28 protein-coding genes are annotated in these 44951 nt (G+C 64.3%); 15 read left to right on the forward strand and 13 right to left on the reverse strand.

The window, feature by feature from the left end; all coding sequences use genetic code 11:
• Both LLH00_11650 and LLH00_11655 read left to right on the forward strand, forming a co-directional pair.
• Window positions 1-985, forward strand: a 985-nt coding sequence (locus LLH00_11650) for a hypothetical protein (GenBank protein MCE5271920.1), incomplete at its 5' end; no start/stop codon positions are given.
• A gap of 34 nt (window positions 986-1019) precedes the next feature.
• The gene (locus LLH00_11655) at window positions 1020-3287 is read left to right on the forward strand and encodes a heparinase II/III-family protein (protein ID MCE5271921.1); all 2268 of its coding nucleotides are present in this window, start codon (window positions 1020-1022) and stop codon (window positions 3285-3287) included.
• Window positions 3288-3414: 127 nt separating this feature from the next.
• Here the strand turns inward: LLH00_11655 and LLH00_11660 are convergent, their stop codons facing one another.
• The 8 genes from LLH00_11660 to LLH00_11695 all read right to left on the reverse strand — a co-directional run bounded on the left by LLH00_11660 (window position 3415) and on the right by LLH00_11695 (window position 20741).
• Entirely contained in the window at window positions 3415-4146 is a 732-nt protein-coding gene (locus LLH00_11660) for a hypothetical protein (GenBank protein MCE5271922.1), read from the reverse strand.
• Between the two features lie 2 nt (window positions 4147-4148).
• Complete coding sequence (locus tag LLH00_11665; protein MCE5271923.1) at window positions 4149-8918, reverse strand: efflux RND transporter permease subunit; 4770 nt, start codon at window positions 8916-8918, stop codon at window positions 4149-4151.
• A gap of 11 nt (window positions 8919-8929) precedes the next feature.
• Window positions 8930-12091, reverse strand: a complete 3162-nt coding sequence (locus tag LLH00_11670) for an efflux RND transporter permease subunit (protein MCE5271924.1) — start codon at window positions 12089-12091, stop codon at window positions 8930-8932.
• A 46-nt stretch (window positions 12092-12137) separates the two neighbouring features.
• Window positions 12138-13190, reverse strand: coding sequence for an efflux RND transporter periplasmic adaptor subunit (locus LLH00_11675; protein ID MCE5271925.1), 1053 nt, complete (start codon window positions 13188-13190; stop codon window positions 12138-12140).
• A gap of 49 nt (window positions 13191-13239) precedes the next feature.
• Window positions 13240-14754, reverse strand: coding sequence for a TolC family protein (locus LLH00_11680; GenBank protein ID MCE5271926.1), 1515 nt, complete (start codon window positions 14752-14754; stop codon window positions 13240-13242).
• Between the two features lie 16 nt (window positions 14755-14770).
• On the reverse strand, window positions 14771-18184 hold the full coding sequence (locus tag LLH00_11685) for a hypothetical protein (protein ID MCE5271927.1): 3414 nt from the start codon (window positions 18182-18184) through the stop codon (window positions 14771-14773).
• A 58-nt stretch (window positions 18185-18242) separates the two neighbouring features.
• Window positions 18243-19145: an ABC transporter ATP-binding protein gene (locus tag LLH00_11690; GenBank protein MCE5271928.1), complete on the reverse strand. Its 903-nt coding sequence runs from the start codon at window positions 19143-19145 to the stop codon at window positions 18243-18245.
• Between the two features lie 327 nt (window positions 19146-19472).
• Window positions 19473-20741 (reverse strand): HD-GYP domain-containing protein, encoded by a 1269-nt coding sequence (locus LLH00_11695; GenBank protein MCE5271929.1) that lies wholly within the window; start codon window positions 20739-20741, stop codon window positions 19473-19475.
• A 332-nt stretch (window positions 20742-21073) separates the two neighbouring features.
• Between LLH00_11695 and LLH00_11700 the strand changes: the two genes are divergently transcribed.
• From LLH00_11700 to LLH00_11725, 6 genes are all read left to right on the forward strand, one after another.
• Window positions 21074-22387: a DUF4832 domain-containing protein gene (locus LLH00_11700; protein MCE5271930.1), complete on the forward strand. Its 1314-nt coding sequence runs from the start codon at window positions 21074-21076 to the stop codon at window positions 22385-22387.
• A 92-nt stretch (window positions 22388-22479) separates the two neighbouring features.
• Window positions 22480-23184: a GDSL-type esterase/lipase family protein gene (locus tag LLH00_11705; protein ID MCE5271931.1), complete on the forward strand. Its 705-nt coding sequence runs from the start codon at window positions 22480-22482 to the stop codon at window positions 23182-23184.
• 35 nt (window positions 23185-23219) lie between these two features.
• Complete coding sequence (locus tag LLH00_11710; protein ID MCE5271932.1) at window positions 23220-24239, forward strand: Crp/Fnr family transcriptional regulator; 1020 nt, start codon at window positions 23220-23222, stop codon at window positions 24237-24239.
• A 16-nt stretch (window positions 24240-24255) separates the two neighbouring features.
• Window positions 24256-25746 carry an NFACT RNA binding domain-containing protein gene (locus tag LLH00_11715; protein MCE5271933.1) on the forward strand — a complete coding sequence of 497 codons (1491 nt, stop codon included), beginning with the start codon at window positions 24256-24258 and terminating at the stop codon, window positions 25744-25746.
• A 34-nt stretch (window positions 25747-25780) separates the two neighbouring features.
• On the forward strand, window positions 25781-27184 hold the full coding sequence (locus LLH00_11720; GenBank protein ID MCE5271934.1) for an NCS2 family permease: 1404 nt from the start codon (window positions 25781-25783) through the stop codon (window positions 27182-27184).
• A gap of 68 nt (window positions 27185-27252) precedes the next feature.
• Entirely contained in the window at window positions 27253-29895 is a 2643-nt protein-coding gene (locus LLH00_11725; protein MCE5271935.1) for a S8 family serine peptidase, read from the forward strand.
• 161 nt (window positions 29896-30056) lie between these two features.
• Here LLH00_11725 and LLH00_11730 read toward each other — a convergent pair whose 3' ends face one another.
• Window positions 30057-30629, reverse strand: a complete 573-nt coding sequence (locus tag LLH00_11730) for a manganese efflux pump MntP family protein (protein MCE5271936.1) — start codon at window positions 30627-30629, stop codon at window positions 30057-30059.
• A 76-nt stretch (window positions 30630-30705) separates the two neighbouring features.
• The gene (locus LLH00_11735) at window positions 30706-32091 is read right to left on the reverse strand and encodes an APC family permease (GenBank protein MCE5271937.1); all 1386 of its coding nucleotides are present in this window, start codon (window positions 32089-32091) and stop codon (window positions 30706-30708) included.
• Between the two features lie 256 nt (window positions 32092-32347).
• Here LLH00_11735 and LLH00_11740 point away from each other — a divergent pair, with 256 nt between their 5' ends.
• The 5 genes from LLH00_11740 (at window position 32348) to LLH00_11760 (ending at window position 38104) form a co-directional block, all read left to right on the forward strand.
• Window positions 32348-33307 carry a pyridoxal-phosphate dependent enzyme gene (locus LLH00_11740; GenBank protein MCE5271938.1) on the forward strand — a complete coding sequence of 320 codons (960 nt, stop codon included), beginning with the start codon at window positions 32348-32350 and terminating at the stop codon, window positions 33305-33307.
• Window positions 33308-33340: 33 nt separating this feature from the next.
• Complete coding sequence (locus LLH00_11745) at window positions 33341-35035, forward strand: potassium channel family protein (GenBank protein MCE5271939.1); 1695 nt, start codon at window positions 33341-33343, stop codon at window positions 35033-35035.
• Window positions 35036-35749 (forward strand): ATP-binding cassette domain-containing protein, encoded by a 714-nt coding sequence (locus LLH00_11750; protein ID MCE5271940.1) that lies wholly within the window; start codon window positions 35036-35038, stop codon window positions 35747-35749.
• Window positions 35746-36537 (forward strand): iron export ABC transporter permease subunit FetB, encoded by a 792-nt coding sequence (gene fetB / locus LLH00_11755; protein ID MCE5271941.1) that lies wholly within the window; start codon window positions 35746-35748, stop codon window positions 36535-36537. The genes LLH00_11750 and fetB overlap by 4 nt, the downstream gene beginning before the upstream one ends.
• 190 nt (window positions 36538-36727) lie before the next feature.
• A complete protein-coding gene (locus LLH00_11760; GenBank protein MCE5271942.1) occupies window positions 36728-38104 on the forward strand; it encodes an HD domain-containing protein in 1377 nt (458 codons plus the stop codon).
• A gap of 217 nt (window positions 38105-38321) precedes the next feature.
• Here LLH00_11760 and LLH00_11765 read toward each other — a convergent pair whose 3' ends face one another.
• Window positions 38322-38990 carry a molybdopterin-dependent oxidoreductase gene (locus tag LLH00_11765; protein MCE5271943.1) on the reverse strand — a complete coding sequence of 223 codons (669 nt, stop codon included), beginning with the start codon at window positions 38988-38990 and terminating at the stop codon, window positions 38322-38324.
• Window positions 38991-39286: 296 nt separating this feature from the next.
• On the opposite strand from LLH00_11765, the gene LLH00_11770 reads away from it, so the two are divergent.
• Window positions 39287-40537 carry an arabinose transporter gene (locus LLH00_11770; protein ID MCE5271944.1) on the forward strand — a complete coding sequence of 417 codons (1251 nt, stop codon included), beginning with the start codon at window positions 39287-39289 and terminating at the stop codon, window positions 40535-40537.
• Between the two features lie 76 nt (window positions 40538-40613).
• Here the strand turns inward: LLH00_11770 and LLH00_11775 are convergent, their stop codons facing one another.
• Window positions 40614-41933: a Gfo/Idh/MocA family oxidoreductase gene (locus LLH00_11775; protein MCE5271945.1), complete on the reverse strand. Its 1320-nt coding sequence runs from the start codon at window positions 41931-41933 to the stop codon at window positions 40614-40616.
• Window positions 41934-42525: 592 nt separating this feature from the next.
• Window positions 42526-42975: an Hsp20/alpha crystallin family protein gene (locus LLH00_11780; GenBank protein MCE5271946.1), complete on the reverse strand. Its 450-nt coding sequence runs from the start codon at window positions 42973-42975 to the stop codon at window positions 42526-42528.
• 383 nt (window positions 42976-43358) lie between these two features.
• Between LLH00_11780 and LLH00_11785 the strand changes: the two genes are divergently transcribed.
• Window positions 43359-44681 carry a GntP family permease gene (locus LLH00_11785; protein ID MCE5271947.1) on the forward strand — a complete coding sequence of 441 codons (1323 nt, stop codon included), beginning with the start codon at window positions 43359-43361 and terminating at the stop codon, window positions 44679-44681.
• Window positions 44682-44951 lie beyond the last annotated feature (270 nt).

Genomic DNA, 44951 nt, shown 5'->3' on the forward strand with positions numbered 1-44951 from the left:
CCCCGAGCAGCGCGAGAAAGCGGTGGAGTTCAGCGACCTGATGCTGCTTGGACGCAAGTCCAGGATCACCAGCCGTCCGGCCACGCTGGTCCCGGATGAGCAGTTGGCTGCCCTGGGCGGAATCTACGCCAAGCACCCCGAGAATATCAACGCCCGGGTGCACGAAATCCTCACCCCGGCGGCTAAAACCGGTGAGTACGTCAGCGCGGAAGACTGGCAGGCGCGGCGGGACAAATTGATTCAGGACTTGCGCGGGATAGTGCTGCGCAACATGCCGGTAAGCCCCAGGCCGCAGATGAAGCCCGGCGCGCCGGGTGCGCCGTACACGGTGGGCACCGAGCCGGGGATCAACGTGGCCATGATGTCCGATATCCCGCAGGGGGCGGACAAGGTGCGCTCGGTGGTGATCTATGTCGCCTCGCCCGGCGACACACCGGCCAACTCGCTCTGGTCGTTCATGAAACCGTTCCCCCTGCCGCAGGAGAATGTGGCCCTGCACATGCTCTACCCGCGTGGGATCGGGGTGGAATCCTGGGATGCCGAGCGGCTCAAGCGCTACGAGCGGGACGCTTTCATCCTGGGGCGCACCCTGGATGACATGCGCCTGTACGACATCCTCTGCGCGATCCAGCTCGCCCTGGAGGGGCCGGAGATGAAAGACTGCCGCGAGGTGACCCTGGTCGGCGAGGGCCGTCAGGCGATCCTGGCTGCCTGGGCCGCCCTGCTGGATGAGCGCGTGACCCGCGTGGTGCTGCACTCGCCCACGACCAGCCTGGCGGACGGCCCTTATTTCCTGACCGCGCTGCGTTTCACCGACCTGCCCGAGGTGCTGGCCGCCCTGGCCCCGCGGGTGGACCTGGTGTTCCTGACCCACGAGATTGATTCGTACGGTTTCACCCGCGGCATTTATTCGCTCATGGGGGTGCCGCAGAAATTCCGCCGCTGCATGTCCGTGACCCAGGCGCTCAACCTGCCCGTTCAATGAGGCCTGCCTGCAACCCGGTGGGGAGGGTCGGCACATGAAAAAGCTGCTGGCTGCATTCGCTTTGACTGCCCTGGGCGTGACAGCCGCGGCCCGGGCCCAGGAATGGAAAGCGCCGGACTGGCTGGGCGAGCTCAAGCCGCTCCAGTTCGAGTGCAAGGTACGGCTGGAAAGGCCGCGCCTATACGTGCGGCCGGAGGAGCTTTCCACCGTGCGCGCCCGGATCGGCTCCACCCATGCCGAGGCCTGGGCCGGTGTGCTGGGCAACCTGACGAACAAGAGCGCCAAGGAGCGCATGCTGGCTAACGCGTTCCACTATCTCGTGACCGGTCAGCAGGCCAGCGCCCGCACTGCCATCGCCGCGGCCCTGGAGCTGGCCGCCACCCCCAACGGGGATGATTGGGAGGCCACGCACAAGGTCTGGCCCGAGGCCGTGGTCTGGGACTGGTGCCACGACCAGTTCACCCGCGCCGAGCACGACAGCCTTCTGGCCGGAATCCGCGCCCAGCTCGCCCTGGCCGGGGGAGAGGACCTCGAGACCCAGCCGCCGCACGCCGGGCACCTGGTAAACCACATGGCGGATGCCCATATCCCGGCCGGACTGGCGTTCTACGATGAGGACCCTTCGATTTTCGAGCGGGCGGTCAATGTGGCCAAGACCCAGCTCGCCGCAAAGAGCGTTTTCTACCGCGAGGGCCTCTCCTCGCAGGGCACCTCCTACGGGGTGACCCACTACCAGGCTGACATGCGTATCCTGTGTGAGCTGTACAAGGGCACGGACCTCGATCTGTTCCCGCGGCTGCCGTTCATGGCCCAGGCCGGGCGCTACTGGGTCTACGCCCGCCGCCCGGACGGCCAGTTCCTGCGTAACGGCGATGACTGGCTGGACCACCGTCCCCAGAACTCACGCCGCGACCCGCGAGGGCGTCCAGAGGGGGCGTTCCCGTACTACGACACCGCGGAGGCCTGGACCAGCCCGGCCCTGTCCGAGATGCTGCTCTACGCCGCGGTGCGTTACGATGATCCGGTGCTGTTCAACGAATATCTGCTGGGCCGCGACCTCAACCGGGTCTGGACCGCGATCAGCGACATAATCTGGCGCGACCCGGAGCGCAAGGCCGCCGGGCCGCAGGAGTTGCCCACCGTGCGCTGGTCTGGCGGGGCGGCCGGCACGCTGCTGTTCCGCACCGGCTGGGGCGGCAGGGACGACGTGGTCGGCATGTTCAAGGTCATGCCGCTGTACGTGAAGAACCATGACCACCTGGACCGTCTTAGTTTCCAGATTTACTGCCGCGGCGCTCTGGCTATCGACTCGGGTGAGTACGAGGCCTCGCTCTCGGGTTACGATTCCGACCACTGGCTCCAGTACTACCAGCGCACAATCGCCCACAACTGCCTGCTGATCCGCGACCCGGACGAGAAAGTGGTCTACCGGGGCCGCCCGGTGCAGGCCGATGGCGGCATGCCCTACCCACGCGAGGGCGACAACCCGGAAAAACTGGAGAGTATCGCGGAGCCGGATTTCAATCTGGCCCGGGTGCTGGCCCACGCCGAGGATCCGGCAGGACAGTATGCCCTGGTCACCGGAGACGCCACCCGCGGTTATGGTCCCAAGGTCGAGCTGGTGCGTCGCACGTTCGTGTTCCTTAAAAACCGCCCCGGGGATGGCCCTGTGGCCAGTTTCATCGTCCACGACCGGGTGCGCTCCAGCGACCCCACGTTCCAGAAAGTGTTCCTCCTGCACAGTATCGAGGAGCCGGAGGTGGGCAAATTCACGGTCAGGGTGAAGCGCGGCGGAGACAGGTACAGCGGCTCCATGCTCTGTATGACCCTGCTTCCGGTCAATCCGCGTATTATCAAGGTCGGCGGGCCGGGGCATGAGTTCGAGGTCAACGGGGCAAACTACCCGATCGGGGAGAAAGAGGGGGATGTGGAGGCCGGGGCCTGGCGCGTGGAGGTGAGCGCCCCGGACACCTCGGCCGAGACCGAGTTCCTGCATCTGCTACTGGTCTATCCGGGAAGCGCGCAGCTCGGCGGCACAGGCGTGGCCTCAAAAGATAAGGGTTGGTTGACAGTGAGCCTCCCGGGTTGGAATGTAGCCCTGCGTGATGATTCGTTGTCCTCGAAGAAGTTGGAGTACAACAGCGACGGCTCCGACGTACGGCACCTTATCGCTGGACTGGAGCCGGGCGGTGCAGTGAGTGTGAGCCTGGAGGGCAAGCCGCTGACACAGGGAAAGGTGGGGGCGAACGGTTGTTTCATGTTCGAGTCCGGCCAGGGGACAGTGCGGGTGGAGTTGAAGTAGGGGATAGATCGATGTAGTTGAAAAACGACGCTGTAAAAAGCAGGGGCGGGTTTCGAACCCGCCCCTTTTCTTTGTATGGATCGATATAATTGCGTAAGGGCACGGCGCGCCTTGCCCCTGCTCGTTTTCAGCCCAGGAATTTCTCGCGCCGCTGTAGGTTGAGCAGGCCGTAGAGCAGGGCCGCCGCCGCGGCGCAGGCCAGGATCACCCGGTTGGTGAGCACGATATCGGCCCAGGCGGCCGGGTTGGCATCCCGCGGCAGGTCGTAGGGGTTGAGGAAGATGTTCCATTTCCAGTTGGAGATGGCCGAATCGGGCCGTCCGATCCAGAAAAAGAAGCTGATGATCGAGACCAGCACCGCCGTGCCGCTGCCGCTGCGCACCAGGGTCGAGATCATGAACGCCAGGCAGCCCAGGAACACCACCGGGAACATCACCTGCAGCACCATCGCGCCCAGGTTGAACCGCACCAGCACCAGCGAGGCCAGCCCCGCCAGCACCCACACTATCGCCGCGGTAAGCAGGAACACCAGGGCCAGGCGCAGCAGCCAGACCTTGTAGCGGTAGTTGGGGATGCCGAACAGTATCTCCAGCATGCGGCTGTCCAGGTCGTTCTGGATGCCGAACGTGCTGGGGTAGAACATCAGCAGCAGGCCCGGCACCAGCAGCAGTGGAAAGACATTGCTCGCCCCCGGGGTCGACTGGGCGTTGTAGAGGTTGATCCCGGTCACGGCCAGGAAAATGAAAACCGCGGCCCCCAGGAAATAGACGAACTTGCCGCCGAAAATGATTTTCAGGTTGTAGCGGACCAGCGAGCCGGCCAGCACGGCCCAGTTGTGTATGGTTCGACGCCAGGGCATGCTCAGCTCTCCTTGGGCGCGGCCGCACCCGTCTTTTTGGCCTTCATCTTTTTCTGCGCGCTCTCCGGGTCCCGTCCCAGCAGCCAGAGGTAGGCATCCTCCAGGGTGGGCTGGGCCTGGATCGCATCCGGGCGCGGCGACTGGTCGCTCAGGCAGCGCACCCGTATCTTGTCCTCCACGCGCATGTGGTGCACGATACGCAGGCTCTCGCGCGCGGCCTGGAACTCCTGCGGCTCCAGGTTGAACTGCCAGACATGCCCCTGGGCGGCGCGGGTCATGTCCTGCGGGTCGCCCAGGTAGTGCATGGCGCCGCGGTCCAGCACGGCCACCTTGTTGCAGGAGCTGGAGATGTCCTCGATGATGTGGGTCGAGAAGATCACGATCCGCTCGCGCGAAAGCTCGACTAACAGGTTCCTGAAACGGATGCGCTCGCGCGGGTCGAGGCCCGCGGTCGGCTCATCCACCACCAGGATACGCGGCAGGTGCAGCAAGGTCATGGCGATGCCGATACGCTGTTTCATGCCGCCCGAGAACGAGCCGATCCGGCGCTCGGCCTGCTCGGTCAGGTGCACCGCGCCCAGCACGTAGTCCACCCGCTTCAGCCGTTCCTCGCTGTCGTAGATACGCTTGAGGATCGCGATGTAGTCGAGGAACTCGCGGGCGCTCATGTTATCGTAGGTGCCGAATTCCTGCGGCAGGTAGCCGATCAGCCCCTGCAGCTCCTCGCGCTTCTCATCGTAGCTGATCCCGTTGATCCGCACCGTGCCGTAGCTCTGGTCCAGCACGCCGCAGACCACGCGCATCAGGGTGGTCTTGCCCGCGCCGTTCGGGCCCAGCAGGCCGAACATCCCGCTTTCTATCTCCAGCGAAACACTGTCCAGCGCCTTGAACGGGGTGCGCTTGCGGCCGATCACCGGGACCATGCGCACCAGACGGTAGAAATTCATGCGCAGCCAGACCAGATGGCCGCTCAGGCGCATGATGTTGATTTTCTGGCCGTACAGGCGGTCGGAGGCGGCCTTGACCGCCAGGCCCGCGTACCAGAGCGTGGCCACGAAAATTATCCCCGGCAGCTTGAAACCCATCTGGTGGTACGAGCCCAGGCAGAGCGCCGGCGGCAGCCAGAACAACACCAGGGCCAGGCGCCGGGCGAATTTCGAGCCCTCCTGCGCTCCGCCGCGTGAGCCGGCGCGGTAGTCCAGCCAGGCGCGCACCGGCTTGAGGCCCGACAGCAGAAACACTTGCAGGACCACGCTCAGCACCACGATCCAGAAATGGCTTTGCAAATAAAAGAACACGTAGTACACACCGAAGCCGAAAATGGGCAGTTGCCATTGCAGGCTGTCCAGGTCGCGCCAGGAGCGATAGACCCGGATCGGGCCGCGAAGCTGCTCCATGCGTTCGGCTTTTTTCCACTCCCGGACAAACCGCCCGTAGCTGTCGTAGACTTTCACCAGACGGCGGATGCCGATAGTGAGCGACGTGCCGCGCTCGATCACGTCCTCACGCGCCTGACGCAGGCTGCTCAGGGTAAACCATGTCACGCCCGGCACCGCGGTGGCGGCCAGGAACAGCCAGACCCCGCGCCAGAGCAGGCTGTCCACGCCCCACCAGATGAGCGCACACAGCCCGGCGAACACGAGCGCCTGCCCGATCTTCAGCCGCAGGCTCAGGGTGCGCAGCCAGGCCAGCATCGACTCCAGGCCCGAGTAGACCGTGGGGATGAACACCAGGGTGAACAGGGTGCTCAGGCTCAGGCCCCCGATCACCGTGATCGCGAACGGCGCACCCACCTGGGTCACGTACTCGGCCTTGCCCATGGCCAGCGGCAGCATGCCCACGATGGTGGTCGCCGCGGTGATGAGGATCGGACGCAGACGGGCCTGGCCGGCGGTCATCAGGGCGCGGCTGCGGCGAAACCCGCGCGAGCGAAGGATCTTTGTATAGTCGATCAGGATGATCCCGTTGTTCACCACCACGCCCAGCAGGATCAGGAACCCGACCATCGAGTTGGCGTTGTTCAGCGAGTTGCCGGTCAGGATCAGGCCCCAGAAAGCGCCGATAGTGGCCAGCGGGATGGTGAACAGGATCACCGGCGGCGCGGTCAGCGACTCGAAAGTCGAGGCCAGGATCATGTAGATCAGGATAAAGGCCGCGGCGATCAGGAAATAGAAATCCTTGTACTGGTTCTCCTCATGCTCCACCTGCAGGGCCACGCCCGGCGGCAGGGTCATCGAGGCCATCAACTGGTCGATGCCGTCGCGGGAGGCCTGGAGCAGGCTTTTCGAGTCGGTGATCTCATCCCGGAACGAGTAGCTCACCTCGACCCGGTTCTCCTGGTTCAGGCGGGTGATCTGAGACAGGTCGGAGGCGAACACGATCCGGCTGAGCTGCGACAGGTAGAACTCGCCGCCCGCGGAGGTGGAGATGCGCAGGTCCTCCAGGTCGCGGAAGGTGCGCTCTTTCTCGGGCTCATCCGTGCGGATCACGATGTCGTACTCGATGTCACCCTGCTTGAACATGGTGCCGCTGGTGACCTCTTTCTGGAACGAGGCCAGCTCGGTGGTCACGCTGGTCAGGGGGATCGAGTAGTAGCTCAGCAGACGGTGGTCCAGCAGGACATGCACTTCCGGACGGCTGCCCGACATGTTCTGGCGCGCCCGGCTGATACTCTCGTTGTGCTCCAGCACGTACTGCACGTCATCGGCCACCTTGCGCAGCAGGTCGAAATCGTTGCCCATGATCACAACCTTTTCCTGCTGGTTGCCGATTCCGAACAGCCGCTCGAACGAGGCCATCTGCCCGCCGCCCATACCGCCCGAGAAGCGAGTGCTGGAGGAGGGCTCGGTCAGGCTGACATCCCCGGTGCCGAAATTGTCGATCCGGCGCCCGACCTCGGAGCGGATCGCCTGGATGTCACGGTGGAAGGTTTTCTCGTAATCTTTCTTGAACTGCAGGGTCACTGTGGCCTCATCCTCGTAGACCGTGGTGACCCTGTCCTGGACCTCGGGGATGCTGTCCAGGCGGGACTCCAGCTTGGAGGCGGCCAGGTCGGTGGTCTCCAGGGTGGCCCCGCGCGGCATGGTCAGGTAAACAGTCAGCTCGCTCTGCTCGGCCTGTCGTGGCACATCCAGGCTCAGGCCCATGCAGATCACGATGCTGGCGAAGAACACCAGCGCCGTGCCCAGGATCGTGGGCACCGGGTAGCGCATGCCGGTCTTGAGCAGAAGGGTGTAAATCTGCACGGCCCGGTTTTTCTGCGAGACCCGGTTGAACGAGATGGGTTTGGTCTTGCGGTCCAGCAGGGCGTGGGCCAGCATGGGGACCAGCAGCAGGGCCACCACCAGCGAGACCAGCAGGGTGGAGACTATCGACACCCCCACGTTGCGCCCGATCAACCGGATCATGAAATCATCGGCGAAAACGAACGGCAGGAACACGGTGATCGTGGTCAGGGTGGAGGCCACAATCGAGCGCCAGACCTCGCGCGTGCCCTGGGTCACGGCGATGTCCCGTCCTTTGCCCAGGGAAACCAGTCGATAGATGTTCTCCAGCACGACCACGCTGTTGTCCAGGAGCATGCCCACAGCCAGGGCCATGCCCACCAGGGTCAGGCTGTTGAGCGAGATATGGTAGCCGTAGAAGAAATTGAACGCGGTCAGGATCGAGACCGGGATGGCCAGCAGCACCACGGTCACCAGGCGCAGGTTACGCATGAAAAACCAGAGGATCAGCACCGAGAGCAGGCCGCCGGTCAGGGCCAGGTTGAGGATCAGGTCCAGGTTTTTCTGCATGTCCTCGCCGGTGTCGCTCTGGATCACGATCTGGACATCCTGCGAGGCCAGGCTGCGGTTGAGCTCGTCCACCTTGGCGCGCACGGCGCGCGACAGGGCGATCAGGTTCACGTTGGCATCCCGCACCAGTTGCAGCGTGATCGCATCCTTACCGTTGACCCGGCTGACCGTGGTCTGGTCTTTCAGCCCGAAAGTGATGTCCGCTATGTCGCCCAGCAGCACCGGACCCTTGGCGTCCACTACGAGCTGCTCCAGCTTGAGCACCTTGTCGTAGTCCGACTGCAGGTTGACGAAATAGACCCGGTCGCCATCATAGGCCCGCCCGACAAAGGTCTTGTCCAGGTTGCCGGCGGCGATCAGGCTGCGCACCCGCCCGGGAGACATGTTGTAGGCCTCGGCCGCCTCGGGGGCGAGTGAAATCTCCACGGTCTCGCTGCGGCCGCCGGTGACATCCACGTTGGCCACGCCCTCGATGCTGGAAAACTCACGCTGGATCTTCTCGTCGATCAGCGCGCGCAGACGCTCCAGCCCGCCCGAGCCGCGCACCTGAAGGCGCATGAACATGTTGGACAGCCGCTCGGTGTCCACCTTGAGCACGCTGACCTGGAACTCCTCGGGCAGCGAGGAGGTGAGCGCCTCCACCCGCTCCTGGAGGTCGAGGTAGGCCAGGTTCATGTCCACGCCGCGGTCGAAATAGGCGAAGATGGTGCCGCTGCGCTGGTCGATGCGCGACTCCAGCTTGTTCAGCCCGGCCATCGAGCCGGCCGCCCCCTCCAGCGGGACCACCCCCTTGCGCTCCAGGTACTCCGGGTTGACCTCGTAGCGCGAGCTTACGCGCACGATCAGGAACGGCAGGTCCACATCCGGCATGATCTCCAGGGGCAGGTTGCGGTAGGAGATCACGCCCAGCAGGCATGTCCCGATGAACAGCATCGAGACCAGGACTTTACGGCGTACGATGGTTTCTATCAGGCCCATGATTCGTTATCTCAGTAAGAGTGGTCGGCCCGTCCGGGGAACAATGCCTCCACCAGACGGTCGAACACCAGATAGACACAGGGAATGACCACCAGGGTCAGGGCGGTGGAGGTCACCATGCCGCCGATCACGGCCAGGGCCATGGGTGCGCGCAGCGATGCGCCTTCGCCGAACCCGAAGGTGAGCGGCAGCAGGGCCAGGATCGTGGTCAGGCTGGTCATCAGGATCGGCCGGATACGCCGGCGCCCGGCCTCGAGGATCGCCTCGTGACGGGCCAGGCCCTCGCGCCTTAGCTGTCCGATGGCGTCCACCAGGATGATCGCGTTGTTCACCGCGATCCCGGCCAGCATGATTATTCCGATGTAGGCCATGATGTTGAGCGGACGGCCCAGAATGAGGAAAATGCCGAGCGCCCCCACAAAGGCCAGCGGGATGGAGAGCACGATGGTGAACGGCTGGACCAGGGACTCGAACTGCGAGGCCAGCACCCTGTAGACCAGGATCAGCGACAGCCACAGGGCGAACTTGAGGCTGGCGAACGATTCCTGGCGGTCGCGTTCCTCGCCGGTCAGGCGCCAGGAGTACTCGGGCGGGAAATCCACCCCGGCCAGGGAGGCGCGGATACTCTCGGCCGCCCGGTCGATGGTCGTGCGGGAGGAAAGGTGCGCGCTCACCGTGCCGCAGCGCTCCTGGTCCTCGCGGTAGATCGCCACCGGGGCCATCTCCTGGCGCACATCCGCCACCTCGTACAGGCTGATCTTGTTGTTGCCCTGGGTCACCTGGATCATGTCCAGCGAGTTCACGCTGGCCTGCGGCAGCTTCACCGTGATGTTGCGCTCCTCGCCACCGGTCTCCCAGGTGCCGGCATCCGCCCCGGAGAGGATATTCTTCAGGCGGGTGCTCACGCTCTGCACGCCGATGTCGTAGAGGCCGGCGCGGATACGGTCCAGGACGATCTCGATCTCCGGGCGGCCCTGGTCGAAATTGGTCTGGAGGTTCTCCAGCCCGTCGATGGCCGCCAGCTTGTCCCGGGCCTGGAATGTCAGCTCTTTCAGACGGTCGAGGTCCTCGCCCCGGATCTCCAGCACCACCGGGGCCTGCTCGCTGCCCGTGCCCATCTGGAGCGTGGTCTGCTCCTGGTAGACCCGGGCCTCCAGGTCCGGAATCTGGCCGAGCATCGAGGAGGTGCGGGCCATGGCCTGCTCGGTGGTCAGGCTGCTGTCACGGTTCAGGAAGACCCGGATCGTGGCCGTGTTCTCGTCCTCGAACTCCTCCGAGATGTCGCCCTCGGTGTCGCGCCACTTGCCCGAGATGCTGTAGAGCGAGCGCAGAGAGCCACCCAGCAGCTCGTGAATCTGTTTCTCGATGCCGTTCACCGTACCGGCGGTGCGGTAGAGCTCGGTGCCCTCGGGCAGGTGCAGGTCGACAGTGTAATCGCCCAGGTCGGTGCGGGGGATGAACTCGCTCTTGAGCTTGGGTATGAAAGCGGCGGTCAGGGCGATCAGGGCCAGCGCCGCGCCGATCACGCTCCAGGGACGCGCCACCAGGCCCGACAGGAGCCGTGGGTAGCCCGAGAACTGCAAGGCCCGCGAATCGTAATCCTCCGGCCGTCCCTTGCGTCCCAGCAGGCGGGTGGCCAGCATGGGCATCACCAGGATCGCCACCACCAGAGAGGAAAGCAGCGAAAAGGCCACGGTCCAGGCCTGGTCCTTGAACAGCTCGCCGGAGAACCCTTGCAGGTAGACAATGGGCAGGAACACCACCACGGTCGTGACCGTACTGGCGATAATCGCCCCGCCCACCTGGCTCGTGCCCAGGACCGCTGCCTCGCGCAGACTGCGGCCCTCGTCCAGGTGGCGCGAGATGTTCTCCATCACCACGATGGCGTTGTCCACCAGCATGCCCGCCCCAAGGGCCAGTCCTCCCAGGGTCATCAGGTTGAGGGTCAGGCCGTTGAAATACATCAGGTTGAACGTGGCCACAATCGAGATCGGGATGGCCAGGCTGATGATGAGCGTAGCCCCGACCCGGCGCAGGAACACGAATAGCACTATCACGGCCAGCAGGATGCCGTACAGGGCGCTCTGCTCCAACTCATCCACCGAGCCGCTGATGAACTGGCCGCTGTTCTCGATCACGGTCAGCTCGTAGCCGGGCAATGCCTGGCGCAGGGTCTTCAGGGCCGTGTTGAACTGCTCCACCGCCTTGACCGTGTTGAAGCGGGTCTCCTTGTACACGGCCAGGGCCATCGCCCGCTTGCCGTCCAGGTACACGATGTTGTCCGGTTTCTTGGCCGCCAGGGTGATAGTGGCGATGTCCTTGAGCAGAACGGGGGTGCGCTGGTCCGTGACCGAGGTGCTTCCCCCCGCGGCGGCTCCCGCTGCGGGGGAGGCAGTGCTCCCGCTGCCGCTGCTTGCCGTGGATTCATCCTTCCAGGCCAGGACCACGTTGCCGATGTCGTCCAGCGAGGTGAACTCGCTCACGCCCTTGATCACGTACTTGGTGCCCATCTCCACCAGCGAGCCGCCCGAGATCGAGCGGTTGTACTCGCCGATCTTGGAGGCGACATCGCTCTGGGTCAGATTGTGGGCCTGCAGAAGGTAGTCGTCGGTCTGGACCTGGACCTCTTTTTCCTCCTGTCCCAGGAGTTTCACATCCGCTATACCCTCCAGGCGCACCAGCTCGTTGCGGATGTAGTTCTCGGCCACCCTCCGCAGCTCGTCCATGTCGTCGATCTGCGGGTTGCTCAGCCCGACCACGATCACGGGCGTTGCGTTAGGGTCCTGGCGCGAGACCGTGAGCTCGTCGATCTCGGTGTTCTGCTTCAGGTCGCCCAGGGATTTCTGCACGGACAGAAAGGCCTCGTCCATGTCCGTGCCCCAGGCGTACTCCACGGTGACACGGGCGAAACCGACCCGGCAGACCGAGGAAACGTGCACCGCGCCTTTCTGGCGGCTGGCCAGGGCCTCGGCGTCCTTGACGAACTGGCGCTCCATCTCCTCGGGCGGGCGCTCGCCGGAGGTGATTTCCACGTATATCTTCGGGCTCTGCATCTCGGGGTAGAGGTCCATACCCAGACGGGTGAACGAGATGTAGCCCAGGAGCAGGACCCCCAGGACGAGCATCAGGATCGTGACCGGGTAATCCACCGAAAACTGCACTATCTTCTTCATCCTGAACACCTGGCTTGTGTGCTGGAATTTACGGCCCGGGGGCCGCTCACTGGGTGATTTTCACCCTGGAACCGTCGCGCAGCGTCTCGAACCCCTTGACCACCAGGCGGTCCTGAGGGTCAAGGCCCTCGGTGACCTGCACCTGGTCCGGGTTCTCCAGGCCCAGGGTGATCCGGCGCTCCTGGGCGATCCCGCGGTTGACCACGTAGAGGATGCGCCGGTTGCCGCGCGTGAGGATGATGTCCTTGTCGATCACCACGGCGCTGTCGGCGCGGGCGGTCACGATCTCGGCCTTGACGAACATGCCGGGACGCAGGACCTGCTCCGGGTTGTCGATCTGGAGGCTGGCCTGGAAAGCCCGGGTGTCGCTTGCCAGGGCCGGGGAGACCTCGGTCACGCGGCCGTCGAGCACCTTGTCCGGGATGGAGTAGTTCATCACCCGCGCGTTCTGCCCGGTCTGGATCTTGCCCAGCAGCTTGCCCGGCAGGCTGACATCCAGGTTCAGGCGGCTGTAGTCCATCACCCGGAACAGGGTTGTGTTCTGGTTGACTTTCACCCCGCGGGTGAAATATGGCAGCTCCACAATCAGCCCGTCGAACGGGGCTTTCACCTTGAGCTTGGCCAGTTGCATCTGTGCGTTTTCAAAACTGTAGCGCGAGTCGATGGCGGTCTGCTCGGCAGTCTTGAGGTCGCGCTCGGTCACGCCGCCTTTCTCGAAAATCGACTTCTGCTTTTCAAACTCCCGCTGGGCGCTCTCCATGGCCATTTTCTTGACTTCGATCCGGATATCGTTCTCCTGCTCCGGGTTGTCCAGGAAGACCACGATCTGGTCTTTTCTAACCCGGTCGCCCAGAGCGAACTCCTTGCCGGTGGACGAGTTGATTCCCAGGCGGTAGAAACCGGCGGTCTCGCTGACCATGCTGGCGTCACCGTCGGCGTTGACTGTCCCGGTGGCGATCACGAACTCCTCGATGGGCTTTTTCGCCACCTCTTCCACCGAAACCGGTATCTCCACGTCCGACTGGCTCGTCGAGGGCTGGCTCCCGCAGGCCGCCGCCAGCAGCACGAGCCAGGGTAAGGCCCGGAATGCAGTTTTCACTTTTCGCTCCTTATATGGTTTCAGCAGTCTTTCACTTCGTATGCCGAAGTTATTTCTTGTCGCCGTCTCCGAGCGGATCGGTCTCGATATCGTTCAGCACAGAGTGGTTCTTTTCGAAATCGTACAGCGACTCGATCTTCAGGTTCAGCAGGGCCAGGCGGTAGTCGATCAGGGCCTGGACCCGTGCGATCTTTTTCTGCGACAGCTGGTTCTGGCTCAGGTTCAGGTCCATGCTGGTCAGGTCGCCGTTCTTGTAGCGTTCCAGGTCGATCTCATAGGTGAGCTGGGCGTTTTTCACCCCCAGCTCGGCCAGGTCGATCTGGGTGGCCGAGTTCTGCAGCGAACGGTAGGCCTCGCGCACCCCGATGGTGATGTTGTTGCGCTGGTTGTCCGACGAGAGCCGGGTCTTGCGGATCGAGGCCATCGAGGCCTTGACCCGGTGGTTTTTCTCGCCCCAGTCCCAGAGCGGGATGTCGAACTGGAGACTCACCCCCTGGTTTCGTGTGGGCTTGTCGTACATGTTGGAGAACGACTCGTCGTTGCCCTTGATGCCGTAGTTGACCGTCATGTCGCCGCGGAATTCGTTCTGGGCCTCGGTCTCGGTCAGGTCGAATTTGGCGTTCTCGATGTCGATGTCGCGCTGGCGCAGTTCCATGCGGCTGGTCAGGCCGTGGTCCAGCGCCTTTTTCAGGTCCACCTCGACCGGCTGCCAGGTGACATCCGCCTCCACCGTGATCTCCTCATCCAGCGGGATGCCGATCAGGAGCTTGAAACGGTCGAGGTTGTTGGCCAGCTGCATCTCGCCGCTCTGCACGGTGGAACGGCTGCTGGACAGGTCAACCTCGGCCTGGTACAGCTCCTGGCGCGCGGCCAGGCCGCCCTCGACCTTGTTGCGGATGATGTCGTAGCTGGCCTGACGGTTGGCCAGTTCCTCGCGGGCGATCTCCAGGCTCAGCTTGCTCTCGTAGACATTGTAGAAAGCCTGGGTCACCTGGCGCTCTATGCTCAGCCGCTGCACGCCGTAGGCCAGGCGGGTGGTCTCCAGGCTCAGCTCCAGACGGCGGGTGGCCAGCTTGGTGCGGTTGTAGGTGAACAGAGGCTGGGTGTAGCTGAGCAGCAGGTTGTTGGTGTAGCTCTTGTTGCGCACCTCGTTGTAATCGCTGATCGAGTTCTGCCAGTTCAGGGTGTTGGTCAGTTTCAACGTGCCGTCGGTCTGGATCAGCGGCTGGCTGATCGTGAACCGGGAGGAGGTGCTCTTCGAGTCGTTGCTGCTCCAGACCGAGAACATCGGGTTGAAAGTCTTGTCCCTGGAGTAGGTGATCGGGTTCAGGGTCAGGCTGAACTGGCTCTTGAGCGCGGCCTGCTGGGCGCGTAGCAGCTCGCTGGAGCGCTCCAGGTCGAGCTTGGTGCTCAGGATGTCGGGACTGTTCCCGAACGCGGTCTCCAGGGCCGTGTCCAGGGTCAGTGTGGTGGCCGCCCGGCCCGGCGACCAGAGCACGCTCAGGGTGCACAGGCAGGCCAGGGCGCACCCCGCGGCGCGTTGCAGTCTTGTCGGGGAGTTCATCTTTCGGCTCGCTTTCTCATTTGTGCTCCACCCATTTCACGGCGTCCGCGTACACGATCCGTCCCTTGCTCTGGTCGGACAGCTCCACCACGGCGTCGCCCTGCGAGAAATACCAGTCCTTCAACAGCACCCAGCCGGTGTTTTCCGCGCTGGCGTCGATCTCCACTTCTTCCGTCCCGTCATCGTGATGCACGCTGAAATGGAAGTCATCCACGAGGACGAAATTGCCGGCTCCGCCGGGGCCGCGACGCATCCAGGGCACGTCGAACACCGTGATGTACACGAACACGTCGTACTGGCCGCTCTTGGGCAGCTTGGCGGTCCAGGAGACCTTGTTGTCGCCCGAGCCGGCCTTTATGTAGCTGGCGCTGTGACGGTAGAGGCCGTAGAAATCGGAATTGGCCGTGGCGGTCCACTGGGCGGGTGGATTCCAGAACCAGATCCCGGCGTACTCGTCCTTGGTTTTCTGCCCGTTGCGCGAAAACAGCTTTTTCAGGCGTCCCTCGCTGGCCCGCTGCTCGATCTTGAACCCCGGGTCCTCGTTGTCCACCACGATTGTCCCCGGCTCCTCCAGGCTCAGCGGCCCCTGGATTTCCTCGACCCCCTCGAACGGCGCGGCCTTGTGGTCCTCGACCGGCTCGCCCAGGTGAAGGTTCACCTCGGCCGGGATGTTGAGCGAGACGAAAGTGTTGACCCGCATGTTGCCCGGGGCCTCATCCACCAGCAGCGAGATTTTCCGCGCCGCTCCGGCCGGGATCGCGTAGAGGTGTTTCTCCTCGGAGGAGCTGTTGTCCGGTCCGGGCCGGAACCCGGGGCCGCCCCGCGGACGGCTGGCATCCACCTGGATCAGACCCTCGCCGTCACCCGTGTTCTGCACCTTGAAACTGAGCTGGTAGCGGGTCTGGTTGTCCTGCAGCACCTCGCGGCAGTCGCTGCCGGCGAACAGGAACGCCGGCATGCTTTTCGAGTTAAGCCAGGCATCCATCCGGCTGTCCAGGTCGATCTCGAACCGGGCTTTCAGGCTGTCCAAGAGCACCGCAGTGGGCAGGACCTGGTGACGGAATTTATTGAGCTGGCTGTGCAGGAACTCCTGGAACGGTTTCTGCCCCAGGCGGGCCTCCACCAGGCCGAACAGGATCTGGCTCTTGGAGGAGAGCACCCCCAGGCGCAGGACAGCGTCCTCCGGGTCGGCCAGGACCTCGGAAAGGGACTGCTTGGCCAGCAGGAGGTTCGCCTCCTCCTCCACCGAGATGCCCAGCATCATCCGGCGGAACGGGTTGGTGTCCGTGTTCAGGAGCGACAGCAGGTACTGCTCGAAAGCCAGGTTGAAAACCACGTGGTCTTTAGAGGAAAGCCGCCCCGGGAAACCATAGAACTGCGGGAACTGGTTGAACGTCTGCGTCTCCGAGCCCGAGCCGAAGACCGACATGGCCAGGCGTTGCAGCGAGATATTGCCGCCGGAGGAGCGGCGGAACGCCCGCATGAACATCCCGCGTTGGTTGCCGCCGCCGAAATTGCTCGAAAGGATCATGTTCAGGCTGTTGCGGGCGGCGTCCTCGGGCGATTCGCTCTGTCCCCGCCGGGACATGCTCTGGCTGCGCCAGTAGTTCATGGACCGGAAATCCATCCCTTCCATCAGGAGTCCCTTTTCGGGCAGGAGGGCCTGCTCGGGCTGGATGGACTCGTTGGCGCTGAGCCAGGGACGGTTGTAGTCGCAGAACTGGAGCGGGGTCTCGACCAGGGTGAACCTGGGGAACGGATAATCCAGACCCAGCTTGTTTTCCAGGTCGTTCTTGAATTTCTTCAGCTCTTCGGGAAGCTTGGCGCCCAGCTCTTTGAACTGGCTGGAAAAGAAATCATGCCCGCGCAGGATAAAAATACTGTAGCTCAGGCTATCCGTGGAGATCGACAGGCAATCGTAGCGTCCCGCGGTCACATTGAAACGTGGCAGGGGCTCCTCGGGGCTGAAACGGTACTTGCCGCCGCCCAGGCTGTCGCGCGCGCCGGGCGCGGTGGCGTTGAGGCCAGCCGCAGTGGTCAGGCTCAGGCTGAAAGCGGTGAAGTCCTGGTAGTCATCCGTGGGCAGGCCGGGTCCGGCGGGCAGGCCGGACGTGGGATACCAGCCGTCCTCCGGGGTGAGCAGAAGGTAGTCCGGCTGCACGAAAGCATAAGCTTTGCCCAGGCAGAAGAAAACCGGCCGGTTCGGGCTGTAGCGGACCGAGTCCGGGATGTCCAGGTAGCAGGCCTGCTGGTCCGGCGCGCCCTCGTAGGCAATCCGCAGTGAGTCCACCGCGCCCGGGGCCAGCGCCTGGGACGGGTGGATGAGCAGCAGGTGCAGCTCACGCTCGAACGGAATATCCGCTCCGTTGCGGGTTACGCTTTTAACCGTGAACCCGGGGTTCAGGCTCAGCCGGTACTGGTCCAGCGGACTGTCGTTGCGATTGGTCAGGCTCAGGGCCGCGCTGGCGGACAGGCCAGTCCCGCGGTGCTCCAGTTCGAGCCTGTCCCCGGTCACACAGACACGGGGCTGGGAAGCGTACTTGTCGTTCATGGCCAGCATGCGGCTGCGCAGGAGGCTGCCGCTGCGGAAATTGTTCACATAGGCCAGGGCCAGGCTCAGCGCGCCGGCCACGCAGAGCGCCGCACCGGCCGCGCACAGGATACTGACAATGCGGGTCTGCGGAAGACGGCGCAGGAGCAGGGCGGTGACAAGCACCAGGGCCAGGCCGCTCAACAGGTAGAACCCACGCTGCATCAACACCAGGGATATATCTCCCAGGCCGGTGAAATCGGACCAGGCCAGCGGCAGGTTGAAAGCGGTGTAGTCGAACAGCCTGAACGCGTTGTCCTGCAGGAAAAACATCACCGCGGCGATGTAACCCAGCAGCAGTACGAACACCAGGGCCTGGCTGCGCACAAGGATCATCAGCAGGAAAGTCAGGCCGAAGATGAACACCAGGGTGGGCAGGCTTATAATGAGTGGATAGAACACATAGGCCTGCCAGATGAACGGGGCCTCGGCGAAAAACAGATTGAACACCGCGGCCTCGGCCAGCACTGCGCCGTTGAGCAGCATGAAAACGGCCAGCACGCCCAGGACCTTGCCCAGCACGTAGGAGGCGTTGGTCATCGAGCGCATGTAGATCACATCCGTGGTGTCCAGCTTACGGTCGAACTTGAGGAAATCCGAGGCCAGGAAAATGGCCACCACCGCCTGCAGGATGTTCAGGAACAGCAGGTCGGCGTAGGGTATGCCGCCCGCCATGCCGTAGAACATCCAGCGGGCCGAGCGCTCGAAGCAGAACATGAAGAAATCGAACAGGCCGATCAGGATCATGAACAGCAGGGCGAAGATGCGGAAAAACCAGCTCCGCCACAGGATTTTGGCCTCGAAACGGGCCACGGCCAGAATGGCTTGGATGAGTGTCATTGTCGCAACCTCTGTGATTTAGTTCAGCGCGTCATCTTTCCCGCGCCGGGAGCCGGAGTCAGTCCGCGTCGTCGTGATCGAGCTTTTCGCCCAGTTTCTGCTCCAGGAAATGCACATAGGCATGTTCGAGGTTCGGCTCGATTGGCTCGGCGTTGAAACCGTCCGGCTTGTCACCCACCACCTGCACCTCCCAACCGTCCGCCGCCGGCACGGTCGAGATCACGGACCAGTTCTCGCGGAGGTTGTCCAGCTCGCTGTCCAGGGCGTGAACGAGCCAGGCGTGCCCGCGGGTGGCGGCCACCAGCGCCTCCGGGGAACCGTCGTACACCAGTTCGCCGTGGTTGAGCATGGCCATGCGCTCGCAGGAGCTTGAGATGTCGCCCACGATATGGGTCGAGAGCAGGATCACCATATCCCGTGAACTCATCTCGGACAGGATGTTACGGAAACGAAGGCGCTCCTCCGGGTCCAGGCCGACAGTCGGTTCGTCCACCACCAGCACGCGCGGCTCGCCGATCAGGGCCTGAGCTATCCCCAGGCGGCGTTTCATGCCGCCGGAGAGCTTGCCGGCCATGCGGTCGCGGGCCTCGTACAGGCCCACTGTCTCGAGCATCCGTTCCACGGCCCCGCGCCGGGCGGCGCCCCTGAGGCCGGCCAGGCTGGCGGCGTAGGAGAGGAACTCCCAGGTGCGCAGCTTGGGGAACGTGCTGAACTGCTGGGGCAGATAGCCCAGGCAGGCGCGCACCCTGGCCCGGTCGCGCTTAAGGTCAAGTTCGCCATAGCGGGCTGTGCCGGTGGAGGGCTCGAGCAGAGTCACCAGGATCCGCATCAGGGTGGTCTTGCCCGCACCGTTGGGCCCCAGCAGGCCGAACAGTCCCTGCTCGATCTTCAGGTCGATTCGTTTCAGGGCCTGGATTCCACCGCGGTAAGTTTTACTCAAACCGTCGATAGTGATGTTCATCAGTGTCACCGTAAGCAGAAGATTTTATAAAATGCGGGTTTGCCGGATTACAGGCGTGCAACGGATTGTCGCTTCTTGAAAAGAACGCCGTCCCCTGTGTCGCTCCGTGCGCCTGTCCCTGGGATTGCAGTCTTCTATCTGATACTCTGGGCGCCCGGACCGGTTCAAAAAAAGCGCCCTTACAACGGCCATCCCGACAGACTAAGACAACGGGCCAAGGCTTGACGTTACAGAATTATTGACCCTTGAATGGGGGGAGGACGCGTAAACCGTGGAAACACGGAGGTGAAAAATAACCTTCCCGGAGTTTAATGGCAACCGTGAAAGTCAGGCTATTCCGTTCTGCTCGAACTGGCGCCCGAGCAGGAGGATGAACTCGCGGGTCAGGTTGGGGTCGAACTGTCCGGAGCAGAGGTGCAGGTGGTTCAGGGCGTCGAAAGGCCGGTATTTCTTCCGGTACGGGTAGTCCGTGGTCATTGTGTCGTAGACATCCACGATCGCGGCGATCCGGCCGAACATCGAAATCTGCTCGCCTTTCAGTTTTCTCGGATATCCGCTGCCGTCCAGCCGCTCGTGGTGCTCGAACACCATCCGCACCACCTCCTCGGGAACATCCTTGTGCTGGCGCAGCATGTTCACCCCGAGCATGACATGCTTTCTGACAGTCTCGCTCTCCCCCTCTGTCAGGGCCTCGGGCTTGTTCAGAATTACGGGGTCGATCTTTTTCTTGCCCAGGTCGTGCAGCATCCCGCCCAGGCCCAGGATGTAGATGTCGGGATAAAGCGGCAGCCCGATGGTGGCGCCCAGTGCCACGCTGAACGTGCAGACATTGACCGAATGGACGTAGGTGTAGAGGTCGTGAGAGTGGATCACCATCAGCGAGTGGAAAGCGCTGCGGTGCTGAAGGATGAAATCCACCATGTAGTTGATCACGTTTTTCAGGCTGGTCATCCGCGCGCTGCTGGTCGGATCATCCAGAAGGTCCTGGAGGATGAGCTTGGTGAACTCGCGCAGGGAGACGGCTTTCAGCAGCAGCCGGTTTCCGTTGGCGGAACTGTCTGTGTCTATGTCCCGCAGCCTCTGCTCGACTATCTGCCGGTAGCGGAGGAGGCTTTCGCGGCCGATGAACAGCTCCTGGTTCTCCAGGTCGCCTTTTCCTTTGAATTCCCATCTGCAGTCGCTGTCCAGGCAACTGTCCGGTATGGCTTGAAGTTCGGAGCTGTTGCGCAGGAATATCGGGAAATCGAGAACCGCACCGGCAGGAATGACCTTGGGGTCGATCACAAAGTAATGTTCGCGCAATTCGTTGTGGAACAGTAATAGACTTTCCTGCCCGATCCGCCCGGAATCCTTTTTGTCTTTACCCTGACCCTCGGCTTTGCGGCTGTAGCGCTCGAAACGGCCGTAATCGGACAGCTGGACGAACATCGAGCTGACATTGTTCTCGATCAGGGAGTCGAGGTTCTCCTGCTCGAACCTGTAATTGCCCTTCTTGTAAAGGACAAACCGGCTGTTCTGGCTAAGATAGAGGTCGAAATCCGGGATGGAATCGACTATGATCTTTCTCAGCGGGATCGGGATGTACTTTTCGGGCATTCGCTCTCCCCAGACTGGAATAACTGTGCATGGTTGAATATACACACCTTTCTGTCAAGATTCAATTAAGAAAACGATTATGTAAACCGGGAATCCGGTGCGGAAATAATTAATTGAAAGCCGTGTCCAGGCTCTGCGGGCCGACCGGCCTAACCCGGTGCAGACGGCGCAGATGAAATCAGACTTGTCTGAAAGCGGAGGATGTGCGATATTCCAGAACCGATACCGGAGCCAACCGTTTCAGAGTGTGAAAAGGAATGCCAAACCACAGGGGGCGCCGAATGCCGCAGGCCGGACCGTTGGGTAAGCGAACGGTGTATTGTGCGTTTATTATGCTGACAGCCGCGCTGCTGGCCTGCGCCGCGTTGAAAGCCGCTGTGGTGGAGCCGGCGCAGTCGGATGAGACCCTGCTCAACCCGGGGCGCGGTTTCGCCACCACGCACCTGTTCAACGACGGTCTGGAGGGAATCCTGCACCCGAAATGCACCATCGCCCAGTTTCGCTGGTACTGGGACGAGCTGGAGCCGGAGGAGGGGCGGATCGATTTCCGCATGATCGACAGCCTGCTGGCCCAGGCCCATGCCAACGGCCAGCGCCTCAATTTCCGGGTGATGTGCCAGAACGGGGTGATGCACGTGCCGGACTGGGTGCGCCGGGCCGGGGCCAAGGGGCAGAAATACCAGGACGATCCCAAAAACTGGCAGCCGCACTACAACGACCCGGTGTTCCTGGAGAAGCACGCCAAATTCATCGCCGCACTGGGGGCGCGCTACGACGGGCACCCGGATGTGGACTGCGTGGACATCGGCTCCGTGGGCCGCTGGGGCGAGTGGCACACCGGCGGCACCGGGATGGAGATGCCGGATGACTCCACCCAGGCGAAAGTGATCGACATGTACCTGAACAGCTTCCACAAGACCCCGCTCATCATGCTGATCGGCGCCGGTTTCGGCCTGGGTTACGCCGTGGAGCACGGCGCCGGCTGGCGCGCCGACTGTCTGGGTGACATGGGCGGGTTCCGGGAGGACTGGAACCATATGGAGGATTTCTATCCCCAGGCCCTGGCCGGCGCCAACGCCGGAGAGGTCTGGAAACACGCCCCGGTGGTCTTCGAGACCTGCTGGACCATGCAGTACTGGTACGACAAGGGCTGGGACGTGGACAGCATCCTCACCGCAGCCCTCGACTGGCACGTCTCGATCCTCAACAACGGCTCCGAGTCGGTGCCGGAGGCCTGGTGGCCCAAGGTGCAGCAGTTCGAGAAAAAGATGGGCTACCGTTTCCGCCTGGTCCGCCTGCGCCACCCCAACCGTCTGGCCCCAGGCGGCACTTTCATGTTCGACATGGACTGGGAGAACCAGGGCGTGGCCCCCTGCTATCTGCGTCACACCCTGGCCCTGCGCTTGCGCAACGTGTCCACCGGCGGGACCTGGGAGGTGCCCACGGACGTGGACATTACCGGCTGGCTGCCCGGCCCGGTGCCGCTCCAGTCGAGCGTGGTCCTGCCGGCCGACATGCCCTCCGGCGAGTACGAGCTTGCCCTGGCCCTGCTGGATCCCTATTCCGGCAAGCCGGCCATTCGCCTGGCCAACGCGGGACGGGACGAGGACGGCTGGTACACGCTGAGCCGCATCCGTCTGCGCTGAACGGGTGAGACAGGTTGTCCGCAACGAATTGCGAGATAGAGTACAATCAGTTCCACAGCCGGTTGAGGACCATTCGCACGAGGGAGTGCACAATGTTAAGGCACGGTTTCGGGAAATTGCTGTTGGGCGTGGCCCTGGGGGTGATGCTGTGTCAGTCCGGCCTGTCCGGGCAGCAGGAACGTTTCGAGCGCTGGGAAAAGGACATCCGCGGGCTGGAGGCCCGCAGCCGTGAGAACGGTTTCCCCGCGCCGGGCGTGATCGTGTTCACCGGCAGCTCGAGTGTCCACGGCTGGGACTCGCTGGAACAGGACATGGCCCCGCTCAAGGTGATCAACTGCGGGTTCGGTGGCTCCCAGATCGATGAGGCCACCTACTTTGCCAACCGGATCGTGATCCCCTACATGCCCTCGCGCGTGGTGATTTATTCCGGTGACAACGATATCGCGAGCGGCAAAAGCCCCGAGACCGTGGCCGCCGATTTCCGCGCCTTCGTGGAGCGCCTGCGCGCCTCGATCCCGGGCGAGCCGGTCTATTTCCTCTCGATCAAGCCCAGCACGGCGCGCTGGAAGCTCTGGGACAAGATACAGAAAGCCAACGCGCTCATCCGCGGGTACTGCGAGGGGGAAAAGCGGGTGTTCTACGTGGACGTGGCCACGACCCTGCTGGGCCCGGACGGCAAGCCGGACGTTTCGCTGTACCAGGAGGACGGGCTGCATCTGAACGCGGACGGGTATGCCCGCTGGACCGCGATCGTGAAGCCGCTCCTGTCTGAGCCGTTGCCCGGGGACGGGCAGTGAAAGCCGCAGCGGACTGCCAGAGCGTGGATTGAACGATGGCTGAGAACTCCAACATCCAACAGTACGAGCCAGGGCAGGTGATCCTGCGCGAGAACGCGCCCGGCGATTCTGCTTACATCATCCTGAGCGGCCTGGTCGAGGTGACCAAGCGCATCGAGGGCCAGCCGGTGGTGCTGGTGCGCCTGGGGCCGGGCAGCATTTTCGGCGAGATGTCGCTGCTGGACGGCAGCCCGCGCTCGGCCACGGCCACCGCGCTGGAGCCGACCCGGGTTTCGGTGATCGACGCCCGGCGTTTCAATACGATCATGCAGAGCATCCCGCGCGAGGTGCGTCCGCTGTTTTCCTCGCTCAGCGAGCGGTTGCGCAACACCAGCCGTCAGGTGAGCGCCCTGTCGCTGCGCGAGCGTCTGCTCTACAGTATCTGCCGTATCCTGACCTGGCTGGCCGCCACGCGCGGGACCGCCGCCGGGAGCGGGTGCGTGCTGGGCTACCGCGAGACCCTCCTGGAGCTGTGCCGGGTGCTGGCTTTCTCCGAGGAGCGGATCGAGCAGGCGGTGCGTGACCTGGCTGGCAGCGGCCTCATCCGGATCGAGGCGGGGGAGCGGCCCGAGGAAAGTGCGCTTTTCGTGGATGAGCCCGAGCAGCTTACCGCTTTCGTCGAGTTCCTGACCGAGCGCCTGGCGCACATCCCGGGGTTCCCGCCGCCGGGGCGCAAGTTCGCCGTGCTCTCGGAGCGGGCGCGCGAGGCGCTGTACTACCTGAAAAACCAGTGCGGACGCCTGCCGCGGGATGCGGCCGGACGCTGCCATTACGATTTCGACCGCTACGTCAAAGAGATAGTGAACGGCCTGGGCTGGGGCGTGAAAGACGCGATCCTGAAGCTCCAAGAGCTGGCCGCCTCCGGGGCGGTGCGCCTGGACAAGCTCAGCCCCCTCACGGAGGGGAAAGCCATAGTCTACGATGCGGCCGATATCACCCGGGCGCAGACAATCCTTCTGCAGGCCGAGGATTTCGAGAAAACCTGGCGCGAGCTTTTGCGCCGCGAAGAAAGATGACAGGTAAACGATGTCGATGAACCACATGCAGATTGAACGCCTGCTGGCCGAGACCGGTCCACGGGTCGCGGGAGGCTGGGTGCGCAAGGTCTGGCAACCCGACCAGTGGCATTTCCAGCTCGAGCTATACGCCGCCGGCCTGACCCGTTTCCTGACTGTTGTCACCACCCCCGGCGCGTGCGGCCTCTACCTGAGCGACAGCCGGCTCGGACCGGCGCCGTCCGAGGCCCCGCAGTTCTGCGACAAGCTGCGCAGCGACCTGACCGGTAAAAGCCTGGTCCACCTGGAACAGACTCCCCACGAGAGGATCCTGAGCCTCGATTTCGCCGCGCATCCCGGCGCCCCGCTGGAGCGCCGCCTGGTGCTGGAGCTGTTTTCCGCCGCGGCGGACTGCTACCTTCTGGACCCGGAGGGGACTGTCCTGGCCCTTCTGCACCCCGGCCCGGCGCGCAAGCGGAGGAATTTCCCGGGCAGCGCATTCACTCCAGCGCCGCCGGGCAAGCCCGGCCAGGCCCTCGAACAGTCCGACGCGCTGGAGGAGCTGCGCGCCTCCCGCGGCCTGCCCGATTACAACAGCGCGGTGCAGCTCGCCCTGGAGGAATCGGCGGCCACGGCGGTCCTGGAGCAGGCACGCCAGGAGGCCCGTCGCGCGGTGAGCCGTGAGCTGGGCCGTCTGGAGGCCCTGGAGCGGGATTTCCGCCGCAAGATCGAGGCTGCGGCCCAGGCCGACCGGCTGCGCGAGTGCGGCGAGATACTGGCCGCCCATTTCAACAGCCTGCGACGGGGCCAGGACCGGGTGCGCCTGCCGGATTTCTACCGCCACGACCGTATGGCCATGCGCGATATCGAGCTCGATCCGGCCCTTTCGCCGCGGGACAACCTGGAGCGCTATTTCAAGCGTGCGCGCAAGCTGACCGCCGGGGCCGAGTTCGCCGCGAAGCAGATCGAAACCATCGCCGGACGGCGCGCACCCCTGGGCGCGGCCCTGGAAAAGATCGAAACACTGGAGAGCGCCGAAGAGCTTCAGGCGGTCCTGGCCGCGTTGAACCTGGCCCGGCCCTCTGGCGCGAAAGCCGCCCGCAAGGCGGCCCAGGACGCCCCGCGGCTGCCCTACCGCGAGTTCGTCTCGGCGGACGGCGCGGCGATCCTGGTCGGGCGCGGCGGCAAGGACAATGACCAGCTCACGTTCCGTCACGGCCACGGCCGCGACCTCTGGCTGCACGTGGCCGGTGCGGCCGGGGCCCACGTGATTCTGCGCTGCGACAAGGAGAGCGCGTTCACCGAAGAAGCCCTGCTGGATGCCGCCCACCTGGCGCTTTTCTACAGCGACCAGAAAGAGGCGGATTCGGCGGATGTGGATTACACCCTGTGCAAGTATGTCTCCAAACCCAAGGGGCTGCCGCCGGGCAAGGTCAACCTGAGCCAGCGGCGCACCCTCCGTCTGCGCCGGGAAAAGGCCCGCCTCGACCGTCTGCTCGGGCGGGACGACCTGGCCGGACGGGCCTGATCGACCAGCGACCCATCCGATGAGGACCCCAGACATGCTCGAAAGACTGTTCCAGCTAAGCAAGCACGGTACGAGCGTATCCACCGAGGTGCTGGCCGGGGCCACCACGTTCATGACCATGTCCTATATCGTGGTGGTGCAGCCCGCGCTTTTTGCCCAGGCCGGGATCGATTTCGGCGCGGTGCTGATGGCCACCTGTCTGAGCGCGGCTCTGGCCAGTCTGGTGATGGGTCTCTGGGCCAACTATCCGGTGGCCCTGGCCCCGGGCATGGGGGAGAATTTCTTTTTCATCTACACGATTGTCCTGGGGCTGGGCGTCCCCTGGCAGAACGCCCTGGGGATGGTGTTCCTGAGCGGGGTGATCTTCATCCTGCTCTCCTGCTTCAATATCCGCGAGATGGTGCTGGATGCGATCCCGGACGGGCTGCGCCAGGCGATCACCGCCGGGATCGGGGCGTTCATCCTGGTGATCGGGCTGGGGCACGCCGGGGTGCTGGTGCGCGACCAGGCGCTCTGGAGCCGGTTGCTCGCCCCGGAGGGACTGCCCAGCCTGTTCACCCGCGGCAATTTCGCGGCCCTGGTCGACCTGTTCCGGGTCTACGGCCCGTTCCCTGGGTTGGACCGGGTGCACCTGGTGGCCCTGACCGCCCTGGCGGCCAGCGTTCTGCTGCTGTGGATCCGGGTGCGCGGTGCGCTGCTGCTGGGCATGCTGACCGCGGGGGCGGTGGCCTATGCGCTGGACCTGATGCAGTGGCACGGGCTGTGCGCCGTCCCGCCTGACATCCGGCCGACCCTGTTCAAGCTTGAGCTGGGCGGGCTTTTCACCTGGAAACTGTTCCCGCTGGTGCTGGTGTTCCTGTTCATGGACCTGTTCGACACGATCGGCACGCTGGTCGGGGTGAGCGAGCAGGCGGGACTTACCGGCCCGGATGGCCGTCTGCCGCGCGCCAGGCAGGCCCTGCTGTCGGACGCTGTGGGCACCGCGGCCGGGGCGCTGCTGGGCACCAGCACGGTGACCAGCTACATCGAGAGCGCGGCCGGGGTGCAGGCTGGCGGGCGCACCGGACTTACCGCCGTGGTCTGCGCCGCCTTTTTCCTGCTGGCCACGTTCTTCTCCCCGCTGGCCTCCAGCGTGGGCAGCGGTGTGACCACCGCCAGCGGTATCACCCTCTATCCGGTCACCGCGGCCGCCCTGATCATCGTGGGGGCCATGATGCTGCGCTCGCTGGGGCGTCTGCGCGGCCATTCCTGGCAGACCTGGGTCTCCGGCGTGCTGGTGGTGGTGGGCATGCCACTGACCTACAGCATAGCGGACGGCTTGGCGCTGGGGTTTGTCAGCTACCCGCTGCTGCACCTGGCAAGCGGCCGCGGGAAACAGGTGAGCTGGCTGATCTATGCCTTGGGCTCGATTTTCGTTTTTCGCTACCTTTTTCTTTGAAACGGTGTACAATGATTTAGTGCAAATCGGGGCTGCATAATATTCACCTCCACCACCCGGAGTCATTCATGCGCCTTGGCAGAGCGCTGCAAACAGTTCTCCGGCCCCCCGCAATCCTGTCGTTCCTGTCTTTGTTCACAGTTGCAATATACGCCCAATCCCCGGACACTCTCTGGCGGGCCAAGGTCGACCCGCGGCTGGGGCTGCGCTGGGCCGGGGCCATGCGCTCACCGTCCACGCGCCTGAGCGCGGCCCGGGAGAGCCAGCGGGTGGTGGTGCGTTTTGCCGATGAGCAGGCGCAACCGCCCGAGGGACTGACTGTCCTGACCCGCAGCGGACGGATCGCCGTGGCCGAGCTGAGCCTGGAGAGCCTGGAGACTGTGGCCTCGAGCGAGGCGGTCGCCCGTATCAGTCTGCCCCGCACCTACCATCCGACCGATGACCTGGGCCTGGCCTCGATCCGCGCCGAGCGGGTCCAACCCCGGCTGGGCGTGACCGGCAAGGGGGTTATAGTCGGCGTGCTCGACACGGGCATCGACTGGAGCCACCCGGATTTCTTCAAGCCCAGCGGCGGGAGCCGGATCATGTACATCCTGGACCTGAGCGATTCGCTCAAGAACAGGCAATCCGGCGAGCTGGGCGACCGCGGGCCGTTCGGCAGCCTCCTGTACAGCCGCGGGATGATCGAGCGCGCGATCAAGGGGGACGGCGTTATCCGCGAGCAGGACTATATCGGCCACGGCACCCACGTGACCGCCATCGCGGCCGGCTCCGCCTACCGGGGGGCCGGCAGCCAGATGACCTACGGCGGGGTGGCCCCCGGCGCGGACATTGTCTTCGTCAAAGTCACAGCCACCCCGCGCGATTCGGGCCTGACCGATGCCAATATCATGAACGGCGTCTGGTTCGTGGACTCCGTGGCCCGGGCCCTCAAACGTCCCTACGTGCTCAACCTGAGCCTGGGCGGGAACCTGGGGGCGCATGACGGCACCGATGCGCTGGACGAGTATATCGCCGCGCTGGTTGGGTCGGGCAAGACCGGGCGCGCAGTGGTGGCCTCGGCCGGCAACTCCCGCTACGACCGGGTCCACGCGGCGGGGGATTTCACCCAGGAGCCGGACAGCGTGGCCTGGCTGGAGATAAACGTGAGCGGCGGGGCCGAGAGCAACATGGACCAGGTGCTTTTCGAGGCCTGGCTGAGCGACAACCACCCAGGTGTCTCAGTGACCGTGGTCACACCCTCGGACAGTGTCTACGGCCCCTTCAACAACGGCTTCGCCATGACCGACTGGGCCATCGCCACGCCGGATGGGCTGTTCAGCGTTGTCAACGCCTACCACGGCCCGGAACCACAGAACAACAACCGTCTGGTCTCGGTGGCCCTTCTCGACCCGGGCTGGGTCAGCTCCGAACCGGATTCGACTCTCAGGCCGATCCGCGCCGGGGTCTGGAAAATCGGCCTGCGCGCGGTCAAGGGCGGTTTCGACGCCTATCTGGACCGGACCAACTGGATGCGGGCGGCGTTCAATAACTACTACACCGAGTCGGGCACCGTGGAATCGCCGGCCGCGCATCCGGACATTATTGCGGTGGGAGCCTACGTGGCGCGGGACGACTACACCACGCTCGACCCGCCGGGGGGAAGCGGGGCGGCGCTGCGCGAGCGGCCCGAGCTTGGCCGTCTGGCCCCGTTCAGCAGCGCCGGGCCCAACCGCAAGGGGGTGCTCAAGCCGGAGCTTTGCGCGCCCGGTCTGTGGGTGGTCTCAGCCCTGAGCCGGGCCGCCGACCCGGTGGGCGAGCCGCTTTCGATCTTCTCCAGCCCGCAGGCAGCCTATCCGTACCTGCTGGTCACCCCCGACTCGGTCCACGCGGTGAGCCAGGGGACCAGCTTTTCCGCGCCCCACGTGGCCGGCCTCTGCGCGCTTCTGCTCGAGGCCGCGCCGAACCTGGGCGTCACCGCCCTGCGCAAAATCCTGACCGAAACCGCCACCTCCGACAGCGCCACCGGCGCCCTGCCCGACAACCTGTTCGGCTACGGACGGGCCAACGCTGTGGGGGCGGTCCGTCAGGCGCTCGGGGTCAGCCGCGATTCGGTGCGGCTGGCCGCCGCGGTGGAGCCAGCCGAGGGTGTGGTCACAGACAGCCTGGTCTACACGCTCCAGGCCGACCTGAGCGCCTCCGCCGAGGCGCTGAGTGAGTTCTCGTTCAGCTTGCAGTTCCCGGCCGAGGCCCTCCGGCCCGAGCTGCGCCTGGACTCCCTCGGCCATCCCCAGGCTGACCCGCGCCTGCACGTGGACACCCGCCTGGCAGGCCAGGGGCTTCTGGTGGTCAGCGGCACGCGGCGGGACGGCGCGGTGACCCGGGACAGCCTGTTCCGCCTGACATTCCGGCCGGTCAGCCGCAGCGCTCGCGACAGCGTACAGTTGGACCTGGGCCTGCTCAGCCTGAGCGGCGACCTCGCCCCGCTCGACCTGAGCGGACGGGCCGTCCTGGCGCAGAGCGCGCCGGTCAGCCTGGGGGTGTCGCGCTGGTGCGCCCTGAGCGGGGACCTGGACGGGGACGGCCGACGGACAGTGTTCGACCTGCTGGATTTGCTGAAAGTGCTGTCCGGAGCGAAAGAGGGCGGCGCTTGCGCGGATGTGGACGGCAGCGGCAAGACCGATATATTCGACCTGCTGGGCCTGCTGAAGCTGCTTTCGGGCGGGGAGTGACACTGGTGGCAATCAGGTTGTGATGATAAAAAGCATGGGCGGCCCCCTGTGGCCGCCCGGATAAAAAGTCGGCAGGCACAGGGGCCGGCCGCTAAGCAGGTGTGTTACAGGAGTCGCTGGTTCAGGAACTGAGAATGTCCTGCCTTCAAGCCGGGGCTTGATTAACCGAAAGCCAGGCCGAGGTGCTGGACAAGTATCTTCAGCCCGATCCCGATCAGGATCACCCCCCCGGCCACCTCGAGCCAGCGGGCGCGCCCGGCGCCGATCCGGTTGCCGAAATACATCCCGGCCAGGGTCAGGCCCGCCGCCACCAGCCCGATGATCAGGGCCGCGCTCCAGATGTTGCTCGTGATCAGCGGCAGGCTCACTCCCACCGCCAGTGCGTCGATGCTCGTGGCCACGGCCAGCAGGATCAGCCAGTGCCCACGGGTCGGATCGCCCATCCCGGCCGGCTCCTCATGTGAGCCGAAAGACTCGTGGACCATTTTCAGCCCGATCACCCCGAGAAGGACGAACGCCACCCAGTGGTCCACCGGCTCGATCCAGCGCTGGAGCTTCGCCCCGGCCAGCCAGCCGATCAGGGGCATCAGGAACTGGAACAGGCCGAAATGGAACGAGAGGCGGAAAAACTGGCGCGGTGATTGCCAGCGGATACGAAGGCTCAGGCCCACCGCCACGGCCAGCGCATCCATCGCCAGGCCGACCGCGATAAAAAGGACAGGCAGCAATCCCATCATACTATCTCCATATACGAAAGCCTCCCGGAACGCAAGGCCCGGGAGGCTTCCGGCCGAACCAACCCACGGGTAGCTACTCGAGTTTCAGCTTCAGGCTGCGCCTGAGCCCGCGCGTGATTATCAAATACCAGGCGAATCCGGCCAGCATCCAGTAACTGACATACTTGATAACGGTACGGTCGAGGTTCACGAAGACCCAGCCGATGACCAGCATGCCCATAAGCGGCATCAGGACGAACCGCACCACCTCCCAGAGGCCGAATTCCTCGGGCCGTCTGCGGATGGCGTATTCACAGATCACGCTCAGGTTGACCGAGAAGAACCCGATGAACGCCCCGTAGTTGAGGACCTGGGCCGCGATCTCGAAATTCAGCCGGAAAGCCAGGATCAGCGAGACCACGCCGATCAGGAGCAGGTTGTAGGTCGGTATCTGGTACTTGGGGCTCACGTACGAGAAAAACTTTCGTGGCAGCACACCGTCGCGGCCCATGCCGTACAGCAGGCGGGCGGCCGAGACCTCGCCGGCCAGGGCGCAGGACAGCCCGGCCACGATCATGATGAAGAAAATGAACATCTTGAACCCGGCTCCGCCGATGGCCTGCGAGATTATCAGCACCGCGCCGACATCCCGCGGCAGGGCGCTGTAGTCCGGCCAGACCAGTTGGGCCAGGTAGGCCACGGTGACGAAGATCACGGCGCAGAGGATCGCCACCCAGACAGTGGCCCGGCCGATGTTAACCCGCGGGTTTTCCACCTCCTCGGCCAGAGTCGAGACACCATCGAACCCCACGTACGAGAACACCGCCGTGGCCGTGCCGGCCATCAGAAGGTTCCAACTGAAAGTGCCCGGATTGTAGAACGGCAGCGTGGACCAGAGCGTCCCGGCGCCCACGCCGTGGTTCAGGGCCACGATCGCGAGGATCACGAACAGGATCGCCGCCAGGATCATCGCCCCGGTCATCAGGGTGTTGGCCCAGGCGGTCACCTTGATCCCGAAGAAATTGACCACTGTCATCGCCACCACGAACGACACGATCCAGTACCAGCTTGGTATGGAGGGCCAGATCTGGAGGCAGAGGTCGCGGGCGGCGATAACGCTAAGCAGAGGCAGAAGGAGATAACTCAGGAACAGGGCCCAGCCCACGATGAACCCAATGTGCGGATGGATCGCGTTGGTGGAGTAGGAGTAGGCGCTGCCGGCTATCGGGTGACGGGCCGCCATCTTGCCGTAGCTGGTGGCGGTGAAGATAAGGGCGAACAGGGCCACGATGTAGACCGAGGCCAGGTGCCCCAGCGTCGCGATAGCCACGATGCCCAGCATCGGGAACGGAGCGGTGGGGGTCACATAAGCCAGCCCGTACATTACCAGGTGGCGTAGCTTGAGCACGCGCTTGAACTCCTGTTTGTAGCCATAGGAATCCAGGGAATCACCCTGGAGGTTGCCTGTTTCCTGGCTCAATCCGGCCTCCCGCTTCTGTTGCGTGACTGGAGAATGTGTTGAGGGTCGTCAGCCTTTTCCTGGATAATGAACGAACCAGAAATTACAGCGAGAGTCGGAGGGATGCAAGCCTAAAACCCTGGTTTTTCGTTCATCTGTTTACAACCCGGGAATCGAGTGCTAATATTGATACAAACGCTGCCGGATTCAGCGCTCCCGGAACGCCGGGGCTGTCCGGGCAAAGCTGTGGCTTTCGACTTTGAGCTGGAGAATACAAATGCTGACCCTGGATGATATCAAGCAAGCCGCCGCGCGGCTGACCGGAGCGGCCAACCGGACCCCGGTGCTGACCTCGCGGACACTGGACTTGCGCTGCGGCTGTCGGCTGTTCCTGAAATGCGAGAATTTCCAGCGTGTGGGGGCGTTCAAGTTCCGCGGCGCTTACAACGCGGTCTCTCAGCTCAAGCCCGCCGAACGCAAAGCCGGGGTGGTGACCCACTCCAGCGGCAACCACGCCCAGGCCCTGGCCCTGGCCGCCCGGATCGCCGGGGTGAAAGCCGTGATCGTGATGCCCGCGGGCAGCCCCTCGGTCAAGATGGAGGCAGTGCGCGGCTACGGCGCCGAGGTGGTGATATGCGAGAACAACCTGATCGCGCGCGAAAGCACCACCGACCAGCTTATCCGCGAGCGGGGCCTGACCCTGGTGCACCCCTACAACAACGAGCGGGTGATGGCCGGGGCCGGGACCGCCGCCCTCGAGCTGATCGAGGAGGCCGGGCCGCTGGATATCCTGCTCACGCCGGTGGGCGGGGGCGGACTGCTGAGCGGAAGCGCAGTGGCGGCCCGGGGCCTGAACAGGAAAACCCGTGTACTGGGGGTGGAGCCTCTGGGTGCGGATGACGCTTTCAAGAGTTTCGAGGCGGGACGGATCATTCCGCAGGAGGACCCCAACACGATCGCCGACGGGTTGCGCACCTCGCTGGGAAGCCTCACTTTCCCGGTGATCCGCTCCCTGGTCGAGGGAATAGAGCGGGTGAGCGAGTGGGAGATTCTCGACGCCATGCGTTTCCTCTGGGAGCGGATGAAGCTGGTGGTCGAGCCCTCGGGGGCTGTGCCCCTGGCCCCGCTGCTGGCCGGACGGGTGACCGGGGGGGCGAACCTCCGCGTGGGTGTTATTGTCAGCGGCGGCAACCTGGACCTGGCTGACTTTTTCAAAACCCTGGAAGCGAAAATCTGAAACGGCTTTGAAAAAGAAAAGGACTCCGGATTGATGAAACAGAGCCGGATACGGAAAATCTGGGAACACGGTCTGCGGCTTTTCTGGGACGAGCGCGCGCAGATCGCCGAAACGTTCAGCCTGTTCACCATCCTCCTGTTCAGCTTCGCGGTAATCCTCCTCGTTTTCGGGCTTGTCTACTACCTGGTCCAGATCGGACTGGGCACCCCGCGCACCCTTGTCGAATGCCTGTATTTCGTCTGGATCACTTTCGCCACTATCGGCTACTCGGACGAGGGCTTCGCCGGCACCCAGATCATCCGCCTGGTGACCATCCTGATCGGCGCGTTCCTGCTCACCCGCTACATCGTACTGAGCGCCCACATCTACGCCCGTTTCGTGGTGGATGAGGTGTTCAACCGCAAGCAGATCGAGCGGATGAAAAGACGGGTAAGCCGCTCCAGCGGGCACCTTCTGATCTTCGGGGATGACCATGAGCTGATCAACAAGATCATCCAGGGCCTGGGCGGCAGCCACGATTTTTTTCTGGTCAGCGACGACCGTAAGCTGGTCACCGCGTTCCGGGAGCGCTACAAGGACCTGAAATACATCCCGGAAAAGCCGTTCAGCACCGAAACGGTCGACCTTCTGCGCCCCGAGGTCGCGGCCGGGGCCTACACGCTGTTCAAGGACGACGAGAAGAACATCCTGCTCGGGGCGATGCTCGAAAACCGGGTGCGGGTGATAAGCTCGTTCTCGGGCGACCCCTCGGTCCTGCCACGTTTCAAGCGTATCGGTGTGGAGCCGATAGCGCCACACTTAATGAGTGGGCTGAAAATAGTCTCCACCCTGATCCGCCCCCACGTGACCGAGTTCCTGGACCGTTTCGTCTTCCCGAATGACAGCGCGCTCGAATTCAGGCTGCGCGCGCCGGATGAGCCGCACGGCGGAATTATCCTGGCCACGGTGCAAAACGGACAAATGGATTTCAGCGCCCGCGAGTACGCCGGACTGGAATGCCTGACCCTGGAGCGCCGCGAGGGGGAATGCTCCGACCCGCTGCCGGCCAGGATGGAGGCGGTCTGGATGCCCTGCCGCAGCGACCGTTTCCTGGTGCTGGGCGGCGGGACAATCGGTAAGGCGGTGATAGCGGAGATTCTGGCCACGCGGCGCGAACTGACCCTGGTCGAGCCGGATGCCTCCAAGATCGAGCAACTGCGCCGTCTGCACGGCGACACTGCCACCCACTGGGTGGTGGGTAACGGCGACCCGGAGAACTACCGGATGGACGAGTATGACGGGGTGGCGATTGTCACCCCGGCGGATGAGATCAATTTCGCCATCGGCCTGGATTTTGTCGGGACCACGGTGCACCGGGTGGTCCGGGCGGTGGATGACGACATGGAGCAGCATTACCATCGGATCGGCGCGGTGCCGGTGTTCGTGGGACGGGTGGGGGCGGCGCGCATGCTGCGCGAGGTGACCAGCCGCCTGACCAACCGCGTGCTGAGCGGCATGATCCACCAGCAGCACCGTCTGGACCAGGTCTGCCTGGCGCACCAGTCCAGCGCCGCGGAAATCTCCTCCCAGTTCAACGTGCGTATCCTGGGCCTCTGCCGCGAGGGAATCTGCCGTCTGCTCCAGGAACCGGAGGAACAGTTTCATCCCGGCGACACCCTGATTGTCTGCGGCCAGGTGGATGACAACAAGCGCCTGCGCATGCGTCACCGTCTCGATGGGCTGGCCTGAATGACAGACTCCCCGCTGTTCGAGCTGCAAGGGGTGGAGGTGAGCGGGGCCGGTGGGAAAAGGCTCCTGAGCGGGATCGGGTTCAGCCTGCCCGCCGGGAGCTGGAGCGCGGTCAGCGGACCGAGCGGCTCGGGCAAGAGCACCTTGCTAAAAGTCCTTTCACTGCTGCTTAGACCCTCGGCTGGCAGTCTGTTCATCCAGGGGGCGCCTCCTGAGCGCCACAGCGTGACCGCCCTGCGGCGGAGGCTGCCGCTGGTCATGCAAGAGCCGGTGCTGCTCGGCCGCACGGTGCGCGAGGACCTGGCCGAGGCGTTCAGTTTCGCCGCCGCGGAGGGCGCAGCGCCGCCCGCCGGGGAGCGTCTGGACACTCTCTTGGACGCGGTCGAGCTTCCCAGCGACATCCTGGACCGCGACAGCGCCCGCCTGTCCGGGGGCGAGAAACAGCGCGTGGCTATCGCCCGGGCCCTGGCCCTGGAGCCGCAGGCCGTTCTGCTGGATGAGCCCACCTCCGCCCTGGACCTTGTCACCGCCGAGCGCGTGTTCGACAACCTCTCTCGCATCTGGCCCGGCCTGAACCTGGTGCTGGTCACCCACTCCAAACCCCTGATCGACCGCACCGTCACCCAGTTCCTGCTGCGCGGGGGACGGCTGGAACGCGTGGCCCACGGCCTCACGGACAGCGAGCTGCGGCAGTTCCTGGAGGTGCGCCAGTGAACGCCCGATTCTACGAGATAAGCCTCTGGGGCCTGGCTGCCGGGTACGCACTCATCCTGCCGGTCTGGCTGATTGTCTGGCGTAAGCGCCTGGGCGTGGGGCGCGACCTTCTGGTCTCCACCCTGCGCATGAGCCTTCAACTGCTGGCCGTGGGCTACGTGCTCAACTGGCTGTTCGGCCTGTCGCTCTGGTACGTGGTGATTGCGGTGTTCCTGGCGATGGTTTATTTCGCGGCGCGCACGGTGATCGCCCGCACCGGGATCGCCCTGAGCGGGTTCACCTGGAAGCTGTTCCTGGCGATACTGGCCGGGGTGGGGCTTGTCACCGCGTTCACCGCCCTGTTCGTGATCCGGGTGCGGCCCTGGTACGAGCCGCGCTGGTTCATCCCCCTGGCCGGGATGATTGTCGGCAACTCGATGAGCGGCTGCGCCCTGGCCCTGGAGCGTTTTTTCGGCGAGGTGCGCGACCGACGCGCCGTGGTGGAGACACGCCTCAGCCTGGGGGCCACCGCCCGCGAGGCCGCCGCGCCGATGCTGCGCTCGGCGTTCCGGGCCGCGCTGCTCCCTACGCTCAGCTCGATGAGCGGTATGGGGATCGTGTTCCTGCCCGGCATGATGACCGGCCAGATCCTGGGCGGGGTCTCGCCCCTGGAGGCGATCCGCTACCAACTGATGATAATGCTGGCGATCCTGGGCGCGGTGGCCTTTTCCTGCTATCTCATCCTGATATTGGAACAGCGCAGCTTTTTCGACGAGTACCAGAGCCTGCGGCAGGATATTTTCGGCTGAGGTGGCACGCCGCGGTTCATGTTTCACGGGCCGAGATTCAGTACATCTCGCTGCCGGGTCCGCTTGGAACGATAAGGCAAGAGGAATGTAGGGGCGGCCCCCCGTGGCCGCCTGAATGAGACAGGGCAGGCACAGGGGCCTGCCCCTACATAGAACAATGCACATTGAGGTTTTTTAAGACTTCATGCAAATGAGCGAGGAAACCCTGCGCCGCATAGCTGGCCTGGCCGAGCGGATAGCACAGTCCGGCGGGCGGGCCTTTTTCGTGGGCGGCTATGTCCGGGACAGCCTGCTGGGCCGCGAGCCCAAGGATATCGATATCGAGGTCTACGGCCTGGATCCCGACACCCTGACCGAGATACTGTCCACCGCGGGGCGGGTGGATTTGGTCGGCCGTCAGTTCGGGGTGCTGCGCGCAGCCTCGCTGGAGGTGGACTGGACCCTGCCCCGGCGCGACAGCGCGGGCCGTCACCCCCGCGTGGCGATAAACCCGCGCCTGAGTTACCGCGAGGCCACCCGCAGGCGCGACCTCACAGTGAACGCCCTGCTGAGGGATGTCCTCACCGGCGAGCTGGTCGATCCCTGGGGCGGACAGGCGGACCTGGAAAAGGGCGTTTTGCGCATACCGGACCGGTCGCTGTTCGTGGAGGACCCGCTGCGTTTCTACCGCGTGATGCAGCTTGGCGCGCGCCTTCAGATGACCCCGGACCCGGAGCTGGACTCTATCTGCGCCGGGATGGAGATACACACCGTGGCCCGCGAGCGGGTGGAGGAGGAATTCAACCGTCTGTGGCTGGAGGCCGCCCGCCCAAGCCTGGGCCTGGCCTGGGTGCGGCGCGTGGGCCGTCTGGCCGAGGTGATTCCGCCGCTCGCCGACACGCCGGTCACGCCCCAGGACCCGGACTGGCACCCGGAGGGGGAGGTCTGGACCCACACGTTGCAGGTGGTTGACGCCGCCGCGGCGCTGCGCACAGGCGAGCGCGGGCGCGACCTGATGCTGCTCTGGGCCGCGGCGCTGCACGACTGCGGCAAGCCGCTCACCACCCGCCAGGAGGGCGGCCACATTCGCAGCCCGGAGCACGACCGCGAGAGCGAGAGTCTGGCCGGGCCGTTCCTGCGGGGCCTGCTGCGCTCGCAGCGCGTGGCCGAGGGCGCGACAAAGCTGATCGCCCAGCACATGAAACCCCTTCAGTTCCACCAGAACCAGTCCTCGGAGAAAGCGTTCAAGCGCCTGGCGCTCAAGCTCGCCCCGGAGGCCGACCTGGAGCTTCTGGCCGCGCTGGCCCTGGCGGATGGCCGGGGGACCAACCCGGCGGGCGGCGCGCCGCTGACCCGGGAGTTCGCGATGGTTGATTGGTTCCGCGAGATGAGCGAGCGGGCGCGGGTGAGCCGCGAGCCGGAGAAGCCGCTGCTAAAGGGGCGGCACCTGCTGGGATTGATAGAGCCGGGGCCGCGCCTGGGCCAGGTGCTGGAGGAGGCCTACCGGATACAGATCGAGGAGGGGATAACGGAGGTGGAGGAGCTGAAGAGGAGGGTGGTGGGGGAGGCGAATGGTAAGCAGGCATGAGAAGAGATAGCAAACGGGCGAACACGAGGTTCGCCCCTACGACAGGCTCGAATGTATAACCATAAATCGGACAGTATCTATGATGCGTGATTTGTCCTCAAAGCAACTCCTCCTGCTGTAGGGGCGAACCTTGTGTTCGCCCGTGGTAATGTTTTGGCCGACGCGGAGATAACCGAGGTGGGGGGCAGGCAGGGGAAATGCAGTAAGAAACAAATGATCACCTGAACCACTCCGCCGGGTCGCCGCTTTTGGGGTAGCCCTGGTTCTCCCAGTAGCCGCGCGCGCCGGTTGAATCTGTCACCTCGATCCGGTTGATCCAGCGGCACCACTTGTAGCCCAACCTGTCCTCGGCCACCAGCATCAGCGGATACCCAAGCTGCGGCTTGAGCGGCACCCCGTTCATGTTCCAAGCCACCAGCAGATCATGGACGGTGACATAATTGAGCGACAGGTAGGTGTAGTAGCCGTCCACCGCGCGGAACACCACGTAGTTCGCCCCCGGTTTCAGCCCGGCCTCGGCCAGAAGGTCGCGCAGCTTGAACCCCTCCCAGAGGATTTTCACCTTCCAGCCTTCAACACAATGCAGGTCGGTCACCTTGCGGAACGCGGGACGGGCTTTCACCTGGTCGAAAGTGAGGTTCAGCGGGTGCTCCACCAGACCGTCCACAGCCAGGCGGTAGGTGCTGGTGTCCACGTGCTGGGGGCCGAGGATTGAGTTCTCGCGGAAATTGCTGAAACTGGAAAGCTTCGCTCCCTCGTACTCGTTGATTTCCACCGGGTCCATGTCGCGCGGCTCGGTGGACTGCCTGGCGTCGCTCCCGCCGCCGCAGGCGGCGGCCAGGCCCAGGGCCAGGGCGGACAGGAACGGCAATAAGGCGGCTCGCATGGGTCATCTCTCCTTGGGCCGGGCAATTCCGGCCATACACAGTCTAACTGAGGGACAACGGGTTCGGTTACAGTGATCCCGCCGGTGGGCCCCCCGGGCTTGACATTCGGTGGGGGCGGTTATAAATTTGTTGCTGTTGTCCCGGCGGATTCGATAGCCGGCGTAAGCGTTAACGTGAGCCAACGCGTCCAATGATTCCGGCGGCGGGAGCATTCCGCCCGGCCGGAGGGAGAGGGCGCGTTGGGGACAGCCTTCTCCGTGAGTTAGACGCCCCGCATGTAAGGAGAAGGCTTCAAGTGAGTCCGTCCAAGGCGCATCCCGCACAATCTCATTTCGACAACATCCCGATACTGCTGCTGTGTGTCACCATATTCCTGGGTTTCCTCACCATAGCCATGCCGCTGCCGGTGATCCCGATCCTGGTGCGTCATGAACTCGGGTTCTCCGATTTGATTGTAGGCCTGACCATGGGCCTCCAGTTTTTCATCACCGTCGTCACCCGCAGATTGGCCGGAACCACCGCCGACCGCGTGGGCGGGCATGTATCGGTGATGCGCGGGCTCGCTGCCTGCGCCCTGGCCGGAGCGACCTACCAGGTCGCGGCCTGGTTCCCCGGCGGACCGCACGCCAAGCTGGCCGTGCTGTGGCTGGGACGGATCGCCCTGGGTTTCGGCGAGTCGCTGATGCTGACCGGGCTGCTGAGCTGGGGTGTGGCCTTGTCCGGGCGGGCGCGCTCGGGCAAGGTGATGTCGTGGGTGGGGATGGCGGTGTTCAGCTCCCTGGCGGCCGGAGCGCCGTTGGGCCTTGCGCTCTCCAACCGCTACGGTTTCAGGAGCGTGGGACTCGCGGTCACCCTCCTGCCGCTGCTGGCCCTTGCGGTCACGTTTTTTGTTCCCAGGGCGCGGACTGTGCCGGGTGCGACAGTCCCGTTCCGCCGGGTGGTGCGGCTGATCTGGCGCCCCGGCGTGGCCCTCGGCCTTCAGGGGGTGGGTTTCGCCGGGATCGGGGCCTTTGTCTCCCTGTATTTCACGGCGCAGGACTGGAGCGGGGCCGGGATCAGCCTGTCGGCGTTCGGGGGGGCGTTCATCCTGGCGCGCCTTCTGTTCGGGAACCTGCCGGACCGTTTCGGCGGGGCGAGAGTGGTCCTGGGCTTTTTCGTGGTCGAGGCCCTGGGCCAGGCGGTCATGGCCGGGGCGTCGAGCGCGTTTACCGCGCTCAGCGGGGCCGCGTTGACCGGTTTCGGCTGCTCGATGATCTTTCCCTGTCTGGGAGTGGAGGCAATCCGCCGGACTCCTCTGGAGAGCCGCGGCTCGGCCCTGGGGGCTTTCGCCGCCTTCCAGGACATCGCCTCCGGCCTGACCGGCCCGAGCACCGGGTTCGTGGCCGGGCTGCTGGGCTACCGCTCGGTGTTCGTGATCGGGGCGGTGGCCGCCCTGGCCGGGCTGATTGTCGCCCTGCCGCTGCTGAGCGACAGCTCGGTGCAGCCGGAGCCTGCCGGCGCTCAGGAATGCGCACCGGCGGAGGTGCTGCCGGACTGCGGCTCCTGAGGCTGAGAAGGGTCGAAACAAAAGGGGCGGACCCATGGGTCCGCCCCTTTTTACGCTTAATTGCGAACGTATTGCCTCACGCTTCCAGGGCGAACGCGGGCGCTTTGGTCTTCCAGCGGCCGCCGCTGAAATCCGGCGCCGCCACAGGCGCGCCCCCGGCCTGGATCGACTGCTCGCTCAGTCCCACCACGCAGCTCATGGCCACCGAGTCATATACATCTATTGGTGTTTGCTTCCCGTCACGCACCGCCTCGACGAATTTCTGCAGCTCCAGGTAATCCGTCCCACCGTGGCTGGCCGCCCCGGCCTCTGCCGCCATGGCGCGCCACCAGGCATGCTCGAATTTCTGCTGGTAGGGGTCGAACGATTCCCATTCGAATTCCTTCGGGCTGCGGCCGTCCAGATACAGCGCATTGCGTTGCTCGTTGTAAACCCCCAACGTGCCCTGGAGCAGCCAGCGGTTGTCATACGGGCGGGGCAACTGCATATCGTAGTTGATCACTATGGTGCTGCCCTTGACTGTCTTTATCACCGAGGTGACAATGTCGCCCTGCTTGTAGACCCGCTTGGCGTTGGGGTGCTCGGGGCCGTACTTGCGGATGAAATAGTCGTTGATCCCGGAGGAGCGCGTGGCCGTGGAGGCCAGGGTGGCGAACCAGTCCCCGCAGCCGATGTCCAGCCAGCTTATGACCGGGCCCAGGCTGTGGGTGGGGTACTGGTCGCAGTTGCGCTTGACCAAGTACTCGCCGCCCCAGCGGATTGAGCCGTCCGGCTCGAAGAACCATTCCGCGATGCAGTCGTGCGAGTGGGCGCAATGACAGTGCACGATCTCGCCGAACAGGCCCTGACGGCGCATGTTGAGCACGGCCAGATTGTCGCGGCGGAAACTCCAGTTCTCCAGCATCATGCAGGGCACACCGGTCGATTCGTGGGTATGGACCAACTCCCAGCACTGCTCGGTGGTGATCGCGGCCGGCACCTCCACCCCCGCGTATTTGCCGGCTTTCATCGCGGCCACCGCCATGGGGGTGTGGCACTCCCAGGGGGTGGCGATAATGACCGCGTGAAGGTCGGTGCGGGCGAGCAGGCGGGTGTAATCCTCCGGGCCGCGTGAGTATTCCTCGGCCTTGGGCTTGCCTGCCGCGGCCAGGATTTTCTGCGCCCCGGCCAGGCACTCCGGATCGATCTCGCAGATCGCCGGCACCTCCACGCCCTTGAGGCTCAGGAGTGTTGCCAGAAGGCCCTTGCCGCGGCGTCCGGCGCCGATAAATCCCACGCGGACTGTTTCCCCGGCCGAACCGCTCCGGGCGGAGAGAATCCCCGGGGCCAGACCCAGGGCGGCGCTTCCGGCCAATACCCGGCGGGCGAACTCCTTACGGCTGATACTGTCTGGCATGGCGCACCTCATTCGCTCTGAACATGGAATATGATTCAACACATAGAGCGGCAAGCAGCGGGATATTTTCTGAAAACCGGGGACACAAAAGGCAGACCGCACCGCTAAGGGAATCATCGTAGCTCGACCGTAGCGACTAACCTTCTGCTCGTCCTTTCCTTTGTCCTTTCGGTCTTGCCCAACAATGTCCGGTTAGGAACTTGCAGGTTGAAGCTGACCGTCTCATTTCTGCTTTGGTTTCGGCCTAAGCAGCAAAGCCAGCGGGGGCCGCAAACTCGGCCAAACCGCGACTCTGCGTCAATCTTAAGTGTTTACGGAGTCTTAATTCCGCTGCCACGGTGCAGCGGCGGCGCTGCCGCGCAATCGCCGCCAGACTCCAGGGGAGTCATAGACCCCTGCCTTTTCACTCACTTCCTCACGCTACCCTGGCGGGAGGCTCAGACATGCGCGGCCCCCAAAAACAAAAACGGCGGCCTGCGGGGCCGCTGAAGTGTTTTCAAATTGTTTGTCTATATCTGATTGCAGGGGAAAAACAAAAGGGCGCCGGGGGAATCCCCCCGGCGCCCGGCCACCCCACCCGTCCGGCACCCGTTTATTTGCTCTTGACCTGGATCTGACGGCCCTTGGTTTCCTCGCGCTTGGGCAGGGTCACGCTCAGGATACCGTCCCTGTACTCGGCGTCCACCTTGTCGGTGTTGACCAGCCCGTTGAGCTGGAAGCTGCGGCTCAGCTTGCCGTAGCTGCGCTCGCGGCGGTAGAGGCCCTTGTCGCGGCTCTCGTACTCGTCTTTCTTCTCCGCGCTGAGCGTCAGGACATCGTTCTCCACGTTCAGATGCAGGTCCTCGTTCTTCACTCCCGGCAACTCGGCCTTGAGGACATAGCGGTCGTCCTCCTCCACCAGGTCCACCGGGAAACCGGCCAGCGTGTCATCCACGGCCAGCATGCGGTCGAAGAAATCGGCGAACGGAGAGGTCCAGTAATTCTTTTCCCGCAACTGCGGCCAGGCGTTGCGGTTCGACTGCCATCTGGTCAGGTTCGACATATCACACCTCCTGTAAGTGTTGTGTTGATTTGTATTGTCCGGGGCCCCGGCCCCCTGTCCTCGTGTTCAAATTTCGCCCCTTAGAAAATGCAACCCGCGTGCCAGAGTGAACCGCAAATTATAACACATTTATAATCAATAGTTTGCACCAGGGAACCCCAACAGACCAGCCCAGCGCTGCGCCATAATGACAGCCGTTGCGCCGTTTTGAAAGTATGGCTGCAACATTGGCAGAGACCAGGCCCACCTGGAAGCCGGGCCGACTGAAGGAGTCCAAGTCGGGCCGGGCCGCGGCGCGCGTTGACAGACCCGGCCTGCGCCCTCTATATTAGGCGCCTCCGGTGCAACCTAAACCCCCAAAGGCGAGGTGCGATGTGAGCGGAATGTTCCTGGCCGTGATTCTCGTACTGCTGGTGGCGGCCCTGATGCTGGCGGTGGGACGCTGGCGCGCGGATGCCTTCCTGACCCTGCTGAGCTGCGCGTTCCTGTTCGGGCTGAGCGCCGGGATGGGGGTAGAGGGGAGTCTGGAGGCGATCAAGACCGGGTTCGGCAACACCCTGGGCGGGATCGGGATCGTGGTGATACTGGGGGCGGTGATCGGGGTGTTCCTGGAGCGCAGCGGGGCCTCCGGGTCAATCGCAGCCGCGATGCTGCGCCTGGTGGGACAGAAGCGCACCGGGCTGTCGCTCAACCTGACCGGCTACATAGTCTCGATCCCCGTGTTCTGCGACTCGGGGTTCATCATCCTGGTGCCCCTGGTCCGGGCGATGGCCCGCCGCACCGGGATCAGCCGCCTGGCCCTGGCCGTGGCCCTGGCCACCGGGCTGTACTCCACGCACTGCCTGGTCCCGCCCACGCCCGGCCCGATCGGAGCGGCCCAGATCCTGGGCGCCGACCTGGGGCGGGTGATACTTCTCGGCCTTCCGGTGGCCCTGGCCCTTTCGCTGATCGGCTGGTGGTGGTCCAGGCGTTTCGAGAACACGGAACTGCCCGAGATGGCGGATGAGCCCTCTGCGGCCCAAACCGCCGCCACCGAGACCCGCGCGCCGGGCACGCTGCGCTCCGCGCTGCCGATAGTTGTTCCACTTCTTCTTATCACCCTGGGCTCGGTGATCACGGCGGGCAAGACAGCGGCCGAGCTGGGCAAAGCCGAAACGCTGCTCAAGGGCTTCGGCCACCCGGTGTTCGCCCTGGCCGTGGGGGTGATCCTCAGCCTGTGGTTGGCCCGGCGCAGCGACCCGCGCGGCAGCTGGATCATCGAGGGGATCAAGTCCACCGCCATCGTTCTGGCCGTGACCGCCGCCGGCGGAGCTTTCGGCCAGGTGATCCGCACCAGCGCCCTGGGCAAGACTTTGCAGGATTTGATCGGCGGCTGGCAGGCGGGCGTGCTGGTGCCGTTCCTCCTGGCCGCAGCGCTCAAGAGCGCCCAGGGCAGCAGCACGGTGGCGATGATCACGAGCGCGGCCATAATCCAGCCGCTGCTGGGGGCGCTGGGGCTGGCCACGCCCTGGGGCCCGGCCCTTGATGTCACGGCCATCGGCTGCGGCGCTATGACCGTGAGCCACGCCAACGACAGCTTTTTCTGGGTGGTCTCGCAGATGGGCGGGATCCCGGCGCCCACCGCCTACCGGGTCTACACCGTGGCCACGGGGATAATGGGGTTCTGCGGCGCCGCGATCCTGTACGGCCTGTCGCTTGTGCTCTGAGAACCAGCCAGTGGCCGGAGGCCTGCCTCGGGGCACGCAAGGGCAGATGTAGGGGCGGGATATACCTTTCGGACATGGTTCATCGTGCCCAAGAAGCTTGATGTCCCTTCGGTCTTGCCCCAGTAGTGTCCGGTTAGGTTTTTACATAGAATGTTACGGGCGAACACAAGGTTCGCCCCTACGACACCCCCTGACATCCCAGGAAGTCAAACACGCTTGCGGCTGTCAGGCCGCCGCAGTTCAGCCTTTGGGGGCCGCACCTGTCTGAGC

The organism is bacterium (genome assembly GCA_021372515.1).
Taxonomy (GTDB): domain Bacteria; phylum Gemmatimonadota; class Glassbacteria; order GWA2-58-10; family GWA2-58-10; genus JAJFUG01.

Excerpts from the sequence above, each read along its gene's own strand:
- LLH00_11655 (MCE5271921.1), top strand. The coding sequence starts at position 1,020 with ATGAAAAAGCTGCTGGCTGCATTCGCTTTGACTGCCCTGGGCGTGACA.
- LLH00_11660 (MCE5271922.1), bottom strand. The coding sequence starts at position 4,146 with ATGCCCTGGCGTCGAACCATACACAACTGGGCCGTGCTGGCCGGCTCG.
- LLH00_11665 (MCE5271923.1), bottom strand. The coding sequence starts at position 8,918 with ATGGGCCTGATAGAAACCATCGTACGCCGTAAAGTCCTGGTCTCGATG.
- LLH00_11670 (MCE5271924.1), bottom strand. The coding sequence starts at position 12,091 with ATGAAGAAGATAGTGCAGTTTTCGGTGGATTACCCGGTCACGATCCTG.
- LLH00_11680 (MCE5271926.1), bottom strand. The coding sequence starts at position 14,754 with ATGAACTCCCCGACAAGACTGCAACGCGCCGCGGGGTGCGCCCTGGCC.
- LLH00_11685 (MCE5271927.1), bottom strand. The coding sequence starts at position 18,184 with ATGACACTCATCCAAGCCATTCTGGCCGTGGCCCGTTTCGAGGCCAAA.
- LLH00_11690 (MCE5271928.1), bottom strand. The coding sequence starts at position 19,145 with ATGAACATCACTATCGACGGTTTGAGTAAAACTTACCGCGGTGGAATC.
- LLH00_11695 (MCE5271929.1), bottom strand. The coding sequence starts at position 20,741 with ATGCCCGAAAAGTACATCCCGATCCCGCTGAGAAAGATCATAGTCGAT.
- LLH00_11700 (MCE5271930.1), top strand. The coding sequence starts at position 21,074 with ATGCTGACAGCCGCGCTGCTGGCCTGCGCCGCGTTGAAAGCCGCTGTG.
- LLH00_11705 (MCE5271931.1), top strand. The coding sequence starts at position 22,480 with ATGTTAAGGCACGGTTTCGGGAAATTGCTGTTGGGCGTGGCCCTGGGG.
- LLH00_11710 (MCE5271932.1), top strand. The coding sequence starts at position 23,220 with ATGGCTGAGAACTCCAACATCCAACAGTACGAGCCAGGGCAGGTGATC.
- LLH00_11715 (MCE5271933.1), top strand. The coding sequence starts at position 24,256 with ATGAACCACATGCAGATTGAACGCCTGCTGGCCGAGACCGGTCCACGG.
- LLH00_11720 (MCE5271934.1), top strand. The coding sequence starts at position 25,781 with ATGCTCGAAAGACTGTTCCAGCTAAGCAAGCACGGTACGAGCGTATCC.
- LLH00_11725 (MCE5271935.1), top strand. The coding sequence starts at position 27,253 with ATGCGCCTTGGCAGAGCGCTGCAAACAGTTCTCCGGCCCCCCGCAATC.
- LLH00_11730 (MCE5271936.1), bottom strand. The coding sequence starts at position 30,629 with ATGGGATTGCTGCCTGTCCTTTTTATCGCGGTCGGCCTGGCGATGGAT.
- LLH00_11740 (MCE5271938.1), top strand. The coding sequence starts at position 32,348 with ATGCTGACCCTGGATGATATCAAGCAAGCCGCCGCGCGGCTGACCGGA.
- LLH00_11745 (MCE5271939.1), top strand. The coding sequence starts at position 33,341 with ATGAAACAGAGCCGGATACGGAAAATCTGGGAACACGGTCTGCGGCTT.
- LLH00_11750 (MCE5271940.1), top strand. The coding sequence starts at position 35,036 with ATGACAGACTCCCCGCTGTTCGAGCTGCAAGGGGTGGAGGTGAGCGGG.
- LLH00_11760 (MCE5271942.1), top strand. The coding sequence starts at position 36,728 with ATGAGCGAGGAAACCCTGCGCCGCATAGCTGGCCTGGCCGAGCGGATA.
- LLH00_11765 (MCE5271943.1), bottom strand. The coding sequence starts at position 38,990 with ATGCGAGCCGCCTTATTGCCGTTCCTGTCCGCCCTGGCCCTGGGCCTG.
- LLH00_11775 (MCE5271945.1), bottom strand. The coding sequence starts at position 41,933 with ATGCCAGACAGTATCAGCCGTAAGGAGTTCGCCCGCCGGGTATTGGCC.
- LLH00_11780 (MCE5271946.1), bottom strand. The coding sequence starts at position 42,975 with ATGTCGAACCTGACCAGATGGCAGTCGAACCGCAACGCCTGGCCGCAG.
- LLH00_11785 (MCE5271947.1), top strand. The coding sequence starts at position 43,359 with ATGTTCCTGGCCGTGATTCTCGTACTGCTGGTGGCGGCCCTGATGCTG.